Genomic DNA, 56,646 nt, shown 5'->3' with positions numbered 1-56,646 from the left:
ACACCCAGTTTTTACATGACGGCCGCGCCCGCAACCTGCTCGAAGCCGTGCTGTGGCATGGCGGTGAAGCACAGGCGGCGCAACAACAGGTGTTGTCTTTCAACGCCGAGCAGCGCGCCGCGTTGCTGGCGTTCCTGAATTCTCTATAAGCTTCGCCCCAATTACAGAAGGGAGCTCTACATGTTCCGTCCCAAGTTGTTGTTCACCAGCCTGGCCGCACTCGCTCTCGGCGCCTGCTCGCCCCAGGACCCGCAAGCAGTGACCTCGGCGGCCATCGCCAAGCAAGTCATCCTGCCGACCTACAGCCGCTGGGTTGAAGCCGACCGCCAACTGGCCGTCAGCGCCCTCGCCTATTGCCAGGGCAAGGAAAGCCTGGACACCGCCCGCGCCGATTTCCTCCACGCACAAAAAGCCTGGGCCGAGTTGCAACCGCTGCTGGTCGGCCCGCTGGCCGAGGGCAACCGTTCGTGGCAGGTGCAGTTCTGGCCGGACAAGAAAAACCTGGTGGGCCGCCAGGTCGAACAACTGGTCAGCGCCCAGCCGCAGATCGACGCCGCTGCCCTGGCCAAGTCCAGCGTCGTGGTACAGGGCCTGTCGGCCTACGAATACATCCTCTACGACGCCAAGACCGACGTCGCCGATCCAACGCAAAAGGCGCGCTACTGCCCACTGCTGGTGGCGATCGGCGAGCGCCAGAAAAGCCTCGCCGAAGAGATTCTCGCCAGCTGGAACAGCACCGACGGCATGCTCGCGCAGATGACCAAGTTTCCCAACCAGCGCTACGCCGATTCCCACGAAGCCATCGCCGACCTGCTGCGTGCCCAGGTGACCGCGCTGGACACCCTGAAAAAGAAACTCGGCACGCCGATGGGCCGCCAGGCCAAAGGTATCCCGCAACCGTTCCAGGCTGACGCATGGCGCAGCCAGTCGTCCCTGCAAAGCCTGGAAACCAGCCTTGCCGCCGCGCAAACCGTCTGGGTGGGGGTCGACAACAAGGGCCTGCGCAACCTGCTGCCGTCGGAGCAAAAGCCGCTGGCCGACAAGATCGACGCCGCCTATGCCGCCGCCCTGAAACTGTTCGCCAGCAACCAGCGCACCCTCAGCGAGTTGTTGAACGATGACGCCGGGCGCCAGCAGCTCAATGACCTCTACGACAGCCTCAACGTGGTCCACCGCCTGCACGAAGGTGAGCTGGCCAAGGCGCTGGGCATCCAGCTGGGCTTCAACGCCAACGACGGTGACTGATGATGCTCAGGCGACAGGCTTTGGCGATTGGCAGCGTGCTGCTCAGCGCGCTCACGTTGGGTGGCTGGACGCTATTCAAGCAAAAGGACAAAAGCCCACTGCTGCTCTCGGCACGCGATGATGCCGAGGGCAAGCACTACGCGGTGGGTTTCCGCCTGGATGGCAAGCAGGTGTTTGCCACCCAGGTCGGCCAACGCTGCCACGACATCATCAACCACCCGGCGCTGCCGATTGCGCTGTTTGTGGCCCGCCGCCCGGGCACCGAGAGTTATCTGATCGACCTGCGTGATGGCGCGCTGCTGCAAACCATCACCTCGAACGCCAACCGCCACTTCTATGGCCACGCGGTGATTCACCAGAGCGGCGAATGGCTGTATGCCACCGAGAACGACACCTCCGATCCCGGCCGCGGCCTGCTCGGCGTCTACCGGTTCGAAGGTGAGCGCCTGGTGCACAGCGGCGAGATCTCCACCCACGGCATTGGCCCGCACCAGGTGTCGTGGATGCCCGACGGCGAAACCCTGGTGGTGGCCAACGGCGGTATTCGCACCGAAGCCGAAAGCCGGGTGGAGATGAACCTCAACGCCATGGAGCCGAGCCTGGTGCTGATGCACCGCGATGGCACGCTGATCAGCAAGGAAACCCTCGGCCAGCAGATGAACAGCGTGCGCCATATGGGCATCGCCAACGATGGCACTGTCCTCACCGGGCAACAATTCATGGGGCCTTCCCACGAACGCTCGGAACTGCTGGCGATCAAGCGGCCGGGGCAACCGTTCGTGGCGTTCCCGGTGGCCGATGAGCAATTGCAGGCCATGGGGCACTACACCGCCAGCGTCGCGGTGCACAGCCAATTGCGCCTGGTGGCGCTGACTGCGCCACGGGGCAATCGGTTTTTTATCTGGGATATCGACAGCGGTGAGCTGCGCCTGGACGGCCCTTTGCCCGACTGTGCCGGCGTGGGGGCAGTGGCGGATGGCTTTGTCGTCACCTCAGGCCAGGGACGCTGCCGGTTCTACGATTGCCGTCAGAAACCATTGGTCGCCACACCCTTGGAGTTACCGGCGGGGCTTTGGGATAACCACCTGCATCTGATTTGAAGGCAAAAAAAAGGGCCTCGCATCGCAAGGCCCTGTTTCGGGGGGGTGAATTTTTTAAGGTTCATCTCAACTCTGTGGCCTCATCCCTTGAGACATCCCGAACATGAACAACAGCAGATCATGATCGGGCCTTGCCTTTACGTTCGCCTTGGCGACACGCGGTAACAGGCATTGCCCGTTACCGTCCACCGCACTGAGCACTTGTGTACGAGGTTGCTCCCACGCAGCCAGGGCCAGGGCTGCAACACCCAACGCACCGACCAGAAACAAACCTCGTGCTATTTCTAGCTTCATCTGGTTAAACCCTTGATAGCGCTGCCAAACGCCGTCTCGTAAAAGTAGCTGAGTTTTTTCCAGTCGGCATCGCTCCACGACGAATGGCGACGCAGTTGCAGCATGTCGTGGGAAGCGGCCCGATAGGCGGTCAAACGCTGGCGACACTTCTCGAAGTCCAGCAGCGCAACTTCCACATTGGCCGAATCACCTTCACCCGTTACCCGCACAAAGATGTGCTTGATATACAGGCAACCGTGCTGCCAACGGCCCTTGTGCATGCGCGCCAGGGTGCCGGCCAGTTCCTTGAGCAGGCGCTCATGGACAAGCTCGCCGTACTGTTCGCGGCCACCGGCGGCATACCAGTTTTCAATCTCGTCGAAACCGTCCAGCGACGCCGTGACCAGCAGTGCTTTCCATCGGTGTTCCGGGTCGCGACGGGCTTCGCAAAACACCAGCTCCGGTACGCGTACATCGAGTAAACGCAAGCCCTTGAGGGCGTCACGCTCACGTAGCACGGTCGGGCGTCCGAACGGGTGGAACCAACTGCGGTAGATGTGCCCGGTCTGGCGTTTGCTGTAGAGCAAGCGCCCATTGGGGCTGATGACCCGCTGCACACCACTTTCACCGCCACGCCGACGATTGGGTTCCTCGACCCATTCCCCTTTAAGGCGCCAGAAATAATCAAACCGCTCCTCGGGAGCTACATGACTACCTGCTACGCACTCAACTGCCATCCTGTCACCTCTTACGCAATACATAGACTCGCCACATGGCGTAGAGCGGCATGAAGTCCAGGGATTCCTGAACACGGAAACCGGCCTGCTCAAATTCTGCCTCGACAGTAGCCGCCGGTAACACAAACCGATTTTGGTAACCTTCCTGCTCACCTCTTTCGCGACGCCGGGACTCGGCGCGCTTGCGTCTCCAGGCCTTGAAATTGCCATCGACCCACAGCGAGAGGATCACGCTGTCGCGCGTCACACGCTGAAACTCCTGCAATATCGCCAGCCTATGCTCCGGATCACCAATGTGGTGCATCAAGCGCATGCAGAAAATGCTGTCGACCGAGTTGTCCGGCAAATCGATATCAAAGGCCGATGTCTGCAAAGTGCGTACCCGTTTCACCACATCCGCCGGTTGGGCGACTGTGGCGACCTTCAACATCGATGCCGAATTATCAGCGCCGATAATCACACGGTTGGGTTTTTCGGCCAGTAATGGCCAGAAGCGCCCGGCACCGCAGGGCAGGTCCAGGACCAGCCCAGGCTCACCGGCCATGGCCAGCGCACCACGCGCCAATTGCTCGTCGCGTTTGTGGGACAACCGGCGAGCCAGATTGTCCTGATGCTTGAGCAAATAATTCTGCGCGTGTTGGTCGTCGTACTTTTCGGAAAATTCGAGCTTGATCGGGGAAGGCATCTAAACATCTCCAGTTGCTGATGCCTACAACCTTAAGCAGCAAACTGTGATCGACAGGTCAACTGGTTGTGAAAAACTTGTCCTGTCCAACCCCATACATTTCAAGACTTTACAGACACAAACGGTGGCATGGGGCCATCTTCGCCGAAAAGCACGTTAACTGCCGCAGCATAGCGGCAGGCTGGCGAATCAGGGTTTGACCTGGCTCAACTCGACATGAAAGCGGCAGCCGTTGGGCTCCATGGTGCTCAGGCTGACGCTCCAGCCCTGGCTCTCGCAGATGCGTTGCACCAGCGACAAACCCAATCCAAGGCCCTCACCGCGCTTCTCGCTGCCACGCACAAAAGGCTCGAACATCGCTTCACGTTTTTCTTCCGGTATACCGACGCCGGAGTCTTCAACGATAAAACCGCTCGGCTCCAGGGTGAGGCGGATAAACCCTTGCTCGGTGTAATGCAGCGCGTTGCGCAGCAAGTTACCCATCACCGCATGCAAGAACGTGGTGTTGTAGCGGGTCGCCAAGGGGTTGCCAGGAATGTAGATCAACTCAAGCCCTTTTTGCTCGATGGGCTCGCGCCAGATACCGAGCAAGTCATCGGCCACCTGTTTGAGATTGACCTGCGGCGACATGGCAGCATCATCATGTTTGGCACGGGCGAGCATCAGGAAGGTTTGCACCAGCTCGCGCATTTCCTCACTGGCGCGGGCGATGCGCTCGACCTGGGCACGGCCGCGCTGATCAATCGCCGGGTTCTCCAGCAACAGTTCGCAGGAAGTCGCCAACACCATCAAGGGTGTGCGCAATTCATGGCTCACGTCGCTGGTAAACAACTGCTCACGGGACAACGCCTGACGCAAGCGGCCGAGCGTGGCATCGAAAGCCACCGCCAGTTCACCCACTTCATCGGCCGCATAATCCGGGGCCAACGGCGGCGCCAGGCCAAGCAACTGGTCACGATGGCGTACCTGGCGGGCCAGGCGTACCACCGGTGCCATCACCTTGCGGGCCAACACCCAACCCAGGAACACCGCCAGCGCCAGGCTGAGCACGAACCCCACCAGCACCACCGCAAACAACACGCGCTCACGCTCTTCAAAGTCGCTCTGGTCTTGCAGCAGGACATAGCGCCGACCGTCGACCACTTCGACCATGGCGTGGTACGACAGCGCTTCGCGAAACACCTCATGAAAGCCTGGGTCCAGGTGTCGCAAATCCTTGGGCAGTTCGAAATCGCCGCGCCCACCGCTGAAATAGAACAACTGGTCCGGCTCCGGCCGGTGGCTCCAGTCTTCGACGCTGTCCATCAATAGCAACCGTTGCAGGTCGCCACCCAGGCCCGCCGAGATCAATTTCTCTTCCACCAGGTGCACCGTCGCAACAATGCCCATGGCGAAAGCCCCCGCCACCAGCGCGCTCATCAAGGCAAAGGCGATGATGATCCGCTGGGCAAGGCTTTGCTTAAACTCCATCACGCCCCTCGGCCAGGCGATAACCGACGCCGTGCACCGTCTGCAGCAATGGCTTGGCGAAAGGTTTATCGATCACCTGGCGCAACTGGTGAACGTGGCTGCGCAGGCTGTCGCTGTCCGGGCAGTCATCGCCCCACAGGGCTTCTTCGAGCACTTCGCGGCGCAACACATGCGGACTCTTCTGCATCAGCACCGCCAGCAACTTCAGGCCCACCGGGTTGAGCTTGAGCAGGCGCCCTTCGCGGGTGACTTCCAGGGTATCGAGATCGTAGTACAAGTCGCCCACCTGCAAGGCGCGACGACCACCGCCCTGGGCGCGGCGCAGCACAGCTTCAATGCGCGCAGCCAATTCGGACAAGGCGAACGGCTTGAGCAGGTAATCATCGGCACCGGACTTGAAGCCCTGCAATCGGTCATCCAACTGATCGCGGGCAGTGAGCATGATCACCGGTGTGTCACGGCGCGCGTCTTCGCGCAGGCGTTTGCACAAGGTGTAGCCATCAATGCCTGGCAGCATGATGTCGAGCACGATCAGGTCGTAATGCTCGGTGGCCGCCAGGTGCAGGCCCGACAAACCGTCCTGCGCGCAGTCAACGGTATAGCCCTTGAGCCCCAGGTAGTCTGCCAGGTTGGCCAGAATATCGCGGTTGTCTTCAACCAATAGAATTCGCATGAGCAGTGTCTCCGTACTGTCGTGCCAGCCGTGCTGGCTCGCGCAGCTTAAGGCCTGGCGTGGCTCAGGGATAGACCTGTCGGACTTATCGATTAATCCTCTCAACCAGCTTTATGATCTAATGAGTTTTTCACTATAGATTCACAGGCCGCCAACAAGGCCTGGCCGAAGATCATCGCCCATTAATAGAAGGATTATGCTGGACATGGGGTTTCTCAAAACCGCGCCTATGCGCTACCTGCTGCTCGTCACCGGCGCATGGTTGGTTATTTTCCTGCTCACCCGCAGCGTCCTGCTACTGACTCACCTGAGTGAAGTCGGAGGCAACGTACTGCCGGTGTTTGGCGTGGGCTTGCTGTACGACTTGGGCTTCCTGACCTATGCAGCCTTGCCGCTGGGCCTGTATTTGCTGCTTTGCCCACCGGGGCTGTGGCGCCGTCGCGGCCATCGCTGGTTCCTGCAAGCGGTGTTGACGGTCAGCCTGTTCGCCATGTTGTTTACCTCGGTGGCCGAATGGCTGTTCTGGGACGAGTTCGGCGTGCGCTTCAACTTTATCGCCGTGGATTACCTGGTGTATTCCGACGAGGTGCTGAACAACCTGCTGGAGTCTTATCCGATCGGCAAGTTGCTCAGCCTGTTGGCGATGCTGGCGGTGGTGCTGAGCGTGGCACTGCGCAAACCCTTCAACGCCGCCTTGAATGCACCGCTGCCGCCGATGCGCGGCCGCTTGCTGAGCGCCTTGAGCCTGTTGATCGCCGCCGGCCTCAGCCTGCAACTGATCAGCCAGGACAGCCCGCGTACCCAAGGCGGCAACGCCTACAAGAACGAACTGGCGAGCAATGGCCCGTATCAGTTTTTCGCGGCATTTCGCAATAACGAGCTGGACTACACGCAGTTCTACAAGAGCCTGCCAACCGAGGTGGTCGCCCAGCAGCTACGCACCGAACTCAGCGAGCCCAACGCGCGCTTTATCGGCAAAGACCCGCTGGATATCCGCCGTGCCATCGAGAACCCCGGCACCTTGCGCAAGCCCAATATCGTGCTGGTGACCATCGAAAGCTTCAGCGCCAAATACATGGGCAGCAACGGTGATGGGCGCAACCTTACGCCCAACCTCGATGCGCTGCGCAAGCAAAGCCTGTACTTCAATAACTTCTATGCCACCGGTACGCGTACCGACCGTGGCCTGGAAGCCATCACCCTGGCCATTCCGCCAACGCCAGGGCGTTCGATCGTCAAGCGCATAGGGCGCGAAAGCGGCTTTGCCAGCCTGGGTCAACAACTCAGCGCCATCGGCTACGACAGTGTGTTTGTCTATGGCGGGCGTGGTTACTTCGACAACATGAACGCGTTCTTCAGCGGCAATGGTTATCGGGTCGTGGACCAGAGCAGCGTGGCCGAATCGGATATCTCGTTTAAAAATGCCTGGGGCATGGCCGACGAAGACCTCTACCGGCAGACCCTGAAACTGGCCGATGCCGACTACGCCAAGCAGCAGCCGTTTCTGCTGCAATTGATGACCACGTCCAACCATCGCCCCTACACCTACCCGGACGGGCGTATTGATATCAAGTCCGGCAAGGGCCGAGACGGTGCGGTCAAATACACCGACTACGCCATCGGCCAGTTCCTTGAGGCTGCACGCCAGAAGCCCTGGTTCGATAACACGATCTTCGTGTTCGTCGCCGACCATACGGCCGGCAGCGCGGGCAAGGAAGACTTGCCGATCACCAACTACCAGATCCCCCTGTTCATCTACGCCCCGAAATTGATCGAGGCACGGGAAACCGCGCAACTGGCCAGCCAGATCGACTTGGCGCCCACCTTGCTGGGCCTGCTCAACCTGAGCTACGAGTCCACCTTCTTTGGTCGCAACCTGTTGCAAGACAGCCCATTGCCACCGCGTGTGGTGGTCGGCAACTACCAGCACCTGGGGTTGTTCGACGGCAAGGACCTGGCGATCCTCAGCCCGCGCCAAGGGTTGCGTCGCCATGATCAGGCGCTGGGTGAAAGCCAGGAGTTACGCGTGGGCAGCGATGATCCGTTGATCCAGCGGGCGATCACCTACTATCAAGCTGCCAGCTACGGTTACACGCAACAACTACTGGGCTGGAAAGCCCCCAAGAACGCGGCACCGGCGCTCACCGCCGACTGATAAACCCACGAAGTGCGCGTCCCGCCCTTGCCTCCTCCCAGGCAAGGGCGTAACACTTGCGGCCTTGCTTCGGCGACGGCCCTTTTTCATGTCCGACACCCTCCTGCTGATTGAAGACGACCGCCCACTGGCCGCGTTGACGGCCGAGTTCCTGCGCGCCGAAGGTTTTACCGTTGCGGTGGAGCACCGTGGCGATCATGCAGCCCAGCGCATTCTCGATGAACAGCCGGCGCTGTTGATCCTGGACGTGATGTTGCCGGGTATCGACGGCTTCACTCTGTGCCGACAGATCCGTGATCACTACCCCGGGCTGATCCTGATGATGACGGCATTGGATGAAAACGCCGAACAATTGGCCGGCTTCGATGTGGGTGCGGACGACTATGTGGTCAAGCCCGTCGACCCGCTGCTGTTGCTGGCGCGTATCCGCTCACTGCTGCGCCGCCGTCCGCAAACGCCCCGCGCCACTTACCAATGGGGCAGTTTCCGATTGGACTTGAACAGCCATTTCGCTTGGCTCAAAGAAACCCCTTTGCAGTTTTCGGTGGCCGAGTTCGAATTGCTGGCGATTTTCGCCCGCCATTGCGGCGTGTTGCTGACCCGCGAAAAACTCCTCCAGAGCCTGCGGGGCCTGGAGTACGACGGGGTCAACCGCTCCATCGATATGCGCGTGTCGCGCCTGCGTAAAAAGCTGATGAACCTGGCTTGCCCGGTGACCATCCAGACCATCACGGCCCAAGGCTATCTCTTTGTCGAAATCCCACAGGACGGCCAAGATGCTGTCTAAAGTGCGCCCCTGGATGGCCGTCGTGGCGGGCACCGCTTGGGCGGCCTTGACGTGTTATCTGTTGTGGCTGTGCGCCAACGCTTCGGTGTTCGTCGGTGAGGACAGTTTTTTACGCTTGATGGCCGGGCCGGGCTACCTGGTGGCCGAGCAGCTCAAGGCCTTGCCGGCCGACCAACGCGAATCGCACATGGACACCTTGCGCGCACATTTCCAGTACCCGGTGGCACTGGTCGCGCTGGATGACGTCGAGCTGCCGCCGGAAGCCTTGGTGATGCTGGAGCATCACCAGCCGGCGCTCAATAGCGACGAAGACATCACCTACTTCCCGCTGGACGACGACACCGTGATCCAGTTCGGCCCCATGTGGGGCACGGCTGAGGTCGATGACCTGCTGAAATTTCCGATTTACTGGATAACAGCAGGCGTCGCCGGCCTGCCGGTGTTACTGCTGCTCTGGCTCGGCTTACGCGCACACAGCCGGCGCGCCAGCGAACTGGGCAAGCTCAATGCCTGTCTCGGTACACTGGCGCACACGCCGAATGTGATGTTGCCCGCGATGGGCAAGGAATGGGCGCCGTTGCTGCAGACGCTGCAACAACATGCCCAGGCCATCAGCGCCATGGGCGAACGCCACCGCGAAGTCTCCCAAGCGGTGTCGCATGAACTGCGCACGCCCCTGGCACGCATGCGCTTTGCCCTGACCCTGCTGGGCAAAAGTGAAGACCCGCCCACGCGCACCCGACTTCAGGAGCGCTTGCTCACCGACGTCGAAGAACTGGAAGCCTTGGTGCGGGCCAGCCTGGCTTTCGCACGAATGGCCGGTTCTGCATCAGACCTGCACTACGAGCCCATCCGCATTCGCGAGTGGCTGCATCAGGAATTTGCCTTGCTGGACGGACATCAGCGCCACCTGAGCCTGGAGACCGACCCACCGGAGCTGGAGCTGATCGGCGACCGTGCGCTGCTGCACCTGATCGTGCGTAACCTGCTGAGCAACGCCATCACCTATGCCCGCGACCAGGTGTGTGTCAGCGCGGCCTACCATGGCCAACACCACCTGATACTGCACGTCGACGATGACGGCCCTGGCGTCGTGGCGGAAAACCGTGAAAAAATCTTCGAGCCTTTCGTACGGCTGGCCATGGGCGGTGACGCCCCAGGCGGCTTCGGCCTTGGCCTGGCGCTGGCCAAACGGGCGACGCAGTGGCACCGCGGTGAACTCTCGGTGGCCCGCAGCCCGCGGGGTGGCGCACGCCTGAGCCTGGTCCTGCCGCTGCGCCCACCTCAGTAGCGCAGCGCGTGTTACAGCCTGTGACAGCGAACAGTTCGTATCGCCCGTAACCTCGCCACCTGAATTCCAGGTTGGAGAGCCCGCCCATGCGTCCCCCGAATAAGCACCTGTACCGGCTGATGGGGTCATTGTGCATTGCCGCCAGCTCATTGTTCGTCAGCGATGCCTGGGCTTTTGCCCAAGCGGCGCCTTACCACGCCGGCTCGATCAAGCCGAACCACCTGCCCCAGGCGGTCATGGACCAGCAACTGACCCGGTTCTACACAGAATGGAAGGCGCTTTATCTATCCGCCGAATGCGGCAACGGGCGCTATTTCATCAAGGTCAATGCCGACGGCAAGCCGGTGGGCGGCGGCACCGCCCCGCACACCATTACCGTATCCGAAGCCCACGGCTATGGCATGCTGCTCAGCGTGATGATGGCCGAGCAGGACCCGGACGCGCAGCAGATCTTTGACGGCATGGTGCGCTATTTCAAAGACCACCCAGCCAAATCCGATCCCGGGTTGATGGCCTGGAACCAGGTCGAAGGCTGCGGCAACTCCACTGGCCGGTTCCGCGGCAACGCCAGCGCCACCGACGGTGACCTGGATATCGCCTACGCCCTGCTGCTGGCAGACCAGGCGTGGGGCAGCCAAGGTGCGATTGACTACCGCAGCCAAGCCAACCAAGTGCTGGCGGCGATCATGCACCATGAGGTACACCCGCGAACCCATCATCTGCTGCTCGGCGACTGGGCCGGCACCGATGGCGATTCCGAGCTTGAATACGCCACCCGCAGCTCGGATTTCATGCAGTCGCACCTCAACAGTTTTTTTGCGATGACCGGTGACAGGCGTTGGCTGGCTGTTCGTGACAAAACCTACTCGATCATCCACACCTTCACCGAGCGCTACAGCGCAGGCAGCGCCCTGCTGCCAGACTTCATCAGCCACCTCGACACCTCGATCACACCCGCCCGCGCCGACCTGCTGGAAGGCAAGCACGACGGCGATTACGCGTGGAATGCGGCCCGCTACCCGTGGCGGGTCGGCCTGGATTACCTGATGTACGGCGACGTGCGTGCGCTGGAGGCCCTGACTCCGTTCAACCACTGGGCGCGCACAATCACCGGCGATCAGCCCGCGGCGTTCAACAACGGTTACCGGGTCGATGGCAGCGTATTCGACGAAGACCACGATGACCCGGTGTTTATTTCCGCCTTGGGGGTCAGCGCCATGATCAGCCCCGGCAACCAGCCATGGCTCAATAACATCTGGGACAACCTGCAACACCGTCCACTCAAGGCCCATGACTACTACGCCAATACCCTCAAGTTGCTGGGGATGGTGATCATGTCCGGCCACTGGGAACGGCCCAGGCCTGCGCCCCCTGAAAGAACCGCGCACCTGCCTGTTCATCAGCCGCTCGACCAAGCTCTATCGCAACCCATGGCCCTCATGTCGAGTACCCGACTGACCTTGGCACGGGGGTTCACGTTCAAGAAACTGCTGAGGCGCCGCTCAATAGGCTGAGCGCTGGCGCTGCATAAAAAAACCCCGCCTGCATCACTGCAGACGGGGTTTTTCAGGTGCCGGGTAAGGCTGGCTTACATCATGCCGCCCATGCCACCCATGCCGCCCATGTCTGGCATACCGCCGCCAGCTGCGCCTTCTTTCTTCGGTGCATCAGCGATAGCCGCTTCGGTAGTCAGGATCAGACCACCGATGGAGGATGCGGCTTGCAGTGCGGAACGGGTTACCTTGGTTGGGTCCAGGATGCCCATTTCGATCATGTCGCCGTATTCGCCAGTAGCAGCGTTGTAACCGTAGTTACCTTTGCCGTTCTTGACTTCGTTGACCACAACGCTCGGCTCGTCGCCGGAGTTGGCAGCGATCTGACGCATCGGAGCTTCAACAGCGCGACGCAGAACAGCGATACCGACGTTCTGGTCAGCATTGTCGCCGGTCAGGCCAGTCAGGGCTTCCAGAGCACGGATCAGCGCAACGCCACCGCCAGGTACCACGCCTTCTTCGACGGCTGCGCGGGTTGCGTGCAGGGCGTCTTCAACGCGGGCTTTCTTCTCTTTCATTTCAACTTCGGAACCAGCGCCAACCTTGATCACTGCAACGCCGCCGGACAGCTTGGCCAGACGCTCTTGCAGTTTTTCACGGTCGTAGTCCGAGGAAGTTTCAGCAACCTGGGCACGGATCTGAGCGATACGGGACTCGATGTCGCCGTCAACGCCAGCACCGTCAACGATGATGGTGTTTTCCTTGGAGATGGTCACGCGCTTGGCGCTACCCAGGTTTTCCAGGGTGGCGCTTTCCAGGCTCAGGCCGATCTCTTCGGAGATAACGGTACCGCCGGTCAGGACGGCGATGTCCTGCAGCATGGCCTTGCGACGGTCGCCGAAGCCCGGTGCCTTGACGGCTGCGACTTTGACGATGCCACGCATGTTGTTCACAACCAGCGTCGCCAGGGCTTCGCCTTCAACGTCTTCGGAAATGATCAGCAGTGGGCGGCCGGCTTTGGCAACGGCTTCCAGCACTGGCAGCATTTCGCGGATGTTGGAGATCTTCTTGTCGACCAGCAGGATCAGCGGGCTGTCCAGCTCGGCAACCATGGTGTCCGGCTTGTTGACGAAGTACGGGGACAGGTAGCCACGGTCGAACTGCATGCCTTCTACAACCGACAGTTCGTTTTCCAGGCCGGTGCCTTCTTCAACGGTGATCACGCCTTCTTTACCGACTTTTTCCATGGCTTCGGCAATGATGTCGCCGATGGAGCTGTCGGAGTTGGCGGAGATGGTACCTACCTGAGCGATAGCCTTGGAGTCAGCGCAAGGCTTGGACAGGTTCTTCAGCTCTTTGACGATGGCGATGGTCGCCTTGTCGATACCGCGCTTCAGGTCCATCGGGTTCATGCCGGCAGCGACGGCTTTCAGGCCTTCGTTGACGATCGACTGAGCCAGAACGGTGGCGGTGGTGGTGCCGTCGCCCGCGTCATCGTTGGCACGGGAGGCAACGTCTTTGACCAGCTGCGCGCCCATGTTTTCGAAACGGTCTTCCAGTTCGATTTCTTTGGCGACGGAAACGCCGTCTTTGGTGATGGTCGGAGCGCCGAAGCTCTTCTCGATGATCACGTTACGGCCTTTCGGGCCCAGGGTCGCTTTTACCGCGTCAGCCAGGACGTTGACACCGGTGAGCATTTTCTTGCGGGCGGAATCGCCGAATTTAACTTCTTTAGCAGCCATGATCGATATTCCTTAAATTCTTTGGAGTAACGGAAAAATGAGCGGGGAAATCAGGCTTCCAGTACGGCGAGAATCTCGTTCTCAGCCATTACCAGCAGGTCTTCGCCGTCAACTTTCACAGTGTTGCTACCGGAGTAAGGGCCGAAAACAACCTTGTCACCGACTTTAACGGCCAGCGCACGTACTTCACCGTTTTCCAGAGTCTTGCCTGGGCCCGCAGCGACGATCACACCGTGGTTGGCTTTTTCAGCAGCCGAACCTGGCAGAACGATACCGCCAGCGGTTTTCTTTTCTTCTTCGCTGCGACGGATTACGACGCGGTCGTGCAGAGGACGAAGCTTCATTGTCGATCTCTCCTAATTGTGTTTTTCATCGGCCGGTATCAATTCCGGCGGGTTAAATTCCGGCGGGGCCGGTCGCGGTTCGCAAAGCAAACCGCTGAAGTCTGTCTGGTGTCGCCACCAGAAACCTTGCGGTGACCGTTACATAAGGGCGCCTGGGCTTATTACAAGGGGCCATGAATGAAATTTTTTGTGTCTACGGTCGGGTAAAAGCAACACGGCACCCGAAGGTGCCGTGCCGATAAAGCGCTTATTTGGAGTCGCGGTGTTCGAACTCGCCTTCGATCACGTCACCTTCACGCCCCAGGGGCTGGCGCGGAGCCGGACCGCCACGGGGTTGCAGGTCATCGGCGAAGGCACGCTGGCGAATCGCAGCCTCTTCGGCGCGCTGGCGCATCTTGCCGGCCAGCAGCTTGCGGGTGAACGGCAGCAGCATGACCAGGCCGACCACGTCGCTGACAAAACCTGGCAGGATCAACAGGCCACCGGCCAGGGCCATCATCAAGCCTTCGAGCATGGTCTGGGCCGGCAACTCGCCGCGATTCAGGCTTTCACGGGCACGCAGGGCCGTAGCCAGGCCCGCGACGCGCAGTACCAGCACGCCGAGCATCGAGCCGGCAATAATCAGCAACAACGCCGGGAAAAACCCGATTGCGCTGCTGACTTGAACGAATACGAACAGCTCCAGCACCGGGAACAGCAGAAAGAGCAATAAAAAAGGGCGCATCAAATGGTTCCTCAACGCAAGAATGCCTTGCTAGTCCACCTTAGATGACGTCGCCATTTCGTGAATTCAAGCACCGGCCGCTGCTTTTTTCGGCCAGACCTCGGCGTGAGCCAATGAAACCAAGGCCTCGCGCACTTGTGTCGGAGTATTACAAGACTCGGCAAACGGCAACCAATGCAACGCTTGGCCGATGCGCAAGTGCATGCCTTCACTGTCGATACCGACCAGTTGCGCAGGCTCGGACGTCGGCAAACCGGCCAGGTCGACGTAATGGGCAATCGCCTTGGTGTGATCGCTGTTCATGTGCTCGATCATGCTGCGCTCAGCCTTGCCCGCGAAGGGGTTGGCCAGGGTCAACTGGTCGACCCAGTGAATCGCGCCAAAACCACCGATATAACGGTGGCGTACCGGCTTGAGTACCCAGAAATCAAAATCATGGGCCTTGTGGTAGTTGGCCGATTCGGGGAAGTAGCGGTAATAACGTTCGGCCGCCGCGTCGATCGCCGCCTGATCGTCCAGTTGCTCGGCTTCGGCAAGGTAGGTCAGGCGCCCGACGGCCTGCACATCATCGGCCTCGCGCTCACCCACCAGCAGCGAGCATTTCGGGTCCTTGTGCAGGTTATGGGTGTGCTGGGCGATGCGGCTGATCAGGATCAGCGGGCGGCCCTGCTCGTCCAGGCAATAAGGCACGACCGAACCGAAAGGGAAGCCGGGCATGGCTTTGGACAGTGTGGAGAGAGCCCCACGGTATTCCTTGAGCAACAGCTCTCGGGCGTTCTTGGCAACGTGCGCGCTCAACGTATGACTCCTCGGGTATTCGGTCGCCCATGGCACATGGGAATGGATCTCAACACAAGGTAATCAATATCCGCGCAGGTTGCCAGCGCCGCCCCGGCAGCTTTTGCCGTGTGGGTTACCAGGCCACGCCAAAGCCCGCGGTGTAGCGCGTCTTGCTCAAGCTGCTTTCCGAATCGCCACTGATAATGTCGCGCTCGGCCTTGAGATTGAGCGAAGCCCACTCGGTGACTTTGTAGCGCAGGCCCATTTGCGCATCCACGGAGTATTCGGACGGCCCGGCCAGCGGCTTGCCCAATTCACCGCTGGTGAAGAACTCAACGGTCTTGCCCACCAGGTAGCGGTTGTAGTTCCACTTCATGGCCAGGGAGTAGAAGTTGTCCTTGCCGCCGTCGGCATATTCGTAATCGGTGCGGTTGACCAGGGAGCCGAGGGAGAATGCGCCCAGCTCATCATCCCAGAACTGGTAGCCGGGGCCGGTACCCACGGTGCGTTGCCGCGACAGGTCTTCCACCTTGTCGCGCTTGTAGGTCAGGCGGCCCTGCCAGAACCAATGTTCGGTGATGAAGCGGTCCAGGTCATATTCCAGGGCCCAGTTGTCGGTGGTGGTGACGTCGTCCTGGAACTCGCGGTTGTACTCACCCTTCCCGGTATGACGCCACTGGCCGTGACGGGCGGTGGTCTTGAAGTCAATGTCGTAATCGTTGGTGTCTTTGTCGGCCCGCTTGTAGTCCAGCGCCAGGTCGACATTGCCCTTCCACACCAAGTCCTCGATCACTGGCTTGGGCTTGATGATCTGCTGGATGCTCGCCAGGTCCACGGTCTTGGGCGCTTCACCGTTGGCCAGGACCACCTTTCCATCGTCTGCGGCCTTCAGCGACTTGGCTTTCTCACCGGTATAGGCGTCCTGCTTGACCAGCAACTCCTGGTCGCTCTCCAGGGTTTTCACCTGCTTCCAGTCCACCGGGATCGAGCCGGCGTAGTCTGTCTGGATCAGCAGTTTGCCGCCGTCAAAGACTTTGATCTTGCCGGTCAGCCGGTCGCCGTTCTTCAACCACACGGTGTCGGCGAGCAAAGGGGTGGAGGCACTTAAAACAGCAAGGCACAGCAGGGTTCTGGACAACATAAGCAGATTCGGGGCTCGAGGTTGGCGAAAAAAGGGCGCTATCGTGTTAGATAGCTACGACTGACTCAAGGATTTATATTGAGTTCAATTCTCATCGCCATGTTTACAGACGTTTCTTACAAATACGCGAAGATCTCAACGGATATATCCACAGTGAATCCACCTGCCGATACGCCGCAAAACCCCGCCGAGATGCGCCGTACCGCGCTGTACCTGACGCTGGCGCAAGTCCCGCAAGGTTGTGTCGTGAGTTACGGCGAATTGGCGCGCCTGGCCGGCCTGGGTCGGGCGGCACGCTGGGTGGGGCGCACCCTCAGCCAACTGCCCGAAGACACTCGACTGCCCTGGCATCGCGTGCTGGGCGCCGGTGGTCGGATAAGTCTGCCGGTGGGCAGTGCTTCAGGTGACGAACAACGTGCGCGTTTACGCAGCGAAGGTGTCAGCATCCTGAACAATCGCGTTGATATTCAGCGTCATGGCTGGCGCCCGGTAGAGCACAGCGGTTAGAGTGCGCGCTTTGTTTCCGCAAATCTGAGGCAGATTCCAGCCCATGCCCCGTAAAACCTGGCGCGCCGCGCTCGCCGCCTATGCCAGCCCTTCGACGTTGGTGCTGTTGTTGCTCGGCTTCGCCGCCGGCTTGCCTTACATGTTGGTGTTCTCGACGCTTTCCGTATGGCTGCGCGAGGCCGGTGTGGCCCGCGAGACCATCGGTTATGCGAGCCTGATCGGCTTGGCCTATGCCTTTAAATGGGTCTGGTCACCGCTGCTCGACCAATGGCGCCTGCCGCTCCTCGGAAAACTGGGGCGCCGCCGTTCGTGGCTGGTGCTTGCCCAGTCGCTGGTGATCCTCGGATTGATCGGCATGGGGTTCTGCGACCCGCAAAAACACCTGTCCTGGTTGATCGCCATTGCGGTGATCGTGGCCTTCGCCTCGGCCACCCAGGACATCGCCGTAGATGCCTATCGCCTGGAAATCGCCGACGACAGCCGCCAGGCCGCACTGGCCGCCAGCTACATGTCCGGTTATCGCATTGCGGCGTTGCTGGCCACAGCCGGCGCGCTGTTCTTTGCCGAAGGTTTCGGCTCTACCGGCTTCAACTATAAGCATTCGGCCTGGACCGGCACCTATGTCATGTTCGGCGTGCTGATGATCCCGGCACTCCTGACCACCTTGTTCATGCGCGAACCCGATGTGCCACTGCGTACCCAACTGCAGGCCGGCCGCTACAGCTTCTCGCACCAACTGGTCTCGGTATTCGTCTTGATCGTGCTGCTGGTGTCGGTCCCGGCGATGTTCACCCAGCTGTACAACACCGATTTCGCCAGCGTGCTGTTCCACGGCGTCACCCTGTGGGAGCTGTTGATGGAAGATCGCGCCTTCCTGCGTGCCATCCTCTATATCCTGCTCACCACCCTGTGCCTGTCGACCATGGGCCGCCGCGGCCTGGCGCCGGTGCTGACACCGGTCAACGACTTTATCCTGCGCTACCGTTGGCAGGCGTTGCTGCTGCTCGGGCTGATCGCGACCTATCGCATGTCCGACACCGTAATGGGCGTGATGGCCAACGTGTTCTATATCGACCAGGGCTTTACCAAGGACCAGATTGCCGGGGTCAGCAAGATCTTCGGCCTGATCATGACCCTGCTCGGCGCCGGCATGGGCGGCCTGCTGATCGTGCGCTTCGGTATCTTGCCGATCCTGTTTATCGGCGGCGCGGCCTCGGCCGCGACCAACCTGCTGTTCGTGATGCTGGCCGATATGGGCCCGGACCTGCAGATGCTGATCTTCACCATTTCCCTGGATAACTTCAGCTCGGGCCTGGCCACTTCGGCGTTTGTCGCCTATCTGTCGAGCCTGACCAACCTCAAGTTCTCCGCCACCCAATATGCGCTGCTCAGTTCGATCATGCTGTTGCTGCCGCGCCTGATTGGCGGGTACTCCGGCGTGATGGTGGAGAAGTTCGGTTATCACAACTTCTTTATCATCACCTGCCTGCTGGGCGTACCGACGTTGTTCCTGATTGCGTTGCACTGGTTTCAGGAAAGTCGACGGGCGCGGTTGAGTCCTCCTGTAGAAGACTGACAAGCACTCCGTGGCGAGGGCGCTTGCCCCCGGTGGGGTGCGCAGCGCCCTCAAAAAAAAAGCGGGCGACTGCTGCGCAGTCGAACGGGAGCAAGCTCCCTCACTACAGACAGCCCTTTATTCTGATACCTGTACGGCGGCGGCTCACGCCCGTACAATCCCAAGTCATTTCAAGTCCAAGCAACCGACAACGGCCTACCATGCGTACCAGTCAATATTTGCTCGCCACACAGAAAGAAACGCCTTCCGACGCGGTTGTGATCAGCCATCAGTTGATGCTGCGCGCCGGCATGATCCGCAAACTGGCCTCCGGCCTGTACACCTGGCTGCCCATGGGCTTGAAGGTGATGCGCAAGGTCGAAGCCATCGTTCGTGAAGAAATGAACGCCGCCGGGTCTCTGGAAGTGTTGATGCCGAGCACCCAACCGGCTGAGCTGTGGCAGGAATCCGGGCGCTGGGAAGAGTATGGCCCTGAGTTGCTGCGCTTCAAGGATCGCCATGGTCGCGACTTCTGCGCCGGCCCGACCCACGAAGAAGTGATCACCGACCTGATGCGCAACGAGCTGAGCAGCTACAAGCAGCTGCCGCTGAACCTGTATCAGATCCAGACCAAATTCCGTGACGAAATCCGCCCACGCTTCGGTTTGATGCGCGGCCGCGAATTCATCATGAAGGACGCCTATTCGTTCCACGCCGACCAGGCGTCCCTGCAGGTCACTTACGACTGCATGCACACCGCTTACTGCAACGTGTTCACGCGTCTGGGCCTGAAATTCCGCCCGGTTGAAGCCGACAACGGCTCCATCGGCGGTGCCGGCTCCCATGAGTTCCATGTGCTGGCCGAGTCCGGCGAAGACGATATCGTATTCAGCAACGGTTCGGACTACGCGGCAAACATCGAGAAAGCCGAAGCCGTGCCACGCGAAACCTCGCGCCCGGCACCGACTGAAGAACTGCGCCTGGTGGACACCCCGGACACCAAGACCATCGCGGCCCTGGTGGAAAAATTCAATCTGCCGATTGAAAAGACCATCAAGACCCTGATCGTGCGCGCCGAAGAAGAAGGCAAGCTGATTGCGCTGGTGATCCGTGGCGACCACGAACTCAACGAAATCAAGGCGGCCCAGCAACCTGGCGTCGCCAGCCCACTGGTCATGGCCACCGATGCCGAACTGCGCGACGCGATTGGCGCCGGCGCCGGCTCCCTCGGCCCGCTGAACCTGCCGCTGCCGATCATCATCGACCGCTCGGTCGAGCTGATGAGCGACTTCGGTATTGGCGCGAACATCGACGACAAGCACTACTTTGGCGTGAACTGGGAACGTGACCTGCCGGTTCCGACCGTGGCTGACCTGCGCAACGTTGTTGCCGGCGACCCAAGCCCGGACGGCAAGGGCACCCTGGAAATCAAGCGCGGCATCGAAGTCGGGCACATCTTCCAGCTGGGCAACAAGTACAGCAAGGCGATGAAGTGCGAAGTACTGGGCGAGAACGGTAAGCCGATCACCCTGGAAATGGGCTGCTACGGCATTGGCGTGTCGCGCGTGGTGGCCGCTGCCATCGAGCAGAACAACGACGACAAAGGCATCATCTGGAGTGACGCCCTTGCGCCGTTCCAGATCGCCCTGGTGCCGCTGCGTTATGAAACCGAGCAAGTACGCGAAGCCACCGACAAGCTGTACGCCGAACTGACGGCGGCCGGTTTTGAAGTGCTGCTGGATGACCGGGACAAGAAGACCAGCCCGGGCATCAAGTTCGCCGACATGGAGCTGATTGGCATCCCGCACCGGATCGTGGTCAGTGACCGCGGCCTGGCTGATGGCAATCTGGAATACAAGAGCCGGACCGAAGCCGAAGCCCAACCGTTGCCGGTGGCTGACGTGCTGTCTTTCCTTCAGGCGCGTATTCGTCGCTGAAAACCAGATCAAGAGAAGTCATGTTCAAGCGAAACACCAGAGCCCTGGGGGGCGCCGCCTTGTGCGGCGCCCTGCTGGTCAGCGGCTGTGCCAACCATATGTCACAGCGCAGTGAGCACGAGGAGCGGATCGAGCGCAAGTTGCTCGACCACAGCCTGCAGATCGATGTAGGCGAGCCCAAAGTGCTGGAACTGCCGCAACGCCGGGTTCGGATTCACGAGCAAAAGACCTTTGAGGTCACCGAATTCGAAGTGACCCGCCGTTACGATCGCTATACCCCCTATCAACCCTGGCGCAAGGTCTACGAGATGCCTTTGGGCGCGGTAGCCCTGGTGGCGGGCGCGGGAGCCAACGTGGCGAACATCTTCGCCCTCGGCAACCTGCCCACCAGCATGACCCGTGACTGGCTGAGCTACGGCGTGGACGGCATCAACCCGTTCATGAACGTGCAATCCCATGGCCGTGCGCAACAGAACCTGGCGGGTATCGATGAAGTCCAGCGCGACAAGCGCCTGGAGTATTCGAGCCTGCCTTGGAGCGAACGCCCGGTACAAGTCACCGCCGGCAAGCAAACCCATGAACTGACCACCGACCGCAACGGCGTCTTGCGCCTGAACCTGTTGGACAGTCCGTTTGCCGAGCAAGACCTGAACCGGATCAGCACCCTGAAAATCAGCGTCGAAGATGGCCAGGACGACGTGCACTCAGACTCCACCTTGGCGATCAGCAGCACTCTGCGCAGCAAGTTGCTCGAAGCCCATGGCCTGATTTACGACGACCTTGAAGACGACGAAGTCAACCAGTGGGTGCATCGCGTCAAGCGTCTGTCAGAGCTGGGCCTGGAAGAAGAAGCCAGTGAGCTGGAGCAAAGCCTGATCGAGCTGACCCGCAATGATCCTGAATTGCAGCAGGAATTCCTGCAGGCACTGACCAAGGATGCGGGGCGACTTGTCGCAGATCCTGGGACTCGCTGACATTCCTGGGCCAATGTAGATCCAAATGTGGGAGGGGGCTTGCTCCTGATAGCAGTGTGTCAGCTATGCATAAGCTAACTGATAGACCGCAATCGGGAGCAAGCCCCCTCCCACATGTTGCTCCCGGTGTTTACCAGGAGAACTCTAATTGCTCGTTGCCACCGCTCAAGTCCAGTAAGCGCACACCTATACCGAGCAAGCGCACCGGTTTCCCACCCCGATTGAACGCCTGCGTCAGCAACTGTTGATAACTCTCCAAATCCCGCCCTGCCCCCGCCTGCTCCAAGGTCGTCTGGGTAAAGTCATGAAACTTCACTTTCACGAACGGCTTGCCCGCACGGTAGCTGCTGTCGATGCGCGCCATGCGCCCGGCCAGGGTTTCCATCAGCTCAGGGAGTTTTGCCAGACAACTTGAGAGATCCGGCAGGTCCACATCGTAGGTATTTTCCACACTGATGGACTGCCGTCGGCTGTCGTTGTGTACCACGCGGTCATCGATCCCACGCGCAAGGCTCCAAAGCCGCTCACCAAAACTGCCGAATTCGCGCACCAGCGCCAGCTTGTTCCACTCACGTAGTTGCAGGCAGTCCTCAATGCCCAGGCGCGCCAATTTGTCGGCCGTCACCTTGCCCACACCATGCAACTTGTTCACCCGCAACTGGGAAACAAAGTCTTCGACCTGGTCTGGGGTGATCACAAACAGACCGTTGGGCTTCTTCCAATCGCTGGCGATCTTCGCCAGAAACTTGTTCGGCGCTACGCCGGCCGACACCGTGATGTGCAATTGGTTGGAGACGCGGCGACGAATGTCCTGGGCTATACGTGTGGCGCTGCCGCCAAAATGCTGGCTATCGGAGACGTCCAGGTAGGCTTCGTCCAGCGACAGTGGTTCGATCAGGTCGGTGTAGTCACGAAAGATCGCCTGGATTTCCTTTGACGCTTCCTTATAGGCATCCATACGCGGCTTGACGATGGTCAGGTCGGGGCACAGCTTCAGGGCGTGACGTGACGACATCGCGGAACGCACCCCGTACGCCCGAGCTTCATAGTTACAGGTAGCGATCACGCCCCGGCGATCGGCGGAGCCACCCACGGCCAGGGGCTTTTGCGCCAGGCTCGGGTCGTCACGCATCTCAATGGCGGCGTAGAAGCAATCACAGTCGATGTGGATGATTTTGCGCTGCGTCATATAAACGGGGGTGTGGCCCAACGGGTGGTCAGTATCGCACTCGTCACTGTATATAGCACCAGTAGTTTGAAACTTCCGTTTGAGCGGTAGGAAATCTCCCAAAGGAATTTATTTTCTCAATCGAATCCAGCGCCCCAATAGAGCTGAAAGCCTCGGCCAGACTGGCCCCGCGCCCATCCAGAGCTGACTTTTCAGAGCTAACCGATTGAACCACAAGCGCTTTTTTTAGAATCACGGGTTGACACGGTGACATTCCTCTGTAGAATGCCGACCCACAGACGCGGGATGGAGCAGTCTGGTAGCTCGTCGGGCTCATAACCCGAAGGTCGTCGGTTCAAATCCGGCTCCCGCAACCAAACATCAAAAAAGGCTACTCGAAAGAGTGGCCTTTTTTGTGCGTGCTGATTTTTCCTTGTTAAGCCACTACGTGCTGCGGCATAACTCTGTAGTAGTGAGCGGGCTTGCCCCGCGCTGGGTGGCGCAGCCGCCCCAACAAGGACGCCGCGCGATTTCAGAAAGACCGAGGTGGCTGGATCTAGGGCGGCTGCGCCACCCAGCGCGGGGCAAGCCCGCTCACTACAAAGCGTTTTCAATCGCGGACTTAGGCCAGCCCGAGCGGCTGATTCACACTTATTTGACTCATTAGCCCATTAACGGTTGACACCTCGTCGCTGGACTGTAGAATGCCGCCCACAGACGCGGGATGGAGCAGCCTGGTAGCTCGTCGGGCTCATAACCCGAAGGTCGTCGGTTCAAATCCGGCTCCCGCAACCAAATATCAAGAAAGGCCACTCGAAAGAGTGGCCTTTTTTGTATCCTGTGAAAAAGTTCTTCTGAAACAATGGCATGGCATCTTTCATGAAACCGTACACGGTTTGCAGAGTCCATGTCATTGCAAGCTATGCTCAGTACTCAAGCAAGACCCTCTACGACCAATGGCCGCAGTCGCCGCTCCCGGCGATACGCGTTAATATTTGTAATTATTTTGTCCATAGGGATTGGTAACTTGGCTCGATACCTCCATCCTGTCGCGCACGATCCACGAGGTGATTGATGCGCGCCAACTCGTCTGAACCACAAGACACCGTCACAGCAGAACAACCGATCCCACCCACCCGCTTGCGCTGGATAGATCTGTTGAGCAAGTACCGCCAACCCATCGGGCTGGCCGTCACCCTGTTGCTGTTCGCAATCGCCCTGATCGCCTGCCGACACCTGTTGCTGGAACTGGACCTGTACGCCCTCCACGACTCGATCCTGGAAGTGCCCAAGCCGGCGCTGCTGGGTGCGTTTGCCGCAGCGGTCGCCGGCTTTATCATTCTATTGGGCTATGAATTTTCCGGCGCACGCTATGCCGGCGTGACACTGCCCGCCAAAACCCTGGCCATGGGCGGTTTCACTGCCTTTGCGATCGGCAATGCCATTGGCCTGTCGATGCTCTCGGGCGGTTCGGTGCGCTATCGTTTATATGCCCGCCACGGTATCGGGGCCTCTGAAGTCGCCCACATGACCGTGTTCGCCAGCCTGGCCCTGGGCACCGCCTTGCCGCCGCTGGCCGCATTGGCCACGCTGAGCAACCTGCCGGCGGCGTCCACCTACCTGCATTTGCCGCAAAGCTTGCTGGGCGGTATTGCCGGCGCGGTGCTGGTGCTGTCGGCGGTGCTGTGCATCGGCATTTATCGCCGCCGCCTGCCCGAACAGCCTTACCCGGACAATCTGCTGGTCAAGGCCGGGCGTCGTACCTTGCGCCTGCCAGGCCGTCGCCTGACCTTCCTGCAATTGATTATTACCGCATTGGACGTCGCCGCTGCCGCGACCGTCCTTTATATGCTGTTGCCGGAAGCCCCGCCGTTTGGCCCGTTCCTGCTGGTGTACCTGCTGGCCCTGGCCGCAGGCGTGCTCAGCCATGTACCGGGCGGTGTCGGCGTGTTCGAAGCCATTCTGCTGGCCGCGTTCGCCGACAAACTCGGCGCGGCACCGCTGGCGGCAGCCTTGCTCTTGTACCGCATGATCTACGTGGTACTGCCGCTGTTGATCGCCTGTATCTTCCTGCTGGTCAACGAAGCCCAACGCCTGTTCCAGACCCAGCAGAGCCTGCGGGTGGCATCCGGTCTCGCGGCGCCCGTACTGGCCGTACTGGTTTTTTTGTCCGGCGTGGTCCTGCTGTTTTCCGGCGCAACCCCGGAAATCGACTCACGCCTGGAAAACATCGGTTTCCTGATTCCCCACCGCCTGATTGACGCCTCGCACTTTGGTGCCAGCCTGATCGGCGTACTGTGCCTGCTGCTCGCCCAAGGCCTGCGTCGACGCTTGTCCGCCGCCTGGATGCTGACCATGGTGCTGCTGTTGACCGGCGCCCTGCTCTCCCTGCTCAAAGGCTTCGACTGGGAAGAAGCCAGCCTGATGATCATGACCGCCGTGCTGCTGGCGATCTTCCGTCGTTCGTTCTACCGCGCCAGCCGCTTGACCGAACTGCCGTTCTCGCCGTTGTACCTGGTGGCCAGCGTGTGCGTGCTGGGGGCCTCGATCTGGCTGCTGCTGTTCGCCTATCAAGACGTGCCTTACAGCCACCAGCTGTGGTGGCAATTCACCCTGGACGCCAACGCCCCACGCGGCCTGCGCTCGCTGCTGGGCGCGGCGGTGCTGCTGGTGATCGTCTCACTGACCTGGTTGCTGCGTACCGCACGCCCGGTCATTCATTTGCCGACACCGGATGAACTGGAACGCGCCACCAGGATCCTGATGGCCTCCTCCCAGCCCGACGGCGGCCTGGCGCTGACCGGCGACAAGGCGTTGCTGTTCCACCCCAACGACGAAGCCTTCCTGATGTACGCCCGTCGTGGGCGCAGCCTGGTGGCCTTGTATGACCCGATCGGGCCGACCCAGCCGCGCGCCGAAATGATCTGGCAGTTCCGCGACCTGTGCGACATCCATCATGCCCGCCCGGTGTTCTATCAGGTACGTGCCGAGAACCTGCCGTACTACATGGATATCGGCCTCACCGCCATCAAGCTGGGCGAAGAGGCCCGCGTCGACCTGAAACGCTTTGACCTGGAAGCCAAGGGCAAAGAGATGAAGGACCTGCGCTACACCTGGAACCGTGGCACCCGGGACGGTCTGTCCCTGGAGATCTTCGATCAGGGCCAGGCCCCGATGGATGAACTCAAAGTCATCTCCGATGCCTGGCTGACCGGCAAGAACGTACGGGAAAAAGGCTTCTCCCTGGGACGCTTCAGCGACGACTACCTCAAGCACTTCAGAATTGCGATCGTCCGCTTCGAAGGGCGCCCGGTGGCCTTCGCCAACCTGCTCGAGACTTACAACCACGACCTGGCCAGCCTCGACCTGATGCGCGCCCACCCCGACGCGCCCAAGCTGACCATGGAATTCATGATGGTTGGCCTGATTCAACACTATAAGAACCATGACTACGCCCGCTTCAGCCTCGGCATGGTGCCCTTGTCAGGCTTGCAGCCACGCCGCGGTGCCCCGCTGACCCAGCGTCTGGGTTCGATGGTGTTCCGTCGTGGCGAGCAACTGTATAACTTCCAAGGTTTGCGCCGCTTCAAAGACAAGTTCCAGCCCGACTGGGAACCCCGTTACATGGCCGTGCCCGCAGGACTTGATCCGCTGGTGGCACTGGCCGATACCGCCGCCCTGATTGCAGGCGGCTTGACTGGATTGGTGAAACGCTGATGATTCGACGCTCCTGGCGGTATGTATTGGCCATCGTAGTGCTGCTCGTCCTGATTGCAGGCGGTGGCTATTGGTACTGGAACCGCCCTGCCCCGCAACCGATCCTGGAACAATTGCCTCAGGCCGATGGTTCGGTGATGACCCGCGTAACCCCCAACGGCACACCGAAAGCCCGCGTGGCGGTAGCCGTGCTGGCCGATGAAGTCCTGAGCGACAGCCAGCTGATTGCCCTGAGCCAGGGCGGCAAGGCACAAATCGTTCAGGTCATCCTGCCAAAGGGTGACTGCACGTTGCAGGAACAAGCGCTGCAAAGCGCTCTGGGCCAGCTTAAAGGCCCGGCGACCCTGGTCAGCGGTATCGGCCCGGGTGCGGCACTGGCATGGCGCTGGCTCGCCACACAGAACGATGACAAGGCCAACGCTATCTCCGTCGGTTTCGCTTTAGTGCAGGAAGGTTGCAAGGACCCGCTGCCGAAAACCGCCGCCCATGGCAACTGGCTGGTGGCCTGGAACGACAACCCCGACGACGAGAGCGCCAGTTTCGTACGTGATACCCCGCGCGCGACCACCAGCATCAGCGACTACGACATTCACTACCCACAAGTGCTGAACAACGAACTGCGCAAGCAACTGGTGGGTTCGGACAACGGCGGCCTGGCGATTCCCGTGGTTGAAGTGCCGGCCGGCCAAGCCAAGGACACCGTCACCCTGTTCCTCTCCGGTGATGGCGGCTGGCGCGACCTGGACCGCGACGTAGCCGGTGAAATGGCCAAGATCGGCTACCCGGTCGTCGGTATCGACACCCTGCGCTACTACTGGCAGCACAAGACCCCTGAGCAAAGCGCCAAGGACCTCACCGAACTGATGCAACACTACCGGCAGAAGTGGGGCACCAAGCGCTTCGTACTGACCGGCTACTCGTTCGGCGCCGATGTGCTGCCTGCCATCTACAACCGCATGCCGGAAAACGAACAGCAACGGGTTGACGCGATCATCCTGCTGGCCTTCGCACGTACCGGCAGCTTTGAAATCGAAGTGGAAGGCTGGCTGGGCAACGCGGGCAAAGAAGCCGCTACCGGCCCGGAAATGGCCAAGCTGCCGGCTGACAAAGTGGTGTGCATCTACGGCGCCGAAGAAGTCGACGAGAGCGGCTGCACCGACAAGACTGCCGTGGGCGAAGCCGTGAAGCTGCCAGGCGGGCATCACTTCGATGAGAACTACCCGGCACTGGCCAAGCGCCTGGTGGATATCATCGTGAAGCACCAGGCCAAGGACAAAACCGAGTAACTTCTTTACACCCAACAAACTGTGGGAGGGGGCTTGCTCCCGATAGCGGCAAGTCAGTCACATCATCGTTGACTGACATACCGCAATCGGGAGCAAGCCCCCTCCCACAGTTGTTTTGGGTGTTGCTCGGATCTAGCGCGGTTCTATGTGTGCAATCATCAACTGCACAGTTTCATTGCCTCGAAACTCGTTCACATCCAGCTTGTAGGCCAACTCAACCCAACGCACGGTCGGGTTCGGCCAGACCTCTCGGTCAACACCAAACGCAATGCCATCAAGCTTCACCGACCCGCATTCGCTCTTGAGCACTACTTTCAGGTGCCGCTCACCGACCACACGCTGCTCCACCAACTGGAACACCCCGTGAAACAACGGCTCCGGGAAGTGTTGCCCCCAAGGCCCGGCATGTCGCAGTGCGCGTGCCAGCTCCAGATGAAATTCTTCCACCGCCAGCGTGCCGTCAGACAGCAGGCGCCCCGTAAGGTCTTCCTCACGCAGTTGCCGACGTACTTCAGCATCAAACGCTTGGGCAAACAGTGGGAAATTCGCCTCGGGCAACGTCAGGCCAGCCGCCATCGCGTGGCCGCCGTATTTGGTGATCAGGTTGGGATGCTGGCTCGCCACGACGGCCAAGGCATCACGGATATGAAAACCCTGTACGGAGCGCCCAGAGCCCTTGAGCAACCCATCACCGGCATCGGCAAAAGCGATGGTCGGGCGGAAATAGCGTTCTTTCATGCGTGACGCCAGAATGCCGATGACCCCCTGGTGCCATTCCGGGTCGAACAGACACAAGCCGTAAGGCATCGACTCCACCGGCAAGTCCTTGAGCTGAGCCAGCGCCTCGCGCTGCATGCCTTGCTCAATGGATTTGCGGTCCTGGTTCATGCCATCGAGTTGCGCAGCCATTTCCCTTGCCGCGGCAAAGTCGCTCGTGAGCAGGCACTCAATGCCCAGGCTCATGTCATCCAGGCGCCCGGCAGCGTTGAGCCGTGGCCCCAGGATAAAACCGAGGTCGGTGGATGTAATGCGCGCGTGATCACGCTTGGCGACTTCGAGGATCGCCTTGATCCCCGGCCGGGCGCGACCGGCACGGATGCGCTCCAGCCCCTGATGCACCAGGATGCGATTATTGGCGTCCAACGGCACCACGTCGGCGACACTGCCCAGGGCCACGAGGTCGAGCAATTCACCGATATTCGGTTGCGGCTGGCTGTCGTACCAGCCCAGGCTGCGCAAACGGGCGCGCAGGGCCATCAATACGTAAAAGATCACCCCTACGCCGGCCAGCGCCTTGCTGGGAAACTCGCAGCCCGGCTGGTTCGGGTTGACGATGGCATCCGCCGCCGGCAACTCATCCCCGGGCAAGTGGTGGTCAGTGACCAGCACCTTCAAACCCGCCGCCTTCGCCGCCGCCACGCCTTCGACGCTGGAAATCCCGTTGTCCACGGTAATCAGCAACTGCGGCTGACGCTGCAGCGCCACCTGGACAATTTCCGGGGTCAGGCCGTACCCATACTCGAATCGGTTCGGCACCAGGTAATCCACATGGGCCGCCCCCAGCAGACGCAGGCCCAGGGTGCCCACGGTACTGGCCGTGGCGCCGTCGGCATCGAAGTCACCGACGATCAGGATGCGCTGGCGCTGCTCCAGGGCCGTCACCAACAGGTCTACCGCCGCGTCGATGCCCTTGAGCTGCTGGTAGGGAATCAACCGCGCCAGGCTCTTGTCCAGCTCGGCTTGCGACTGCACCCCGCGTGCGGCGTACAGACGGGTCAACAACGGTGGCAAGTCACCGAGAAACGGCAGGACAGCAGGCAACGGGCGAGGATCGATACGCATGGGATGCTTGGGAAATCTCTTTGGGTAAATGAGGAACTGGCTGGCTTGTTTTCAACCGCGCTCGCCGGCCAGCCATTGCAATTGCACTTCGTGCTGCCCACGGTCGTCGGTGACGAACATCGTGCCTTCGCTGATCATCACATCCCACTTGATAACGCGGGGCATGTCCTTGGCCAGGGTCTCAAGGACGTCCTGCGGCACGGCCGCGATATTTACGTTCTTCAGGTTGTTCGCCACCGGGACCACCTTGCCTTCCCACACACGCAGGCTGCCATAGGCCAAAAGGCTGGTGCGCTCGGTACGGCGTGAACACCAGGTCAGGCGGTCGGCGTCGGGTTGGCCGACTTCTATCCAGTGCAGAACACGGTCATCCAGACTTTTTTCCCACAGGGCCGGCTCGTCTACATCTGACAGACCGCGGCCAAACGTCAACTGCTCGTTGTACCAGAGGGCATAGGCCAGCAGGCGCACAGTCATGCGTTCTTCGGTTTCCGAAGGGTGGCGGGCAATGGTCTGCTTGACGTTTTCGTACACCGAACGGTCAAGGTCGGTGAGGTTGAGTTCGAATTTGTAGGTCGTGGACGGCTGGGCCATGAACGGGCTTCTAGTAGACTGGGAAAGGTTGCCAGTCTACCCGATGCGAGGGCCATTCAACGAATACTGCGCTGCATCATCCTTATCCGTGCGCCGCTCGCCTATGTTAAAAGGCATCACACCACCGTCCTGAGCAGACAAGGAACCTCATGTCGTTTAATGCCAAACCACTCGCCGGCTTGAAAGTCATCGAATTGGGCACCCTGATCGCCGGCCCGTTTGCGTCGCGTATCTGTGCCGAATTTGGTGCAGAGGTCATCAAGGTCGAATCTCCGGACGGCGGCGACCCGCTGCGCAAATGGCGCAAGCTGTATGAAGGCACCTCGTTGTGGTGGTTTGTGCAGGCGCGCAACAAGCAGTCACTGACGCTGAACCTCAAGCATCCGGACGGCCTGGCGATCCTCAAGCAGCTGTTGGCGGACGCCGACATCCTGATCGAAAACTTCCGCCCCGGCGTCCTGGAGAAACTCGGCCTCAATTGGGAAACCCTGCACGCACTGAACCCAAAACTGGTGATGGTGCGTCTGTCCGGCTTCGGCCAGACAGGGCCGATGAAGGACCAGCCGGGGTTCGGCGCGGTGGGTGAGTCCATGGGCGGCTTGCGCTACATCACCGGCTTCGAAGATCGTCCGCCGGTGCGTACCGGGATTTCCATCGGTGATTCGATTGCCGCGTTGTGGGCGGTCATCGGCGCGTTGATGGCGTTGCGTCATCGGGAGGTCAACGGTGGCCTGGGGCAGGTGGTGGACGTGGCGTTGTATGAAGCCATTTTCGCGATGATGGAAAGCATGATTCCGGAGTTCGACGTGTTCGGGTTCATCCGCGAGCGCACCGGCAACATCATGCCGGGCATCACACCCTCCTCGATCCATACCAGTGCCGATGGCAAGCACGTGCAGATCGGCGCCAATGGCGATGCGATCTTTAAACGCTTCATGGTCGCCATTGGCCGTGAGGACTTGGCCAACGATCCGCAACTGGCCGGCAACGATGGGCGCGACAGCCGTCGTGATGAGCTCTACGGCGTGATTGATCGCTGGGTCAATTCGCTGCCGCTGGCTCAAGTGATAGAGGTCCTGAACCAAGCCGAGGTGCCCGCCAGTCGCATCTACAGCGCTGAAGACATGCTGGGCGACCCACAATTTCTGGCCCGCGAGATGTTCCTCAAGGCACAGCTGCCGGACGGCAAGGACTTCAAGATGCCGGGGATCGTGCCCAAGCTCTCGGACACACCGGGCAGTTGTGAATGGGTCGGGCCGCAGTTGGGCGAACACAACAACACGGTTCTCAATGAGCTGGGCTACGACGCCGCCGCCATTACCCGTCTGCGTGAGGATGGCGCGATCTGATGACTCGCCGCGCCCTGCGCAGGTTCATGCACGCGTGCCTGGCCAGCGTGATAACCCTCGGCTGGCCCCCGTCGGCCAGCGCCGAAGACACACTGACTTGGCTGCTGCGCGACCTGCCACCACTGACTATCTTCGAAGGACCGCAAAAAGATCATGGGGCACTGGACCACCTGATACCGATGCTTGAAGCGCAGCTGCCGGAATATCACCATCAGGTGCTGCACGTGAATCGTGCCCGCGGCATGCAGATGCTGCGCAACCCATCATTGACCTGCGACCCCTCAGTGCTGTGGACCCAGGAGCGAGCAGCGTACGTGGCCTTTTCCGAACAGGCATTCGTGGTACTCAGCAATGGGGTGATGATCCGTCGCAGCCAGCGGGAAGCGATGGCACCGTTTATCGTCGATGGGAAGTTTGACCTGCAGGCATTCCTGCAAACCCCCGACGCCCGCCTTGGGGCCATCGCTGAGCGCAGCTACGGACCGGCGATCGACGAGCGCCTCAAGCAGACCGATTCGCACAAGCTCGCCCTGCATTACGGTAATGACGCCCTGGGCAGCCTGCTGCAAATGCAACGCCTGGGCCGGTTGGAAGCCGTGCTTGGTTACTGGACGGAAATCCGCTACCAGGCCACACGACAGGGCATAGCCCCTGATGACCTGATGTTCCTTGCGATAAAAGGCGCTGCGCCTTACCAACGCATCTACATCGGATGTTCGGACACCGTCGAGGGGCGCCGGGCCATCGCGCGGGTCAATCAGGCACTGGAAGGCCTGCCACAGGCCGATGTGCAGAACGCCTATGCGCTATGGCTCGACCCGCACATGCGCGAGCGGTATTTGAAGGACAACCCGCACTTTTTCCAGGTTTCGCCGCTGCCCTGACAAATTTCAGGCAAAAAGAAACCCCGAGCAGTGGGGAGACAACTCGGGGTTAAACGTGGCCTACAAAGACCAGTACAGCAAGCCACAAACACCGGAGCACAATGTTTGCTCTTGCTGTTAAAAAATCTGACCGAGCTTGCTGTGGGAAGTTTCCACAGATGAACAATTCTTCATGCGCAGGCTGTGCTGCGGGTCTGGGCAGCGTTGCGCAAGGCCGCGATCACCGACGGCTCCAGGCGCCCCTCAGCAATCTTCAGGTCACGCAGCAGGCAATCCACCACGTCCACCAGGACGCGCTTATCGGTCAATTGTGCGCGATCGACTTCACGCTCCACCACGATGGCGCCGGCAGGGTTCTTCACAGTGACCAGGCACTCGTCCTGCACACCCGCCGTGGTCAACGTAACCTGATAAGGGCTCAGTGCTTCTTCGAGCAATAGGCTGATACTTTCCATCTCGATCACCACTCAATAGTTCGGGAACAATCGTTTCAACGGGAGCTGCATCTATCCTAAGTGACTGGTCGTGACGTAGGAAAGTTCGCTTTTTCGTCTTTTGGGGCCGCCAGGGTGTGACTTGGACCAGCATGCGCTTGCAACATGACAACGAAAAAACGGCCGCACCTAAGCGCTTACGCACGGGTGGCTATTTCCCGGGGTTTCCGAAGACGCCAGAAACAAAAAAACGCCGCTGACCCAGGGAAGGGAAAGCGGCGTTTTTGCCTACGTGGTTTGCCTTACAGCGGCTTACCGCGGTTGCCATGCTGACTGACAAACGCCTGCACAGCCTTCAGGTCATTGGCCAACACCGTGCAACGCTCTTCACGCTCGAACAGGTCAGTCAGGTGCGCCGGCAGTTCCAGCGCCTTGCCCACCCCGGCCTTCTCCACCGCTTCCGGGAATTTTACCGGGTGAGCAGTGCCGAGGATCACCATCGGGATATCCAGGCTGCGACGGCATTCACGGGCGGCCTTCACGCCGATGGCGGTATGCGGGTCAAGCAGTTCGCCAGTCTGGGCATAGACTTCAGCGATGGTTTCGCAGGTCTGCACATCGTCCACGGCCAGGGAGTCGAACAGTTTGCGGGTCTCGGTCCAGCGCTCCTGCTCGACGCTGAAACCACCACCGCTTTTGAAGTTGTCCATCAAGCCGGCAATGGCTGCGCCGTTGCGCCCGTGCATGTCGAACAGCAGGCGTTCGAAGTTCGACGACACCATGATGTCCATGGAAGGCGACAAGGTGGCGTGCAGGGTTTCCTTGACGTACTGGTTGCCGCTCATGAAGCGGTGCAGGATGTCGTTGCGATTGGTGGCAACGATCAACTGGTTGATCGGCAAGCCCATATTGCGCGCCAGGTAACCGGCGAAGATGTCGCCGAAGTTGCCGGTTGGCACAGAGAACGACACCGAACGCGCCGGCCCGCCCAACTGCAGCGAGGCGTGGAAGTAGTAGACGATCTGGGCCATGATGCGCGCCCAGTTGATCGAGTTCACTGCCACCAAGCGGGTGCCTTTCAGGAAGCTCTGGTCGGCGAAGCTGTTCTTGACCATTTCCTGGCAGTCATCGAAATTGCCTTCGATGGCGATGTTATGGATGTTGTCACCCAAAATACTGGTCATCTGGCGACGCTGCACCTCCGACACGCGCTTGTGCGGGTGCAGGATGAAGATGTCGACGTTTTCGCAGTGCTTGCATCCCTCGATAGCCGCCGAGCCGGTATCACCGGAGGTCGCGCCGATAATCACCACACGCTCGCCGCGCTTCTCCAGCACGTAGTCGAGCAGGCGACCCAGCAATTGCAAGGCGAAGTCCTTGAACGCCAAGGTCGGGCCGTGGAACAGCTCGAGTACCCACTCGTTGCCGTTCAGTTGACGCAATGGCGCGATGGCGTTGTGGGAAAACACACCGTACGTCTCTTCCAGGATCTTCTTAAAATCCGCGTCCGGAATGCTGCCGGTAACGAACGGGCGCATCACCCGGAACGCCAGTTCGTGGTACGGCAGGCCGGCCCACGAAGCGATTTCTTCCTGGGTGAAACGTGGCAGGTTTTCCGGCACGTACAGGCCGCCGTCAGTGGCAAGGCCCGCCAGCAAAACGTCTTCGAAATTCAGGGCCGGTGCCTGGCCGCGGGTGCTGATATAACGCATGGAAGCAAACCTTTGGTTTGAGCTTCAAGCTTCAAGTTACAAGCGGCAAGCCAGAGCCAATCGGCTCTTACTTGCAGCTTGCAGCTAACGGCTTGCAGCTGGATTAATTCAAATGTTCGACGCGAATACGAACGACCGGTCCAACCACGCCTTGGAGAGCTTCGAGTGACCGAATGGCATCGTTGATATGCTGCTCGAGCACGCGATGGGTCAGCAGGATCATCGGCACCTGGCCGTTCTGTTCCTCGACTTCCTTCTGCATGATCGACTCGATGTTGATACCGCGCTCCGACAGGATGCTCGCCACCTGGGCCAATACGCCCGGGTGATCCTTGGCCTGGATGCGCAGGTAGTAGGCACTTTCGCAAGCCTCGATCGGCAGGATCGGATGGGCCGACAGCGAATCCGGCTGGAAGGCCAGGTGCGGTACACGGTTTTCGGGGTCGCTGGTCATGGCGCGAACCACGTCCACCAGGTCGGCGATCACCGACGAAGCGGTCGGCTCCATGCCGGCGCCAGCGCCGTAGAACAGGGTCGAGCCCGCCGCGTCACCGTTGACCATCACCGCGTTCATCACGCCATTGACGTTGGCGATCAGGCGATCGGCCGGGATCAGGGTCGGGTGTACACGCAACTCGATACCGGCCGCAGTGCTGCGCGCCACGCCCAGGTGCTTGATGCGGTAGCCCAGGGCTTCGGCGTAATTCACGTCGGCGGTGGTCAGCTTGGTGATTCCCTCGGTGTAGGCTTTGTCGAACTGCAGCGGGATACCAAAGGCGATGGACGCCAGGATGGTCAGCTTGTGGGCGGCGTCGATGCCTTCGACGTCGAACGTCGGGTCGGCCTCGGCATAACCCAGGGCCTGGGCTTCGGCCAGCACGTCTTCGAAGGTACGGCCCTTCTCGCGCATTTCGGTGAGGATGAAGTTGCCGGTGCCGTTGATGATGCCGGCCACCCAGTTGATACGGTTGGCGGAAAGGCCCTCACGGATCGCCTTGATCACCGGTATGCCGCCCGCCACGGCGGCTTCGAACGCAACGATCACGCCCTTCTCGCGGGCCTTGGCGAAGATTTCGTTGCCGTGTACGGCTATCAGCGCCTTGTTGGCGGTGACCACGTGCTTGCCATTCTCGATGGCCTTGAGCACCAGCTCACGCGCCACGGTGTAGCCGCCCACCAGTTCGATGACGATATCGATTTCAGGGTTGGTGGCCACTTCGAAGACATCGTTGGTAATCGCGATACCGGTCGTTTGGAACTGAGGCTTTGGCGAACGCGTGGCAATTTGCGCCACTTCAATCCCACGCCCTGCGCGGCGGGAAATTTCTTCGGCGTTACGCTGAAGTACGTTGAAGGTACCGCCACCGACGGTCCCTAACCCACAGATGCCTACTTTGACCGGTTTCACTGAAGAACTCCCCATGAAACGGCCGACGCTAGGTCGGCCGTGGAAAACAGCCGCACGACTGCGGCTTTCAATTTGATAGCCCGTCGATCTGTCGGCGGGCCATGGTCGTCAAAGGTTCGACGACGCTGATTTACTTGGCGCTCAGAGCCAGTTTGGCAACTTGTGGTGCTGGCTGGTAGCCCGGAATTACCTGACCGTCAGCCAAAACGATGGCCGGTGTACCGTTCACGCCGATTGACTGGCCCAGTGCGAACTGCTTGGAAACCGGATTGGCACATTTGGCCGCCTTGATTTCCTTGCCATCGACCATCTTGTCCATGGCCGCCTTCTTGTCGGTCGAGCACCACACCGCCTGCAATTGCTCGTCACCCGGCGAGCCCAGGCCCTGGCGCGGGAACGCGACGTAGCGGACTTCCACGCCGAGCTTGTTCAGCGCAGGCACTTCGGCATGCAGCTTGTGGCAGTACGGGCAGGTGGTGTCGGTGAATACGGTGATGTGGGTCTTGGTCTCGCCAATGGCCGGGTAGACCACGGTTTCAGCCACCGGGATACCGTTGATCAGCTTGGACACACCCAGGCGCTCGGCTTTTTCGGTCAGGTTGACCGGCTTGCCGTCCTTGAGCTGGAACAGGTAGCCCTGGACGATGTACTGGCCATCGGCACTGGCATACAGCACACGGCTGCCCTTGAGCTTGACTTCATACAGGCCGGCCATGGGGCTGGCGCTGATGCTTTCGATCGGGGTGTCGAGTTGCAGGTTGGCCAGGCTTTTGCGGATGGTCTGCTCGGCGGCGTCATCGGCGAATGCGAAGGTGGAAACCAACGCAATGGCTGCGGCGGCAATAATCTGGGTCAAGCGCATGGGAACTCCTGAAGGCAGATGCAGGGACGGGTGCGGAGCACCGCTTGAAGACACCGGGCTATAAACACAGGCGCCGTCCCCCTTACTAACCGGCAAAGCCTACCACAGTTGGGCCGCAGGGCAGCCCGTAGCCGGATAAATTGGCGGTTTTCAGCCACGCGGGTGATGTTTGGCATGCATGTCCTGCAAACGCGCACGCGCGACGTGGGTGTAGATCTGGGTTGTGGATAAGTCGCTGTGGCCCAGCAACATTTGCACGACCCGCAAATCCGCCCCATGGTTGAGCAAATGGGTGGCAAAGGCGTGACGCAATGTATGGGGTGACAACGCTTTGCCAATCCCGGCCACTTTGGCCTGGTACTTGATGCGGTGCCAGAAGGTCTGGCGGGTCATCTGCTCGCCGCGCAGGCTGGGAAACAGTACATCACTGGGCCGCCCACCGAGCAGTTCGCTGCGGGCATCGCGCATATAGCGCTCGACCCACACGATCGCTTCCTCGCCCATCGGCACCAAGCGCTCCTTGCTCCCCTTGCCCATCACCCGCAATACCCCCTGGCGCAGATTGACCTGCTCCAGGGTCAGGCTGATCAGTTCAGTCACCCGCAGGCCGCAGGCATACAGCACTTCGAGCATGGCACGATCACGCTGGCCGATGGCCTCGCTGAGGTCGGGCGCGGCGAGCAAGGCATCCACATCGGCTTCCGACAAGGATTTGGGAAGAGGCCTACCGAGTTGCGGCATATCGACCTGCAGGGTCGGGTCGACAGCGATCAGCTTTTCCCGCAGCAAGTAGCGATAAAAACCACGCACACCAGAGAGAAATCGTGCAGTGGAACGCGGCTTGTAGTTTTGCTCCAGGCGCCAGGCCAGATGATCCAGGATCAACTCGCGACCGGCATTGATCAGTTCGAGATTTTTCTCCTGCAACCAGCCATTGAACAGGGCCAAATCGCTGCGGTAGGCCTGGCGGGTGTTGTCCGACAAGCCTTTCTCCAGCCATAAAGCGTCAAGGAAGCGGTCGATCAGCGGGTGGTCAATGGCAGGCATGGGCACTCAAGCGGCGCAGCACAGGGCTTTGCGCGAATTATTTAGTGAACTGTGACAAGGCCCACTAGTCTTTCATAGCCTGCTATTTCAAGGAACAGGGAGCTTCAATGAACGAACAACAGATCCTGCTGGCACTGGGCGGCATTGGCGTGGCCGCACTGGCCTGCCAATGGCTGGCATGGCGCCTGAAACTTCCAGCCATCCTGTTTCTGTTGTTGAGCGGCATCCTGGTGGGCCCGGTGCTGGGCTGGCTCAATCCTCAGGAAATGTTCGGCCCGCTGCTGATGCCCCTGGTATCCCTGGCCGTGGCGCTGATTCTGTTTGAAGGCAGCCTCACCCTGCACCTCTCGGAATGGAAGGAAATCGGCAGCGTCGTCCATCGCCTGGTCACGCTCGGCGCCCTGTCGACATGGGCGGTGATTACCGTTGCCACCCATTGGCTGCTGGGGTTCGACTGGCTGCTCGCCCTCTTGTTCGGCACCCTGACCCTGGTCACCGGGCCCACCGTGATTGTGCCCATGCTGCGGGTGGTGCGCCCCAAGGCGTCCATCGCCAATATCCTGCGCTGGGAGGGCATTGTCATTGACCCGATCGGCGCGCTGCTGGCCGTGGTGGTCTACAGCTTCATCATCGCCCGCGCATCGGGCGACGGCCTCAGCCACAGCCTGCTGACCTTCGGTGGGGTCATCCTGTGCGGCAGCCTGTTCGGCATTGCCGGCGGCTGGGTGCTGGGGCAGATCATGCGTCGGCAATGGCTGCCCGAATACCTGCACAACCTGGCCACCCTGGCGGGGGTATTGGGGATATTCATCGCCGCCAACCTGGTGATGCATGAGTCCGGCCTGCTGGCGGTGACCCTCATGGGCATGTGGATGGCCAATATGAAGGGCGTGGATGTGCGGCACATCCTGCACTTCAAGGAAAACCTCAGCGTGCTGCTGATCTCCGGGCTATTCATTCTGCTGGCAGCGCGCCTGGACCTGAATGCCTTGATCGCCTTGGGGCCGCTGGTGCTGATTCTGTTGCTGGTCATTCAATTTATCGCACGCCCCTTGAACGTCGCGCTTTCAACCTGGGGTTCCGGGCTGAATTGGCGCGAGCGTGCGCTGCTGTCATGGATCGCCCCACGCGGGATCGTGGCCGCAGCGGTTTCAGCGATCTTCGCCATTCGCCTGGATGAGGCGGGCCATGAAGGCGCATTACTCCTGGTTCCACTGACGTTCGCCGTGATCATCGGCACCGTGGTCCTGCAAAGCGCCACGGCACGCCCGCTGGCCCGTCTGCTGAAAGTCGCCGAGCCTGCGCCCAGCGGTTTTCTGATCGTCGGTGCGAATGGCCCGGCGCGCATCCTGGGCAAGGCCCTGCAGCAACTGGGCAGCCGCGTGTTGCTGACCGACTCAAGCTGGGAAAACATCCGCGCCAGCCGCATGGAAGGACTGCCCACTTACTTCGGCAATCCTGCTTCACAACACGCCGAATCGCATCTGGATCTGGTTGGGCTGGGCCACCTGTTGGCACTCTCCCCCTCCGGCGAGCTGAATACCCTGGCCGCCATGCGTTTTCGCCACGACTTCGGCCATCGCCTGTTCGCCTTGGCCAGCAGCCAGGAAAGCCGCCGCACCGATAAACACAAGGCCAGCCACGAGCACCGCGGGCACTTGCTGGGCAGTCAACCCTTGAGCTATACCAAACTCGCCAGCCTGTTGGGCCAGGGCGCCGAGCTATACAGCACGCATCTCACGGAGGGGTTTGGGCTGGAGCAGTACCAGGCACTGCATGGTGATCGCGCGACACTGCTGTTTGCCCGCGATACCAGCGGCTGGGTGCACGTCATCACCCCGGACAGCAGCTTGAAGCCCACCGCCGGCTGGACCTTGCTGGCAGTGATCCAACCGCAAACCTGCGCAGCCGGATAAATCAGTCAACAAACCCAGGCAACACCGGCACCGGGCGTTTGTCGGCATCGATCGCCACAAAGCTGAATACGCCCTGGATCGCCTTCTCGCGGCCATCGGCGCTCATGCTCTCGACGAAGACTTCCACTTCGACCTTGAGACTGGTATTGCCCACTTTGATCACGCGGCCGATCAACTCGACGATGGAACCGGCCGGTATCGCATGGTTGAAGTCAATCCGATCAGTGGAAACCGTCACCAACGGCAGGCGGCAAAAACGCGTGGCGGTGATGAACGACACTTCGTCCATCCAGGCCAAGGCAGTGCCGCCGAACAAGGTGTTGTGGTGATTGGTGGTCGGCGGGAACACCGCCTTGGTGACGTGAGTAACGGACAGGTCGGTGCGGCGCTGGATTTCTTCGAGGCGGGTGGTCATGGACAATACCGGCAAATAGACAAATTTCAGGCACAAAAAAGCAGCCCGTAGGCTGCTTTTTTCTGCATCGGGAAGCTGGACTTAAGCCAGTTTTTCCTTGATGCGAGCTGCTTTACCGGACAGGTCACGCAGGTAGTACAGCTTGGCTTTACGTACGTCACCGCGACGCTTGACGGCCATGCTGTCGATTTGCGGGCTGTAGGTCTGGAAAGTACGCTCTACGCCAACACCGTTGGAGATTTTACGAACAGTGAAAGCACTGTTCACACCACGGTTACGCTTGGCGATTACCACGCCTTCGAACGCTTGCAGACGCGAACGGTCGCCTTCCTTCACTTTCACCTGAACGACAATGGTGTCGCCCGGGGCAAAGGTAGGGATCTCTTTGGTCATCTGCTCTGCTTCGAGTGCAAGGATGATTTTGTTAGTCATGCTGTGCTCCTAAGGTAAGTCAATGGACCTACCATCGATACGTTGTTAACTATCGTCCCGCGCGAGGATGTATTCCTCGAGCAGCTTCTTCTCTTCTCCAGAAAGCGAGCGGCTTTCCAGAAGATCGGCGCGTCGTTCATAGGTCCGACCAAGGGACTGCTGTAAACGCCAACGCCGGATGTGTGCGTGATTGCCACTTAGCAATACGTCGGGAACACGCTGATCCGCATACACCTCCGGTCGGGTGTAGTGCGGGCAATCCAGCAAACCATCCGTGAAGGAATCTTCCTCCGCAGAGTCCACATGCCCTAAAGCTCCAGGCAGCAGTCGTGTAACCGCATCTATCAGGACCATCGCCGGCAGCTCGCCGCCAGACAGGACATAGTCCCCAATCGACCACTCTTCATCGACATGAGCTTCAATAAACCGCTCGTCAATGCCTTCATAGCGACCGGCAATCAGGATCAATGCTTCCTCATTCGCCAGTTCGCGTACCGCAGCCTGTTTCAGCTGACGGCCTTGAGGGGACAGGTAAATTACCTTCGCCTTCTCCCCGGCTGCTGCCTTGGCCTGAACCAACGCGTCTTCCAGGGGCTTGATCTTCATCACCATGCCCGGGCCACCGCCAAATGGGCGATCGTCCACAGTGTGATGTCGATCCGTCGTGTAGTCTCGCGGGTTCCAACAGGTAAGCTGCAACAGCCCCTGTTTCACCGCCCGACTGGTGATGCCGTACTCGCTGATGGCAGAAAACATCTCGGGAAACAAACTGATCACTTCAATGCGCAAATTAGCCACGCTTAGAAGTCCGCGTCCCATTCCACCTTCATCTCGCCTGCGACCAGGTCGACGGCCAACACGCATTGCTCCGTATAGGGCAACAGACGTTCGCGATCATCCAGGCTGCCAGCGCAAGGCTTGACCACCATTACATCATTGGCGCCGGTTTCCAGAAGATGATCGATTTTCCCGAGCAGTTGCCCAAGTTGATCAATAACCTTCAGACCTTCCAGCTGGTACCAGTAGTACTCGCCGTCGGTCAATTCAGGGAACAGGTTGCGCGGCACGCAGATCTCATAACCGGCCAGAAGACGAGCTTCTTCACGATCATCAAGACCCTTGAGCTTTGCGACCAGGAACTTATCGCTCCCGCGTCCACTGACCAGCTCGACCTGTTTCACACTCCCTTCGCGCTTGAGCGTCCAGGTTTTGTACTGCAACAGGTTTTCAGTCGGATCAGTAAAGGAATACACCTTCACTTCGCCGCGAACGCCATGAACAGAATAAATCTTGCCGATAACGATCAAATCATCAGCAACAGCTGGCGTCGCGCTCATATTGCTCAGGCCGCGGCCTTAGCCGAGTCCTTCAACAGCTGAGCAACACGCTCAGATGGTTGTGCACCAACGCTCAGCCAGTAGGCTACGCGCTCTTGGTTCACGGACAGACGAACTTCTTGACCACGAGCGATCGGGTTGAAGAAGCCAACTTGTTCCTTGTGAGAGCCGTCACGTGGGTTGCGGCTGTCAGTTACGGTCAAGTGGTAAAACGGGCGCTTTTTGGAGCCGCCAAGGGCAAGACGGATTGTTAGCATGTGAACATCGTTCCTGTAGTCGGTGCTGCAAATCTAAATGCACAGCGGGCATAGGTGCCCGAAAGGCCGCATATTCTAAGGAATATCCGGACTTTTGCAAATGTCTTTTTCTGGCGCCTATCGGCGTGCCATTCAGATCTGCTATAGGGCCGTCGGTTAAAACGGCGAGTCAGCCCCCGCCAACGGCGGGTTTGCTGGAGATCCCACATCCTTGTGGGGCGGAGCAGGAGCACGCTCCCGCTCGAAACTTTTACATTTTTGGCATGCCGCCGCCGGGCAACATACCGCCCATGCCGCGCATCATCTTGGCCATGCCGCCTTTGGCGGAGAACTTCTTCATCATCTTCTGCATCTGCTTGTGCTGCTTGATCAAGCGACCGATGTCCTGCACCTGGGTGCCGGAACCCATGGCGATCCGGCGCTTGCGCGAACCGCTGATCAGCTCAGGGTCGCGGCGCTCGGCCGGGGTCATGGAGTTGATGATGGCTTCCATCTGCTTGAACTGCTTCTCTGCCGCACCCTGGGCATTGCCCATCTGCGCCAGGTTCACACCGCCGATGTTCGGCAGCTTGTCCATCAGGCCGCCAAGGCCGCCCATGTTCTTCATCTGTTGCAGTTGGTCGCGGAAGTCTTCGAGATCGAAGCCCTTGCCCTTCTTCAGCTTCTTGGCCAGCTTGTCGGCCTTGTCCTTGTCGAGGGTGGCTTCGGCCTGTTCGATCAGGCTGAGTACGTCGCCCATGCCGAGGATGCGCGAAGCAATACGCTCAGGGTGGAACGGCTCGAGCGCTTCGCTCTTTTCGCCCATACCGATGAACTTGATCGGCTTGCCGGTAATGGCACGCACCGACAACGCGGCACCGCCACGGGCATCACCATCGACCTTGGTCAGGATCACACCGGTCAGCGGCAGCGCGTCACCGAAGGCCTTGGCCGTGTTGGCCGCATCCTGGCCGGTCATGGCGTCGACCACGAACAGGGTCTCGACCGGGTTGATCGCGGCATGCAGCGCCTTGATCTCGCCCATCATCTCTTCGTCGACGTGCAGGCGACCGGCGGTATCGACGATGACCACGTCGATGAATTTGAGTTTTGCTTCTTTAATAGCAGCGTTAGCAATGTCGACCGGCTTCTGGCTCAGGTCGGACGGGAAGAAGGTCACGCCCACTTCGCCCGCCAGCATTTCCAACTGCTTGATTGCCGCCGGACGGTATACGTCGGCCGACACCACCATGACCGACTTCTTCTTGCGCTCTTTAAGGAAGCGCGCCAGCTTGCCGGCGGTGGTGGTCTTGCCCGCACCTTGCAGACCGGCCATCAGCACAACGGCCGGAGGCACGGCGCTGAGGTTCAGATCTTCGTTGGCCGCGCCCATCAGGCTTTCGAGTTCAGCCTGGACGATCTTCACAAAAGCCTGGCCCGGCGTCAGGCTGCGCGACACTTCGGTGCCGACCGCGCGCTCCTTGACCGAGTTGACGAAGTCCTTGACCACAGGCAAGGCCACGTCGGCTTCCAGCAACGCCATGCGTACTTCACGCAAGGTGTCTTTAATATTGTCCTCGGTCAGCTTGGCCTTGCCGGTAACGTGGCGCAGCGTCTGCGAGAGACGGTCAGTCAAGTTTTCAAACATGCGCGATCCTTTCAGGCCCTATTCATCGAAGTGCAATGGTAGACCGAGGTAATGGCAGCCCAGGCTGTGATAAATCGCTATTAAAAACAGCGCTCGGCGAGCCTGCGGCGTGGGCAGATCGCGGATTATAGCGAAGACTGCGCCCATGCACACCCGCTGTCTGGCCCGGGAGTCTTTCGTGGAACGCGGGGGTATGCCAAACTCAACGCCTTTCGGGCTTGTCTATCAGGATTTATGCTCCCTTTGTCACCCAGCTTGCTACCCAGCCTCGCCGCCGCCATCTTGTACGCCGCTGCGACCCTCTATCAGGGCACTCGTCTGGCCCAAGGCACTAAAGCGGACAAACGTCTGCTCGTCGGCCTTGGCGTCCTGGCCCTGCTGGCCCATGCCACGAGCCTGTTCATCCACCTGATGACACCGGTCGGCCTGGGCCTGGACTTTTTCAGCGCCGCCAGCCTGATCGCCGCCGCCGTCATCGCGCTGACCCTGCTGGCGTGCTACCGCATTCCCGTCGAGAACCTGCTGGTCCTGTTATTCCCGCTGGGAACATTGACGGTACTGCTGGCGCACTTCACGCCGACCGGCACCGTGCAGGTCATTGATGAAGGGCCCGGCATCCTGACTCACATCCTGTTGTCGGTCCTGGCCTACGGCATGTTCACCATTGCGGTGTTCCAGGCTCTGCTCCTGCTGTTGCAGGACCACCAGCTGAAAAACAAACATCCGTCCGGGCTGATCAAGAACTTCCCACCGCTGCAAACCATGGAAAGCCTGTTGTTCGGCTTCCTGTGGGCCGGCTGGACGCTGCTGTCGCTGTCACTGATCTCCGGCTGGCTGTTCGTCGAAAACCTGTTCGCCCAGCACCTGGTGCACAAAACCCTGCTGGCGTGCCTGGCCTGGGTGGTGTTCAGCGTGCTGCTGTGGGGGCGCAACCGCCTTGGCTGGCGCGGGCACAAGGCGATCCGCTGGACCCTGGCCGGGTTCTGCCTGCTGATGCTGGCCTATTTCGGCAGCAAGCTGGTTCGCGAATACATCCTGCATATCTGACGGGCAGCAAAAATGGACAACTTGCCCCTGGGGCCGATGCTCGCGGTAATCGCCCTGCTGATTTTATGGGCGGCGCTGTTTACCGCCATCGAAGCCGCACAACAGCACCTGCTGGCCCTGCGCCCCGGTACACGCCAGGGCGACAAGGCCGCCGCCCGCCTGAGCTTCCCGCGTAACAGCCTGATCCTGTGCAACAGCCTGTGCCGCGCTGGCGTGGTGATTCTCTGCACCTTGCTGGCCATCTACGCCTGGGCGCAGAACGGCCCCTGGCTCGGCTGGCTGATTGCCTGCGCGCTGTTGCTGATACTCGCCGACTACCTGCCCCGCGCCCTGGCCACCCGCCACCCGCAGGCCGTATTGGGGTTTGGCAATGCGCTGCTGGGCATCCCCCTGAAAATCCTCTACCCCCTGGCCTGGCTGCTCAATGGCATCAGCCTGTTGCTGCTGCGCCCGTTCGCGCGTAAATCCGGCGTGGTAAAAAACAGCGACCAGCCGTTGCCCGAGCATGACGATGAGCCGCAACCAGACTCGGACGAAGGCCGAACGCCTGGCTTGCCGGGTATCCACGCGCTGGACAACATCACGGTCAACGACATCCTGGTGCCTCGCAGCGAGGTGGACGGGATCAACCTGGACGACTCGACCGAAGAGATCATCGAACAACTGCGCACCTCCCAGCACACCCGCCTGCCGGTGTTCCACAGCGACATCAACCAGGTCGAAGCCGTGCTCAACACGCGGCAGATCCAGCACTTGTTGCCCGATGCCAGCCTGACCAAGGAAGCGTTGCTCGCCGCCTGCCATGAGCCTTACTTCGTACCGGAAAGCACGCCCCTGCAGCTGCAACTGCTGAACTTCCACAAACAGCAACGCCGCCTGGGCATGGTGGTGGACGAATACGGCGAAGTGCTGGGCATCGTCACCCTGGAAGATATCCTCGAAGAAATCGTCGGCGAATTCGAAAGCGAGCAAAGTTCGGACAACCCGCATATCGAAGCCCAGACAGACGGCCGCTACATCATCGACGGCGCCGCCTCGATCCGCGAGCTGAACAAGAGCCTGGGCTGGCACCTGCCCAGCGACGGCCCCAAGACCCTCAACGGTCTGGTGACCGAAGCGCTGGAGACCATTCCCGACTGCGCGGTGTGCCTGAAAATCGGCCGTTATCGCCTGGAAATCCTCGAGACCGAGGACAACCGAGTCAGCAAAGTGCTGATCTGGCACACCAGCCGGGTGCCGGTCGCCGCCTGACCCTCTTGTTGGAACTGCAACCCCCTTCCTATAATCGGGCGGCTTATCCAAGCCCCGCCCGACCGCGTGCTACCCGCACTGAGCGCGTCCAGGCACCGCACCATCCTGTCTGACCGGTGTTTGCTCCCATCCCGAGCCACTCCGCGCACTGCCCTGAACCCTGGGTGTTCGACCAATAAAAATCCGCGTCCAAACGCGCAATGACTGTCAGGGATACTGCCATGAGCACCACCTACAACGAGGCCGCGAGCGCCGCCCCGAGCAACTCGACCGCACGGGTCGCCACGGCGAGCATCGTCGGCACTGCCATCGAATTCTACGATTTCTACATCTATGCCACCGCTGCGGCGCTGGTGATCGGCCCGGTGTTCTTCCCACAGACCTCCGGCACCGCACAGATGCTGGCGTCGTTCCTGACCTTCGGTATCGCTTTTATCGCCCGCCCGCTGGGTTCGGCGCTGTTTGGCCACTTTGGCGACCGCATCGGCCGCAAATCCACGCTGGTCGCGTCCTTGTTGCTGATGGGGGTGTGTACCACGCTGATTGGCTTGCTGCCCGGCTATGACAGCATCGGAGCGTGGGCGCCGATCCTGTTGTGCGTGCTGCGTTTCGGCCAGGGCCTTGGCCTTGGCGGGGAATGGGGTGGCGCAGCGTTGCTGGCCACCGAGAACGCGCCGAAAGGCAAACGCGCCTGGTTCGGCATGTTTCCGCAACTGGGGCCTTCGATTGGGTTCCTGGCCGCCAACGGCTTATTCCTGATTTTGGCCATGAGCCTGAGCGACGAGCAATTTCGCAGTTGGGGCTGGCGCATCCCGTTCATCCTCAGCGCCGCGTTGGTGATGGTCGGCCTGTATGCACGCTTGAAGCTGCACGAAACCCCGGTGTTCGCCAACTCCGTGGCCAAAGAGGCCCCGGTGAAAGTGCCGTTGGTGGAGTTGTTCAGCAAGCATTGGGCGCCAGTACTGCTGGGGGCCGCGTCGATGGTGGTGTGTTATGCCCTGTTCTATATCACCACCGCATTTTCCCTGAGCTATGGCGTGTCGACACTGGGCTACAGCCGCGAGACATTCCTCGCCCTGTTGTGCTTTGCCGTGCTGTTCATGGGGTTGGCGACGCCACTGGCGGCCCTGGCCAGTGACCGCTATGGGCGCAAGCCGGTACTGATTGCCGGGGCGATCCTGGCGATTTTGTCGGGTTTCACCATGGAGCCGCTGCTGACCCATGGCTCAACCTGGGCCGTGGCGCTGTTCCTGGCGCTGGAGCTGTTCCTGATGGGCGTGACCTTCGCCCCCATGGGCGCACTGTTGCCGGAATTGTTTCCGACCCGCGTGCGTTATACCGGCGCTTCGGCGGCGTATAACCTGGGTGGGATTGTCGGCGCGTCGGCCGCCCCCTTCTTCGCGACCAAGCTGGTGGCGATGGGCGGGCTGAGTTATGTCGGCGGGTATGTCTCGGCGGCGGCGCTGCTCAGCTTGATTGCGGTGCTGTGCCTGAAAGAGACGCGGGATAATGATTTGAACAAGGTCGCCTGATGATCGTTCCCACGCTCCGCGTGGGAATGCAGACCGGGACGCTCTGCGTCCCAAAGCGTGACGCAGAGCGTCACAAGAGGCATTCCCACGCAGAGCGTGGGAACGATCTGTACGTGATTACAGCTCTACAACGACAGCCTGGGAAGCACGGGTCGCTTTAGCCCGTGCCGCTTCAATCGACTCATCCCGCGCCAACGCCACACCCATGCGGCGCTGACCATTCACTTCTGGCTTGCCAAACAGTCGCAACGCCGTGTCCGGCTCGCTCAGCGCGGCGCCCAGGTTGGCGAATGCGGCCGATGATCGTTCCCACGCTCCGCGTGGGAATGCAGACCGGGACGCTCCGCGTCCCAAAGCGTGACGCAGAGCGTCACAAAAGGCATTCCCACGCAGAGCGTGGGAACGATCTGTACGCGATTACAGCTCTACAACGACAGCCTGGGAAGCACGGGTCGCCTTGGCCCGTGCCGCCTCAATCGACTCATCCCGCGCCAACGCCACACCCATGCGGCGCTGACCATTCACTTCTGGCTTGCCAAACAGTCGCAACGCCGTGTCCGGCTCGCTCAGTGCGGCGCCCAGGTTGGCGAATGCGGTCGATGATCGTTCCCACGCTCCGCGTGGGAATGCAGACCGGGACGCTCCGCGTCCCAAAGCGTGACGCAGAGCGTCACAAAAGGCATTCCCACGCAGAGCGTGGGAACGATCTGTACGCGATTACAGCTCTACAACGACAGCCTGGGAAGCACGGGTCGCCTTGGCCCGAGCGGCCTCGATCGACTCATCCCGCGCCAACGCCACACCCATGCGGCGCTGACCATTCACTTCTGGCTTGCCAAACAGTCGCAACGCCGTGTCCGGCTCGCTCAGTGCGGCGCCCAGGTTGGCGAATGCGGTCTGGGTCGACTGCCCTTCCACCAGGATGACCGCCGAAGCCGAAGGCCCGAACTGACGGATCAACGGGATCGGCAGGCCCAGAATGGCGCGCGCGTGCAGGGCGAACTGCGACAGGTCCTGGGAGATCAGGGTCACCAGGCCAGTGTCATGGGGGCGTGGCGACACTTCGCTGAACCACACCTGATCACCCTTGATGAACAACTCCACGCCAAACAGGCCACGCCCACCCAGCGCCTCGGTGACCGCCTTGGCGACACGCTCGGACTCCGCCAGGGCAATCGGGCTCATCGCTTGCGGCTGCCAGGATTCCTGGTAATCGCCCTTCTCCTGGCGATGGCCAACCGGCGCGCAGAAGGTCGTGCCGCCGATGTGGCGCACGGTCAGCAAGGTGATTTCGTAGTCGAAGTCGATAAAACCCTCGATGATCACGCGGCCTTTGCCGGCGCGCCCGCCCTCTTGCGCGTAGTCCCAGGCTTTCTGCACGTCGTCAGTGCTGCGCAGCAGGCTCTGGCCCTTGCCCGACGAACTCATTACCGGCTTGACCACGCAGGGGAAGCCCAGGTCCTGGACGGCCTTGCTGTAGTCTTCGAAGGTATCGGCGAAGTGGTACGGCGAGGTCGGCAGGTCCAGCTCTTCGGCGGCCAGGCGACGGATGCCTTCGCGGTTCATGGTCAGCGAGGTGGCACGCGCGGTCGGGATCACAGTGAAGCCTTCGGCCTCCAGTTCCACCAGGGTGGCGGTGGCGATGGCTTCGATTTCCGGCACGATGAAGTGCGGTTTCTCGGCCTCGATCACTGCGCGCAGGGCCGCGCCGTCGAGCATGTTGATCACATGGCTGCGATGGGCGACCTGCATGGCCGGCGCGTTGGCGTAGCGATCCACGGCAATCACTTCAACGCCCAGGCGTTGCAGCTCGATCACCACTTCCTTGCCCAGCTCACCGCAGCCACACAGCAAAACGCGGGTCGCGGTTGGCGACAATGGAGTTCCGATTCGGGTCATCTCAGGTCCTCAGGGGAGCGGATCATGGGGGAGAAAGGCCGGCATTTTACATGAACTGTAAAAATTGGCCTCAGTTGGCGACGGCACGCTTGCGCAGGCGCCACGCCATGACCAGCCACACCACCGTGACCCCGGCAAATTTCGACACCAATGCCGTCCCCACCACCGCCGGTGTGAGCGCACCAATCAGGCCGAAGAAAATAAAGGTATCGAGCGGAATGCTCAGCGCCGAACTTATCCACAGGCGATCGTGGAGGGGGCGCTTGGTGATGGTGAACACCAGCCAGTCAATACACTCGGACACCGCGAACGCCGTGGCACTGGCCAGGGCAATCGCCGGGTCGGACGTCACATATGACAGCACCAGCGCCGCCAGCATGGCGACGATCGCGCCATGGCCAAAGCGCGTCTGCACCATGTCGCGCAGGATAAACACCAGGCCACCCCAGGCGGACCAGATGACATCCAGGTGCGGGGCGGTGGAAAAGGCGAAATTGATCAGCACGACGCTGCTGATGTAGGCGATCAGGAAAAGCATGGGAAGGGACCTGTGGGTAATGCCACACAGGGTACACAAATAAAGACATATCGTCTGGGAGTGCCTCTTCGCGAGCAAGCCCGCTCCCACAGTTGACTGTGTTCACCCTGCAGGAACGCGGTCAAAATGTGGGAGCGGGCTTGCTCGCGAAAGCGATCTATCAGGCGCCGGATTTGCCGGGCATCATCCACACCAACCCACTCGCTTTCGCCCGCTCATGGCACAGCCCGAGTACCACCCGCCGCTCGGCATTGTCCATGCGGCTCCAGCGGGTGATTTCATCCACGGTGCGCTGGCAACCGGTGCAAATGTCATCATCATCCAGCGCACAAATGCTCACGCACGGTGAGGCGACGGGGCGTTCAACGGGGTTCATTCTGCCTGCTCGACCAGGTCACGCGCATAGCGTTGCGCGTTATGCACATAGTGCGCGGCACTGGCTTCGAGCATGCGTTTCTGCGCCTCGGTCAGCTCACGCACCACCTTGCCCGGCGAGCCCATCACCAGCGAGCCGTCGGGAATCTCCTTGCCTTCGCCAATCAGCGAGTTGGCCCCGATGATGCAATGCTTGCCGATCCTGGCGCCATTGAGGATCACCGCGTTAATGCCGATCAGGCTGTAGTCGTCGACGGTGCAGCCATGCAGCATGGCGTTGTGGCCAATGGTCACGCCGGTGCCCAGGGTCAGCGGGTAGCCCATGTCGGTGTGCATCACACTGCCGTCCTGCACATTGCTGTTCTTGCCGATCAGGATCAGTTCGTTGTCGCCACGCAATACCGCGTTGAACCACACGTTCGCGCCCTCCTCCAGCTTGACCTTGCCCACCAGCGTGGCATTGGGCGCCACCCAGCTGTGGGGATGGGTCTCGACGCGGGCTTCGCCCAGGCGGTATTTCATGGTGTGTCCTCACGGCGTTGCCACTCAAGCGGTGGCTCAGGTGTTGATGAAACTCTTGGGGGGTTGGTGCAGGCTGATCTGGGCGTCGTCGTACAGCAGGTTGATCAGTTCGACAATCATGATCGCCGTCAGGCCCCAGATCTTGTATTCGCCAAACCGGTAACTGGGCACGTACCAACTGCGTCCCTGGTAATCGATTCGGTGGGTGTGTTCGCGCGGGTCCTGGCGGAAAAACTCCAGGGGCACGCTGAAGACTGCGGCGATCTCGGCATCGTTGGCCAGGTATTCGACGTAATCCGGGATCACCCCGACGTAGGGCGTGACCCGAATGCCATGCAGGGAAATCAATGGACTCAACGGCCCGATCACCTCCACCAGACCGGGTGGCAGGCCGATTTCTTCTTCGGCTTCGCGCAACGCGGTAAAAATCAGGTCGGGGTCTTCCGGATCGCGGCGCCCACCGGGAAAAGCCACTTCACCGCCGTGGGTCGACAGGCCGCTGGCGCGCAAGGTCAGGATCAGCTCCGGTTCGTCACTGCGGGTAATCGGCACCAGCACGGCGGCCTCGGGGAAACGCCCGTCAGTCTCAAGCGTGTGGGGAGTGTGATTGCTTACCCGGCGAAGTAGCTCGTCCAGCATGAGTCATCTCGGTCTGTTGGCTACCTTGCATCATGCACCAAAGCGGGCAGGCACCCAACCCCAAAACCCGGTGCATGTCGCGAAACGACAACTTGCAGGGCCCTGCCCGCCAAGCCAAGATAGGCCCACTCTCCAGGAACCCCAGCATGAACTTCTGCAGCCAGTGCGGTAAACCGGTCACCCAGCGCATTCCCGAAGGCGACAGCCGCCTGCGCTATGTATGCGACCACTGCTCGACCATTCACTACCAGAACCCCAATATCGTCGCCGGCACGGTGCCGGTGTGGGGCGACAAAGTGCTGCTGTGCCGCCGCGCCATCGAGCCGCGCCTGGGCTACTGGACGCTGCCCGCAGGCTTCATGGAGAACGGCGAGACCGTGGAGCAGGCGGCCATGCGTGAAACCCTCGAGGAAGCCTGCGCTCGCGTACGCAACCTGTGCATCTATACCCTGATCGATGTGCCGCACATCAGCCAGGTGCATATCTTCTACCGCGCCGAACTGCTCGACCTGGATTTTGCCGCAGGCCCCGAAAGCCTTGAAGTGAAGCTGTTCGATGAAGCCGAGATCCCTTGGTCAGAGCTGGCTTTCCGCACGGTCGGGCGTACCTTAGAATGCTTCTTCGCTGACCGCCGCCAACACGTATTCCCGGTGCGCAGCGAGTCGGTGCCGCCCATGAAGCCACCGGCCAAATAACACTCAAGGCGGCATCGTCCACAATGGAAACCGTTTCAATGCGTTGGTTGCTCGCTGTTATCTGCCTGTCATTCGCTACGTTGTCTTCGGCCTCCACGGTGGAAATCATCGGCGGCAAGCCGGTCGAAAAAATCCTGGTGCTCAAGTCTGCCCGTCAGTTGCAGTTGATCAACGACGGCAAGCCTCTCAAGACCTACCGCATTTCCCTGGGCCGCAACCCCAAGGGTGCCAAGCTGATCGAGGGCGACCGCCGCACGCCGGAGGGCCTCTACTGGATCGACTGGCGCAAGACCAGCGACAAGTTCAACCTGTCGATGCACATTTCCTACCCCAACATCAGCGACGCCGCCCGCGCCCGCCGTGAAGGGGTGAAACCGGGCAGCATGATCATGATCCACGGCACTCCCGACAGCGAGGACTACCCGGAGCAGTTGTTCCACACGCTGGACTGGACCGACGGTTGTATCGGCATGCGCAACGTGGACATGCGCGAAGTCTGGAACCTGGTCAAAGATGGCACCCTGATCGAGATTCGTCCGTAATCTCGCACCATTCGTAAAATAATTCGAAAAAAATCCTGCCCCCCTACAGCGCCTGCCGGTGAATACCAGTTCACCGCGCCGCGCTGCGCCGTTCTGCACGCGGCAAAGACCTCTCTAATACCACTTCATACAAAGCCCCATTACATGGCCTTAAAACCGTGGTTTGCACTGTTTTTGGCGCATTGACATGGTATTTAAGTGGTATTAATTTCCGGCCAATACCGGGCGACAACACTCCAATAACCGCATCGGACACCTGAAAGATGAATGCCATCCAGACCCTGCGCCCCGACGACAAACAATCCACGCCGCTGTACCTGCAACTGGCGCGTAACCTGGAAGCGGCGATCCATGCCGGCCAGTGGAAATCCGAGCAGGCGTTGCCATCGGAACGCGTCCTCAGCGAGCAATTGGGCCTCTCACGGGTCACCGCCCGCAAAGCGCTGGAGGTGCTGCTGGCCCAGGGCCTGATCCGCCGTAGCCAGGGCTCCGGCACCTTTATTACCCCGCGCCTGGAACAGCCGCTGTCACGCCTGTCGGGCTTCAGCGAAATGTTAAGGCTCAAGGGCTTTGTGCCCAGCTCCCAATGGCTGGAACGCGAAATCACCCCGCCGACCCACGAAGAGCTGATCCGCCTGGGCCTGTCGCCCACCGACAAAGTGGCGCGCCTCAAGCGTTTGCGCAAAGCCGATGACACCGTAATGGCAATTGAAATGACCGCGATGCCCGCCTCGGTGCTGCCGCAACCGCAGGCCATCGGCAATTCGCTGTACGAATACCTCGAAGGCATCGGCAAACCCATCGTGCGTGCTCTGCAACATATCCAGGCGATCAACGCATCGGACGAGTTCGCCAGGCTGGTGGGCATTGCCCCCGGCACCGCCATGCTGCTGATGACTCGGGTCGGCTACACCGCCGATAACACGCCGATTGAAATCACCGACACCTACTGCCGCAACGACTACTACGACTTCGTAGCCGAGCTGCGCAGGTATGACTTCGCCGCCGAGTTGCGGCCTTAGAGAACTGCCCATGTCCGAAGACAATATCCTCACGCCCGGCGGCTGGATTCGCGGCCGCCTGGTGCACGCACACGGCAAGGTGATCGCCGTCGAAGGCACGCCGTGCGACCCGGCGCAAAACGATTTGCCGTACCTGCTACCAGGTTTTATCGACCTGCACGTACACGGCGGTGGCGGCGCTGACATCATGGAAGGCAGCGACGCCTTCGAGACCATCACCCGCACCCACGTGCGATTTGGGACGACATCGCTGCTGGCCACCACCATGACTGCGCCGGTAGACGAAATCTCTCGCGTGCTGGGCCAGCTCGGCACGTTCTGTGAGCAGCGCCCGACAGGCGCCGCCCGAGTGCTTGGCGTACACCTGGAAGGCCCCTACATCAATCCAGGAAAACTCGGCGCCCAACCCAATTTCGCCCACACCGCGCTGATGGCCGAAGTGGAAGCCTACCTGCGCCTGGCGCCGATCCGCGTGATCACCATCGCCCCGGAAATCGCCGGGCATGACGCGCTGATCCGCGCCCTCAGCGAGCGCGGCGTACGCATGCAGATCGGCCACACCCTGGGCAGCTACGAAGAAGGCGTCGCCGCCCTCGCCGCCGGGGCCACCAGCTTCACCCATTTGTACAACGCCATGAGCCCGCTGCATCACCGCGAGCCGGGCATCGTCGGTGCGGCGCTGGCCCACGCCAAGTACGCCGAATTGATCCCGGACCTGCTGCATGTCCACCCCGGCGCCATGCACGTGGCGCTGCGCGCGATCCCCTGCCTGTACTGCGTCACCGACTCCACCGCCGCCGCCGGCATGCCCGATGGCGAATACAAGCTGGGCAGCCACACCGTGACCAAATGCCTGGGCGGTGTGCGCCTGCCCGACGGCACCCTCGCCGGCAGCACCCTGACCATGGATCAGGCACTGCGCAACCTGGTGAAAATCGGCCTGCCGATCAGCGAAGCCTCACAACGCCTGTCGCAGTTTCCCGCGGACTACCTGGGCCTGGAAGAACGCGGTCGCCTGCAACCCGGCAGTTTTGCCGACTGCGTGCGCCTGGACCGCTCCCTGCATCTGACCGACGTAATGGTCGAAGGAGAAACCATTGACTTCAAAAATGCTTGAAGAGGCCCTGGCCTCATGTGACGCCGTCGCGGCACAACTGCAGCGCCTGGATCCGCTGCTGGAAGAAGTCGCCGGCCGCCTGCGCCGCCAGCCGCCGCAAGTGGCGATGACTATCGCCCGCGGCAGCTCGGACCACGCCGCCAGTTACTTTGCCTACCTGGCCATGCAGCACGTGGGTATCCCGGTGGCGTCGTTGCCGATGTCGGTGGTGACCTTGTTGCAGGCGCCATTGAAGGTCAGCGGCCAGGTGGCGTTCGGTTTTTCCCAGTCGGGGCAAAGCCCGGACCTGGTCAACAGCCTGCGCCTGTTGCGCAAACGCGGCGCCCTGAGCATCTCGCTGGTCAACGCCGAGGGCTCGCCACTGGAGGCCGCCTGCGAATTCCACGTGCCGCTGTGCGCGGGGCCGGAACAAAGCGTTGCCGCGACTAAAAGCTTTATCGCCACCTTGAGCGCCAGCGCGCTGCTGATCGGCCACTGGAACCAGGAAGAGGCTTTGCTGCAAGCCTGCCGCGCCTTGCCGGACGAGCTGCGTACCGCCGCCCAGCAGGATTGGAGCCTGGCGATAGATGCCCTGCGCGACTGCCGGCAACTGATGGTGATCGGCCGTGGTGCCGGGTTTGCCATCGCCCAGGAAGCTGCGCTCAAGCTCAAGGAAACCTCGGCGATCCAGGCCGAAGCCTTCAGCAGCGCCGAAGTGCGCCACGGGCCGATGGCGTTGATCGACAAGAACTACCCCTTGCTGGTGTTTGCCCCCCGCGGCGCCGAACAGGCCGGCCTGCTGAGCCTGGCCGCCGATATGCGCCAGCGTGGCGCCCGCGTGTTGCTGGCCGCGCCGGATGATATCGGCGAACGCGACCTGACCCTGAGTCGCGCCGAACACCCGAGCCTGGACCCGATCCTGGCGATCCAGAGCTTTTACGTGATGGCCGCCGGCCTGGCGGTGGCACGGGGCATGGACCCGGACCAACCGCGTCACCTGAGCAAAGTTACCCGCACCCACTGAGTGGTGTGCACCGTTTTCCTGATGAGTACCGTGTCCATGTCCAACAACAATAATGCATTGACCCTAAGCGCCCCCTTAAGCGGACCGGTGCTGAGCCTGGGCAACGTTCCCGACGAAGTGTTCGCCAGCCACGCCATGGGCGATGGGATTGCCATCGACCCGCTGAATGATCGCCTGCACGCGCCGTGTGACGGGGTGATCATCCATGTGGCCCGCACCGGGCATGCACTGACGATCCGTGCCGAGAACGGCGCCGAAATCTTGATGCATGTGGGCATCGACACGGTAGAACTCAATGGCGAAGGCTTTGCGCTGTTGGTTGAGAACGGCGCACGGGTGAAACTGGGCCAGGCGCTGGTGCAGTTTGATCTGGACCGCATCGCGCGCCAGTGCAAAAGCCTGGTCAGCCTGATCATTCTGACCAATGGCGAGCGTTTTGAACTACGCGCGCTCGCAGGGCAAACCGTTGAGGTCGGCCAGCCGTTGCTGCAGATCACTGCGCGCTCGACGTCAGCGCTTGAAACGGCTGTGGATAACTGCGCCTTGGAGGCCAGCGCCAGCGTA

Annotated in this window: 54 protein-coding genes, 2 tRNA genes and 2 pseudogenes (2 of these 58 only partly in view); 27 read left to right on the top strand and 31 right to left on the bottom strand. The window is 60.7% G+C overall.

Annotation, left to right across the window (positions count from 1 at the left end):
• The 3 genes in view from MJP36_RS07910 to MJP36_RS07900 are tightly spaced (at most 31 nt apart) and all read left to right on the top strand, a layout consistent with a single transcriptional unit that may run on beyond the window.
• Positions 1–149: the 3' end of a di-heme oxidoreductase family protein gene (locus MJP36_RS07910; protein ID WP_060754241.1), read on the top strand. 1,279 nt of this gene lie to the left of the window's left edge; the window shows 149 of its 1,428 coding nt (coding positions 1,280–1,428); its start codon lies beyond the left edge, outside the window; its stop codon occupies positions 147–149.
• A 31-nt stretch (positions 150–180) separates the two neighbouring features.
• On the top strand, positions 181–1,245 hold the full coding sequence (locus MJP36_RS07905; protein WP_244385149.1) for an imelysin family protein: 1,065 nt from the start codon (positions 181–183) through the stop codon (positions 1,243–1,245).
• A gap of 2 nt (positions 1,246–1,247) precedes the next feature.
• Entirely contained in the window at positions 1,248–2,345 is a 1,098-nt protein-coding gene (locus MJP36_RS07900; RefSeq protein ID WP_244385610.1) for a DUF1513 domain-containing protein, read from the top strand.
• Positions 2,346–2,411: 66 nt separating this feature from the next.
• Here the strand turns inward: MJP36_RS07900 and MJP36_RS07895 are convergent, their stop codons facing one another.
• The 5 genes from MJP36_RS07895 to colR form a co-directional block, all read right to left on the bottom strand.
• A complete protein-coding gene (locus tag MJP36_RS07895) occupies positions 2,412–2,639 on the bottom strand; it encodes a hypothetical protein (protein WP_090368801.1) in 228 nt (75 codons plus the stop codon).
• Positions 2,636–3,355 carry a lipopolysaccharide kinase InaA family protein gene (locus tag MJP36_RS07890; protein ID WP_244385148.1) on the bottom strand — a complete coding sequence of 240 codons (720 nt, stop codon included), beginning with the start codon at positions 3,353–3,355 and terminating at the stop codon, positions 2,636–2,638. Before MJP36_RS07890 ends, MJP36_RS07895 begins: the two co-directional genes overlap by 4 nt.
• Before the next feature lie 4 nt (positions 3,356–3,359).
• On the bottom strand, positions 3,360–4,040 hold the full coding sequence (locus tag MJP36_RS07885; protein ID WP_060754246.1) for a class I SAM-dependent methyltransferase: 681 nt from the start codon (positions 4,038–4,040) through the stop codon (positions 3,360–3,362).
• A gap of 189 nt (positions 4,041–4,229) precedes the next feature.
• Entirely contained in the window at positions 4,230–5,510 is a 1,281-nt protein-coding gene (locus MJP36_RS07880; RefSeq protein WP_060754247.1) for a sensor histidine kinase, read from the bottom strand.
• Positions 5,500–6,183 carry a two-component system response regulator ColR gene (gene colR, locus MJP36_RS07875; RefSeq protein ID WP_060754248.1) on the bottom strand — a complete coding sequence of 228 codons (684 nt, stop codon included), beginning with the start codon at positions 6,181–6,183 and terminating at the stop codon, positions 5,500–5,502. The genes MJP36_RS07880 and colR overlap by 11 nt, the downstream gene beginning before the upstream one ends.
• 205 nt (positions 6,184–6,388) lie before the next feature.
• Here colR and MJP36_RS07870 point away from each other — a divergent pair, with 205 nt between their 5' ends.
• The 4 genes from MJP36_RS07870 (at position 6,389) to MJP36_RS07855 (ending at position 11,930) form a co-directional block, all read left to right on the top strand.
• Complete coding sequence (locus MJP36_RS07870; RefSeq protein ID WP_060754431.1) at positions 6,389–8,338, top strand: LTA synthase family protein; 1,950 nt, start codon at positions 6,389–6,391, stop codon at positions 8,336–8,338.
• An 88-nt stretch (positions 8,339–8,426) separates the two neighbouring features.
• Positions 8,427–9,125, top strand: a complete 699-nt coding sequence (locus MJP36_RS07865; RefSeq protein WP_244385147.1) for a response regulator — start codon at positions 8,427–8,429, stop codon at positions 9,123–9,125.
• Positions 9,115–10,416, top strand: coding sequence for a sensor histidine kinase (locus MJP36_RS07860; RefSeq protein ID WP_060754250.1), 1,302 nt, complete (start codon positions 9,115–9,117; stop codon positions 10,414–10,416). Before MJP36_RS07865 ends, MJP36_RS07860 begins: the two co-directional genes overlap by 11 nt.
• 86 nt (positions 10,417–10,502) lie before the next feature.
• On the top strand, positions 10,503–11,930 hold the full coding sequence (locus MJP36_RS07855; protein ID WP_244385146.1) for a family 8 glycosyl hydrolase: 1,428 nt from the start codon (positions 10,503–10,505) through the stop codon (positions 11,928–11,930).
• Positions 11,931–12,004: 74 nt separating this feature from the next.
• On the opposite strand, the gene groL is transcribed toward MJP36_RS07855, so the two are convergent.
• The 5 genes from groL to MJP36_RS07830 form a co-directional block, all read right to left on the bottom strand.
• Complete coding sequence (groL, locus tag MJP36_RS07850) at positions 12,005–13,651, bottom strand: chaperonin GroEL (RefSeq protein WP_060754252.1); 1,647 nt, start codon at positions 13,649–13,651, stop codon at positions 12,005–12,007.
• 50 nt (positions 13,652–13,701) lie between these two features.
• On the bottom strand, positions 13,702–13,995 hold the full coding sequence (locus tag MJP36_RS07845) for a co-chaperone GroES (RefSeq protein WP_060754253.1): 294 nt from the start codon (positions 13,993–13,995) through the stop codon (positions 13,702–13,704).
• A gap of 247 nt (positions 13,996–14,242) precedes the next feature.
• Positions 14,243–14,719 (bottom strand): FxsA family protein, encoded by a 477-nt coding sequence (locus MJP36_RS07840; RefSeq protein WP_060754254.1) that lies wholly within the window; start codon positions 14,717–14,719, stop codon positions 14,243–14,245.
• A 66-nt stretch (positions 14,720–14,785) separates the two neighbouring features.
• On the bottom strand, positions 14,786–15,517 hold the full coding sequence (locus tag MJP36_RS07835; protein WP_244385145.1) for a HugZ family pyridoxamine 5'-phosphate oxidase: 732 nt from the start codon (positions 15,515–15,517) through the stop codon (positions 14,786–14,788).
• Between the two features lie 115 nt (positions 15,518–15,632).
• Positions 15,633–16,640 carry a DUF481 domain-containing protein gene (locus MJP36_RS07830; protein ID WP_060754256.1) on the bottom strand — a complete coding sequence of 336 codons (1,008 nt, stop codon included), beginning with the start codon at positions 16,638–16,640 and terminating at the stop codon, positions 15,633–15,635.
• Positions 16,641–16,832: 192 nt separating this feature from the next.
• On the opposite strand from MJP36_RS07830, the gene MJP36_RS07825 reads away from it, so the two are divergent.
• The 4 genes from MJP36_RS07825 (at position 16,833) to MJP36_RS07810 (ending at position 21,613) form a co-directional block, all read left to right on the top strand.
• On the top strand, positions 16,833–17,147 hold the full coding sequence (locus MJP36_RS07825; protein WP_232965689.1) for an MGMT family protein: 315 nt from the start codon (positions 16,833–16,835) through the stop codon (positions 17,145–17,147).
• A 43-nt stretch (positions 17,148–17,190) separates the two neighbouring features.
• Positions 17,191–18,723, top strand: a complete 1,533-nt coding sequence (locus tag MJP36_RS07820) for an AmpG family muropeptide MFS transporter (RefSeq protein WP_060754258.1) — start codon at positions 17,191–17,193, stop codon at positions 18,721–18,723.
• Positions 18,724–18,923: 200 nt separating this feature from the next.
• Entirely contained in the window at positions 18,924–20,639 is a 1,716-nt protein-coding gene (locus tag MJP36_RS07815; protein WP_244385144.1) for a proline--tRNA ligase, read from the top strand.
• 20 nt (positions 20,640–20,659) lie between these two features.
• On the top strand, positions 20,660–21,613 hold the full coding sequence (locus tag MJP36_RS07810) for a hypothetical protein (RefSeq protein ID WP_060754260.1): 954 nt from the start codon (positions 20,660–20,662) through the stop codon (positions 21,611–21,613).
• Positions 21,614–21,743: 130 nt separating this feature from the next.
• Here MJP36_RS07810 and dinB read toward each other — a convergent pair whose 3' ends face one another.
• Positions 21,744–22,802, bottom strand: a complete 1,059-nt coding sequence (dinB, locus tag MJP36_RS07805; RefSeq protein ID WP_060754261.1) for a DNA polymerase IV — start codon at positions 22,800–22,802, stop codon at positions 21,744–21,746.
• A 279-nt stretch (positions 22,803–23,081) separates the two neighbouring features.
• On the opposite strand from dinB, the gene MJP36_RS07800 reads away from it, so the two are divergent.
• The 4 genes from MJP36_RS07800 to MJP36_RS07785 all read left to right on the top strand — a co-directional run bounded on the left by MJP36_RS07800 (position 23,082) and on the right by MJP36_RS07785 (position 27,784).
• Positions 23,082–23,158, top strand: a tRNA-Met gene (locus tag MJP36_RS07800).
• 341 nt (positions 23,159–23,499) lie between these two features.
• A tRNA-Met gene (locus tag MJP36_RS07795) sits at positions 23,500–23,576 on the top strand.
• 279 nt (positions 23,577–23,855) lie between these two features.
• A complete protein-coding gene (gene mprF, locus MJP36_RS07790; RefSeq protein ID WP_244385143.1) occupies positions 23,856–26,498 on the top strand; it encodes a bifunctional lysylphosphatidylglycerol flippase/synthetase MprF in 2,643 nt (880 codons plus the stop codon).
• A complete protein-coding gene (locus MJP36_RS07785; RefSeq protein ID WP_060754263.1) occupies positions 26,498–27,784 on the top strand; it encodes a virulence factor family protein in 1,287 nt (428 codons plus the stop codon). Before mprF ends, MJP36_RS07785 begins: the two co-directional genes overlap by 1 nt.
• A 132-nt stretch (positions 27,785–27,916) precedes the next feature.
• Here the strand turns inward: MJP36_RS07785 and recJ are convergent, their stop codons facing one another.
• Together recJ and MJP36_RS07775 are read right to left on the bottom strand one after the other, a co-directional pair.
• Entirely contained in the window at positions 27,917–29,626 is a 1,710-nt protein-coding gene (gene recJ, locus MJP36_RS07780) for a single-stranded-DNA-specific exonuclease RecJ (RefSeq protein WP_244385142.1), read from the bottom strand.
• A 51-nt stretch (positions 29,627–29,677) separates the two neighbouring features.
• On the bottom strand, positions 29,678–30,220 hold the full coding sequence (locus tag MJP36_RS07775; protein WP_090368781.1) for a YaeQ family protein: 543 nt from the start codon (positions 30,218–30,220) through the stop codon (positions 29,678–29,680).
• 149 nt (positions 30,221–30,369) lie between these two features.
• Between MJP36_RS07775 and MJP36_RS07770 the strand changes: the two genes are divergently transcribed.
• A complete protein-coding gene (locus MJP36_RS07770) occupies positions 30,370–31,569 on the top strand; it encodes a CaiB/BaiF CoA transferase family protein (protein WP_161549401.1) in 1,200 nt (399 codons plus the stop codon).
• Entirely contained in the window at positions 31,569–32,453 is an 885-nt protein-coding gene (locus MJP36_RS07765) for a TIGR02285 family protein (RefSeq protein WP_060754267.1), read from the top strand. Before MJP36_RS07770 ends, MJP36_RS07765 begins: the two co-directional genes overlap by 1 nt.
• A gap of 170 nt (positions 32,454–32,623) precedes the next feature.
• Here MJP36_RS07765 and MJP36_RS07760 read toward each other — a convergent pair whose 3' ends face one another.
• The 5 genes from MJP36_RS07760 to xerD all read right to left on the bottom strand — a co-directional run bounded on the left by MJP36_RS07760 (position 32,624) and on the right by xerD (position 37,916).
• Positions 32,624–32,908, bottom strand: a complete 285-nt coding sequence (locus MJP36_RS07760; protein WP_060754268.1) for a DUF3509 domain-containing protein — start codon at positions 32,906–32,908, stop codon at positions 32,624–32,626.
• A 281-nt stretch (positions 32,909–33,189) separates the two neighbouring features.
• Entirely contained in the window at positions 33,190–34,599 is a 1,410-nt protein-coding gene (gene thrC, locus MJP36_RS07755; protein WP_244385141.1) for a threonine synthase, read from the bottom strand.
• 103 nt (positions 34,600–34,702) lie between these two features.
• Complete coding sequence (locus MJP36_RS07750; protein ID WP_244385140.1) at positions 34,703–36,007, bottom strand: homoserine dehydrogenase; 1,305 nt, start codon at positions 36,005–36,007, stop codon at positions 34,703–34,705.
• A gap of 130 nt (positions 36,008–36,137) precedes the next feature.
• A complete protein-coding gene (locus MJP36_RS07745; protein WP_060754271.1) occupies positions 36,138–36,869 on the bottom strand; it encodes a thioredoxin fold domain-containing protein in 732 nt (243 codons plus the stop codon).
• A 150-nt stretch (positions 36,870–37,019) separates the two neighbouring features.
• Complete coding sequence (gene xerD / locus MJP36_RS07740; RefSeq protein ID WP_090368769.1) at positions 37,020–37,916, bottom strand: site-specific tyrosine recombinase XerD; 897 nt, start codon at positions 37,914–37,916, stop codon at positions 37,020–37,022.
• Positions 37,917–38,023: 107 nt separating this feature from the next.
• On the opposite strand from xerD, the gene MJP36_RS07735 reads away from it, so the two are divergent.
• Positions 38,024–39,832 carry a cation:proton antiporter gene (locus tag MJP36_RS07735; protein WP_244385139.1) on the top strand — a complete coding sequence of 603 codons (1,809 nt, stop codon included), beginning with the start codon at positions 38,024–38,026 and terminating at the stop codon, positions 39,830–39,832.
• Between the two features lies 1 nt (position 39,833).
• On the opposite strand, the gene MJP36_RS07730 is transcribed toward MJP36_RS07735, so the two are convergent.
• From MJP36_RS07730 to ffh, 6 genes are all read right to left on the bottom strand, one after another.
• Positions 39,834–40,247 (bottom strand): acyl-CoA thioesterase, encoded by a 414-nt coding sequence (locus MJP36_RS07730; protein ID WP_003193963.1) that lies wholly within the window; start codon positions 40,245–40,247, stop codon positions 39,834–39,836.
• A gap of 81 nt (positions 40,248–40,328) precedes the next feature.
• Positions 40,329–40,679: a 50S ribosomal protein L19 gene (gene rplS, locus MJP36_RS07725; protein WP_003175895.1), complete on the bottom strand. Its 351-nt coding sequence runs from the start codon at positions 40,677–40,679 to the stop codon at positions 40,329–40,331.
• A gap of 45 nt (positions 40,680–40,724) precedes the next feature.
• The gene (gene trmD / locus MJP36_RS07720; RefSeq protein WP_174554031.1) at positions 40,725–41,498 is read right to left on the bottom strand and encodes a tRNA (guanosine(37)-N1)-methyltransferase TrmD; all 774 of its coding nucleotides are present in this window, start codon (positions 41,496–41,498) and stop codon (positions 40,725–40,727) included.
• Positions 41,480–42,016 carry a ribosome maturation factor RimM gene (gene rimM / locus MJP36_RS07715; protein WP_060754274.1) on the bottom strand — a complete coding sequence of 179 codons (537 nt, stop codon included), beginning with the start codon at positions 42,014–42,016 and terminating at the stop codon, positions 41,480–41,482. The genes trmD and rimM overlap by 19 nt, the downstream gene beginning before the upstream one ends.
• A gap of 5 nt (positions 42,017–42,021) precedes the next feature.
• On the bottom strand, positions 42,022–42,273 hold the full coding sequence (rpsP, locus tag MJP36_RS07710) for a 30S ribosomal protein S16 (protein ID WP_025854836.1): 252 nt from the start codon (positions 42,271–42,273) through the stop codon (positions 42,022–42,024).
• Positions 42,274–42,523: 250 nt separating this feature from the next.
• Positions 42,524–43,900: a signal recognition particle protein gene (gene ffh, locus MJP36_RS07705; protein ID WP_060754275.1), complete on the bottom strand. Its 1,377-nt coding sequence runs from the start codon at positions 43,898–43,900 to the stop codon at positions 42,524–42,526.
• 234 nt (positions 43,901–44,134) lie between these two features.
• Between ffh and MJP36_RS07700 the strand changes: the two genes are divergently transcribed.
• The 3 genes from MJP36_RS07700 (at position 44,135) to MJP36_RS07690 (ending at position 47,730) form a co-directional block, all read left to right on the top strand.
• Positions 44,135–44,947: a cytochrome C assembly family protein gene (locus MJP36_RS07700; protein WP_060754276.1), complete on the top strand. Its 813-nt coding sequence runs from the start codon at positions 44,135–44,137 to the stop codon at positions 44,945–44,947.
• Positions 44,948–44,959: 12 nt separating this feature from the next.
• A complete protein-coding gene (locus MJP36_RS07695; protein WP_090368765.1) occupies positions 44,960–46,198 on the top strand; it encodes a transporter associated domain-containing protein in 1,239 nt (412 codons plus the stop codon).
• A gap of 221 nt (positions 46,199–46,419) precedes the next feature.
• Entirely contained in the window at positions 46,420–47,730 is a 1,311-nt protein-coding gene (locus MJP36_RS07690; protein WP_244385138.1) for an MFS transporter, read from the top strand.
• Positions 47,731–47,847: 117 nt separating this feature from the next.
• On the opposite strand, the pseudogene purT (MJP36_RS07685) reads toward MJP36_RS07690, so the two are convergent.
• The 7 genes and pseudogenes from purT (MJP36_RS07685) to MJP36_RS07655 all read right to left on the bottom strand — a co-directional run.
• Positions 47,848–48,027: pseudogene (gene purT / locus MJP36_RS07685) on the bottom strand (phosphoribosylglycinamide formyltransferase 2); the annotation flags it as partial.
• Positions 48,028–48,147: 120 nt separating this feature from the next.
• A pseudogene (gene purT / locus MJP36_RS07680) lies at positions 48,148–48,327 on the bottom strand (phosphoribosylglycinamide formyltransferase 2); the annotation flags it as partial.
• Between the two features lie 120 nt (positions 48,328–48,447).
• Positions 48,448–49,629: a formate-dependent phosphoribosylglycinamide formyltransferase gene (purT, locus tag MJP36_RS07675; protein WP_019817237.1), complete on the bottom strand. Its 1,182-nt coding sequence runs from the start codon at positions 49,627–49,629 to the stop codon at positions 48,448–48,450.
• 70 nt (positions 49,630–49,699) lie between these two features.
• Positions 49,700–50,167, bottom strand: coding sequence for a VUT family protein (locus MJP36_RS07670; RefSeq protein ID WP_090368762.1), 468 nt, complete (start codon positions 50,165–50,167; stop codon positions 49,700–49,702).
• Between the two features lie 160 nt (positions 50,168–50,327).
• Complete coding sequence (locus MJP36_RS07665) at positions 50,328–50,543, bottom strand: DUF1289 domain-containing protein (RefSeq protein ID WP_090368760.1); 216 nt, start codon at positions 50,541–50,543, stop codon at positions 50,328–50,330.
• Positions 50,540–51,064, bottom strand: coding sequence for a gamma carbonic anhydrase family protein (locus MJP36_RS07660; protein WP_104994727.1), 525 nt, complete (start codon positions 51,062–51,064; stop codon positions 50,540–50,542). Before MJP36_RS07660 ends, MJP36_RS07665 begins: the two co-directional genes overlap by 4 nt.
• A gap of 36 nt (positions 51,065–51,100) precedes the next feature.
• Positions 51,101–51,703: a CoA pyrophosphatase gene (locus tag MJP36_RS07655; protein ID WP_060754282.1), complete on the bottom strand. Its 603-nt coding sequence runs from the start codon at positions 51,701–51,703 to the stop codon at positions 51,101–51,103.
• Between the two features lie 146 nt (positions 51,704–51,849).
• Here MJP36_RS07655 and MJP36_RS07650 point away from each other — a divergent pair, with 146 nt between their 5' ends.
• From MJP36_RS07650 to ptsP, 6 genes are all read left to right on the top strand, one after another.
• A complete protein-coding gene (locus tag MJP36_RS07650) occupies positions 51,850–52,398 on the top strand; it encodes an NUDIX hydrolase (RefSeq protein WP_060754283.1) in 549 nt (182 codons plus the stop codon).
• Between the two features lie 38 nt (positions 52,399–52,436).
• Positions 52,437–52,940, top strand: coding sequence for a L,D-transpeptidase family protein (locus MJP36_RS07645; RefSeq protein ID WP_060754284.1), 504 nt, complete (start codon positions 52,437–52,439; stop codon positions 52,938–52,940).
• A 263-nt stretch (positions 52,941–53,203) separates the two neighbouring features.
• Positions 53,204–53,962, top strand: a complete 759-nt coding sequence (locus MJP36_RS07640) for a GntR family transcriptional regulator (RefSeq protein WP_060754285.1) — start codon at positions 53,204–53,206, stop codon at positions 53,960–53,962.
• Between the two features lie 10 nt (positions 53,963–53,972).
• Positions 53,973–55,079 carry an N-acetylglucosamine-6-phosphate deacetylase gene (gene nagA, locus MJP36_RS07635; protein ID WP_060754286.1) on the top strand — a complete coding sequence of 369 codons (1,107 nt, stop codon included), beginning with the start codon at positions 53,973–53,975 and terminating at the stop codon, positions 55,077–55,079.
• Positions 55,060–56,082, top strand: coding sequence for an SIS domain-containing protein (locus tag MJP36_RS07630; protein WP_145977735.1), 1,023 nt, complete (start codon positions 55,060–55,062; stop codon positions 56,080–56,082). Before nagA ends, MJP36_RS07630 begins: the two co-directional genes overlap by 20 nt.
• A 36-nt stretch (positions 56,083–56,118) precedes the next feature.
• Positions 56,119–56,646, top strand: partial view of a phosphoenolpyruvate--protein phosphotransferase gene (gene ptsP, locus MJP36_RS07625; protein WP_244385137.1) — the 5' end (the start) only. 1,983 nt of this gene lie beyond the right edge of the window; 528 of the gene's 2,511 nt are visible here — the first part of the coding sequence; it begins with the start codon at positions 56,119–56,121; its stop codon lies beyond the right edge, outside the window.

The sequence above is a fragment of the Pseudomonas palleroniana genome (assembly GCF_022836895.1).
In the GTDB taxonomy this organism is placed as follows: Bacteria; Pseudomonadota; Gammaproteobacteria; order Pseudomonadales; family Pseudomonadaceae; genus Aquipseudomonas; species Aquipseudomonas palleroniana.
Note: the sequence above shows the minus strand (reverse complement) of the source record. Positions and strands in the feature narration are given on the sequence as shown.

Bases quoted from the DNA above. Each gene is read 5' to 3' on its own strand.
- MJP36_RS07890 (WP_244385148.1), bottom strand. From the start codon at position 3,355: ATGGCAGTTGAGTGCGTAGCAGGTAGTCATGTAGCTCCCGAGGAGCGG.
- purT (WP_019817237.1), bottom strand. From the start codon at position 49,629: ATGACCCGAATCGGAACTCCATTGTCGCCAACCGCGACCCGCGTTTTG.
- MJP36_RS07845 (WP_060754253.1), bottom strand. From the start codon at position 13,995: ATGAAGCTTCGTCCTCTGCACGACCGCGTCGTAATCCGTCGCAGCGAA.
- MJP36_RS07690 (WP_244385138.1), top strand. From the start codon at position 46,420: ATGAGCACCACCTACAACGAGGCCGCGAGCGCCGCCCCGAGCAACTCG.
- MJP36_RS07640 (WP_060754285.1), top strand. From the start codon at position 53,204: ATGAATGCCATCCAGACCCTGCGCCCCGACGACAAACAATCCACGCCG.
- MJP36_RS07735 (WP_244385139.1), top strand. From the start codon at position 38,024: ATGAACGAACAACAGATCCTGCTGGCACTGGGCGGCATTGGCGTGGCC.
- recJ (WP_244385142.1), bottom strand. From the start codon at position 29,626: ATGCGTATCGATCCTCGCCCGTTGCCTGCTGTCCTGCCGTTTCTCGGT.
- MJP36_RS07830 (WP_060754256.1), bottom strand. From the start codon at position 16,640: ATGTTGTCCAGAACCCTGCTGTGCCTTGCTGTTTTAAGTGCCTCCACC.
- mprF (WP_244385143.1), top strand. From the start codon at position 23,856: ATGCGCGCCAACTCGTCTGAACCACAAGACACCGTCACAGCAGAACAA.
- MJP36_RS07650 (WP_060754283.1), top strand. From the start codon at position 51,850: ATGAACTTCTGCAGCCAGTGCGGTAAACCGGTCACCCAGCGCATTCCC.
- MJP36_RS07730 (WP_003193963.1), bottom strand. From the start codon at position 40,247: ATGACCACCCGCCTCGAAGAAATCCAGCGCCGCACCGACCTGTCCGTT.
- MJP36_RS07655 (WP_060754282.1), bottom strand. From the start codon at position 51,703: ATGCTGGACGAGCTACTTCGCCGGGTAAGCAATCACACTCCCCACACG.
- MJP36_RS07665 (WP_090368760.1), bottom strand. From the start codon at position 50,543: ATGAACCCCGTTGAACGCCCCGTCGCCTCACCGTGCGTGAGCATTTGT.
- MJP36_RS07900 (WP_244385610.1), top strand. From the start codon at position 1,248: ATGCTCAGGCGACAGGCTTTGGCGATTGGCAGCGTGCTGCTCAGCGCG.
- MJP36_RS07765 (WP_060754267.1), top strand. From the start codon at position 31,569: ATGACTCGCCGCGCCCTGCGCAGGTTCATGCACGCGTGCCTGGCCAGC.
- MJP36_RS07645 (WP_060754284.1), top strand. From the start codon at position 52,437: ATGCGTTGGTTGCTCGCTGTTATCTGCCTGTCATTCGCTACGTTGTCT.
- thrC (WP_244385141.1), bottom strand. From the start codon at position 34,599: ATGCGTTATATCAGCACCCGCGGCCAGGCACCGGCCCTGAATTTCGAA.
- colR (WP_060754248.1), bottom strand. From the start codon at position 6,183: ATGCGAATTCTATTGGTTGAAGACAACCGCGATATTCTGGCCAACCTG.
- MJP36_RS07700 (WP_060754276.1), top strand. From the start codon at position 44,135: ATGCTCCCTTTGTCACCCAGCTTGCTACCCAGCCTCGCCGCCGCCATC.
- ffh (WP_060754275.1), bottom strand. From the start codon at position 43,900: ATGTTTGAAAACTTGACTGACCGTCTCTCGCAGACGCTGCGCCACGTT.
- MJP36_RS07815 (WP_244385144.1), top strand. From the start codon at position 18,924: ATGCGTACCAGTCAATATTTGCTCGCCACACAGAAAGAAACGCCTTCC.
- nagA (WP_060754286.1), top strand. From the start codon at position 53,973: ATGTCCGAAGACAATATCCTCACGCCCGGCGGCTGGATTCGCGGCCGC.
- MJP36_RS07770 (WP_161549401.1), top strand. From the start codon at position 30,370: ATGTCGTTTAATGCCAAACCACTCGCCGGCTTGAAAGTCATCGAATTG.
- MJP36_RS07660 (WP_104994727.1), bottom strand. From the start codon at position 51,064: ATGAAATACCGCCTGGGCGAAGCCCGCGTCGAGACCCATCCCCACAGC.
- MJP36_RS07820 (WP_060754258.1), top strand. From the start codon at position 17,191: ATGCCCCGTAAAACCTGGCGCGCCGCGCTCGCCGCCTATGCCAGCCCT.
- MJP36_RS07840 (WP_060754254.1), bottom strand. From the start codon at position 14,719: ATGCGCCCTTTTTTATTGCTCTTTCTGCTGTTCCCGGTGCTGGAGCTG.
- dinB (WP_060754261.1), bottom strand. From the start codon at position 22,802: ATGACGCAGCGCAAAATCATCCACATCGACTGTGATTGCTTCTACGCC.
- MJP36_RS07825 (WP_232965689.1), top strand. From the start codon at position 16,833: ATGCGCCGTACCGCGCTGTACCTGACGCTGGCGCAAGTCCCGCAAGGT.
- MJP36_RS07895 (WP_090368801.1), bottom strand. From the start codon at position 2,639: ATGAAGCTAGAAATAGCACGAGGTTTGTTTCTGGTCGGTGCGTTGGGT.
- MJP36_RS07870 (WP_060754431.1), top strand. From the start codon at position 6,389: ATGGGGTTTCTCAAAACCGCGCCTATGCGCTACCTGCTGCTCGTCACC.
- trmD (WP_174554031.1), bottom strand. From the start codon at position 41,498: ATGGGACGCGGACTTCTAAGCGTGGCTAATTTGCGCATTGAAGTGATC.
- MJP36_RS07905 (WP_244385149.1), top strand. From the start codon at position 181: ATGTTCCGTCCCAAGTTGTTGTTCACCAGCCTGGCCGCACTCGCTCTC.
- MJP36_RS07810 (WP_060754260.1), top strand. From the start codon at position 20,660: ATGTTCAAGCGAAACACCAGAGCCCTGGGGGGCGCCGCCTTGTGCGGC.
- rimM (WP_060754274.1), bottom strand. From the start codon at position 42,016: ATGAGCGCGACGCCAGCTGTTGCTGATGATTTGATCGTTATCGGCAAG.
- MJP36_RS07855 (WP_244385146.1), top strand. From the start codon at position 10,503: ATGCGTCCCCCGAATAAGCACCTGTACCGGCTGATGGGGTCATTGTGC.
- MJP36_RS07885 (WP_060754246.1), bottom strand. From the start codon at position 4,040: ATGCCTTCCCCGATCAAGCTCGAATTTTCCGAAAAGTACGACGACCAA.
- groL (WP_060754252.1), bottom strand. From the start codon at position 13,651: ATGGCTGCTAAAGAAGTTAAATTCGGCGATTCCGCCCGCAAGAAAATG.
- MJP36_RS07880 (WP_060754247.1), bottom strand. From the start codon at position 5,510: ATGGAGTTTAAGCAAAGCCTTGCCCAGCGGATCATCATCGCCTTTGCC.
- MJP36_RS07745 (WP_060754271.1), bottom strand. From the start codon at position 36,869: ATGCGCTTGACCCAGATTATTGCCGCCGCAGCCATTGCGTTGGTTTCC.
- MJP36_RS07860 (WP_060754250.1), top strand. From the start codon at position 9,115: ATGCTGTCTAAAGTGCGCCCCTGGATGGCCGTCGTGGCGGGCACCGCT.
- rplS (WP_003175895.1), bottom strand. From the start codon at position 40,679: ATGACTAACAAAATCATCCTTGCACTCGAAGCAGAGCAGATGACCAAA.
- MJP36_RS07695 (WP_090368765.1), top strand. From the start codon at position 44,960: ATGGACAACTTGCCCCTGGGGCCGATGCTCGCGGTAATCGCCCTGCTG.
- rpsP (WP_025854836.1), bottom strand. From the start codon at position 42,273: ATGCTAACAATCCGTCTTGCCCTTGGCGGCTCCAAAAAGCGCCCGTTT.
- MJP36_RS07785 (WP_060754263.1), top strand. From the start codon at position 26,498: ATGATTCGACGCTCCTGGCGGTATGTATTGGCCATCGTAGTGCTGCTC.
- MJP36_RS07775 (WP_090368781.1), bottom strand. From the start codon at position 30,220: ATGGCCCAGCCGTCCACGACCTACAAATTCGAACTCAACCTCACCGAC.
- MJP36_RS07865 (WP_244385147.1), top strand. From the start codon at position 8,427: ATGTCCGACACCCTCCTGCTGATTGAAGACGACCGCCCACTGGCCGCG.
- xerD (WP_090368769.1), bottom strand. From the start codon at position 37,916: ATGCCTGCCATTGACCACCCGCTGATCGACCGCTTCCTTGACGCTTTA.
- MJP36_RS07760 (WP_060754268.1), bottom strand. From the start codon at position 32,908: ATGGAAAGTATCAGCCTATTGCTCGAAGAAGCACTGAGCCCTTATCAG.
- MJP36_RS07670 (WP_090368762.1), bottom strand. From the start codon at position 50,167: ATGCTTTTCCTGATCGCCTACATCAGCAGCGTCGTGCTGATCAATTTC.